The 57,537-nt window shown below is 57.9% G+C and carries 52 protein-coding genes and 1 riboswitch (2 of these 53 cut by a window edge); of the genes, 35 read left to right on the forward strand and 17 right to left on the reverse strand.

Annotated elements, in window-relative coordinates:
• Window positions 1–500: the 5' portion of a LysR family transcriptional regulator gene (locus AC2FNC_RS08455; RefSeq protein WP_480473797.1), read on the reverse strand. Its footprint begins 424 nt before the window's first position; the window shows 500 of its 924 coding nt (coding positions 1–500); the start codon lies at window positions 498–500; its stop codon lies off the left edge, out of view.
• Window positions 501–583: 83 nt separating this feature from the next.
• Here AC2FNC_RS08455 and AC2FNC_RS08460 point away from each other — a divergent pair, with 83 nt between their 5' ends.
• Window positions 584–1,381 carry a phytanoyl-CoA dioxygenase family protein gene (locus AC2FNC_RS08460; protein ID WP_480494864.1) on the forward strand — a complete coding sequence of 266 codons (798 nt, stop codon included), beginning with the start codon at window positions 584–586 and terminating at the stop codon, window positions 1,379–1,381.
• A 6-nt stretch (window positions 1,382–1,387) separates the two neighbouring features.
• Here the strand turns inward: AC2FNC_RS08460 and AC2FNC_RS08465 are convergent, their stop codons facing one another.
• Window positions 1,388–2,251: a hypothetical protein gene (locus AC2FNC_RS08465; protein ID WP_480473795.1), complete on the reverse strand. Its 864-nt coding sequence runs from the start codon at window positions 2,249–2,251 to the stop codon at window positions 1,388–1,390.
• Between the two features lie 122 nt (window positions 2,252–2,373).
• Here AC2FNC_RS08465 and miaB point away from each other — a divergent pair, with 122 nt between their 5' ends.
• From miaB to cmk, 10 genes are all read left to right on the forward strand, one after another.
• Window positions 2,374–3,693, forward strand: coding sequence for a tRNA (N6-isopentenyl adenosine(37)-C2)-methylthiotransferase MiaB (gene miaB / locus AC2FNC_RS08470; RefSeq protein WP_496715052.1), 1,320 nt, complete (start codon window positions 2,374–2,376; stop codon window positions 3,691–3,693).
• Window positions 3,694–3,808: 115 nt separating this feature from the next.
• A complete protein-coding gene (locus AC2FNC_RS08475) occupies window positions 3,809–4,630 on the forward strand; it encodes an outer membrane protein (protein WP_496715054.1) in 822 nt (273 codons plus the stop codon).
• A gap of 136 nt (window positions 4,631–4,766) precedes the next feature.
• Entirely contained in the window at window positions 4,767–5,789 is a 1,023-nt protein-coding gene (locus AC2FNC_RS08480) for a PhoH family protein (RefSeq protein ID WP_480494855.1), read from the forward strand.
• A gap of 36 nt (window positions 5,790–5,825) precedes the next feature.
• The gene (gene ybeY, locus AC2FNC_RS08485) at window positions 5,826–6,320 is read left to right on the forward strand and encodes an rRNA maturation RNase YbeY (RefSeq protein WP_480473791.1); all 495 of its coding nucleotides are present in this window, start codon (window positions 5,826–5,828) and stop codon (window positions 6,318–6,320) included.
• A gap of 35 nt (window positions 6,321–6,355) precedes the next feature.
• On the forward strand, window positions 6,356–7,243 hold the full coding sequence (locus tag AC2FNC_RS08490; protein ID WP_480476819.1) for a hemolysin family protein: 888 nt from the start codon (window positions 6,356–6,358) through the stop codon (window positions 7,241–7,243).
• Window positions 7,240–8,754, forward strand: a complete 1,515-nt coding sequence (lnt, locus tag AC2FNC_RS08495; protein ID WP_480554532.1) for an apolipoprotein N-acyltransferase — start codon at window positions 7,240–7,242, stop codon at window positions 8,752–8,754. Before AC2FNC_RS08490 ends, lnt begins: the two co-directional genes overlap by 4 nt.
• A gap of 30 nt (window positions 8,755–8,784) precedes the next feature.
• A riboswitch (SAM-SAH riboswitch) is annotated at window positions 8,785–8,833 on the forward strand.
• 5 nt (window positions 8,834–8,838) lie between these two features.
• Complete coding sequence (metK, locus tag AC2FNC_RS08500) at window positions 8,839–10,020, forward strand: methionine adenosyltransferase (RefSeq protein ID WP_480518737.1); 1,182 nt, start codon at window positions 8,839–8,841, stop codon at window positions 10,018–10,020.
• Window positions 10,021–10,114: 94 nt separating this feature from the next.
• Entirely contained in the window at window positions 10,115–10,825 is a 711-nt protein-coding gene (gene trmB / locus AC2FNC_RS08505) for a tRNA (guanosine(46)-N7)-methyltransferase TrmB (RefSeq protein WP_480473788.1), read from the forward strand.
• 68 nt (window positions 10,826–10,893) lie between these two features.
• Window positions 10,894–12,240, forward strand: a complete 1,347-nt coding sequence (aroA, locus tag AC2FNC_RS08510; RefSeq protein WP_480488258.1) for a 3-phosphoshikimate 1-carboxyvinyltransferase — start codon at window positions 10,894–10,896, stop codon at window positions 12,238–12,240.
• Window positions 12,237–12,854: a (d)CMP kinase gene (cmk, locus tag AC2FNC_RS08515; protein WP_480488256.1), complete on the forward strand. Its 618-nt coding sequence runs from the start codon at window positions 12,237–12,239 to the stop codon at window positions 12,852–12,854. The genes aroA and cmk overlap by 4 nt, the downstream gene beginning before the upstream one ends.
• Before the next feature lie 24 nt (window positions 12,855–12,878).
• On the opposite strand, the gene AC2FNC_RS08520 is transcribed toward cmk, so the two are convergent.
• Entirely contained in the window at window positions 12,879–13,355 is a 477-nt protein-coding gene (locus tag AC2FNC_RS08520) for a YHS domain-containing (seleno)protein (protein WP_480473785.1), read from the reverse strand.
• A gap of 629 nt (window positions 13,356–13,984) precedes the next feature.
• Between AC2FNC_RS08520 and rpsA the strand changes: the two genes are divergently transcribed.
• The 6 genes from rpsA (at window position 13,985) to AC2FNC_RS08550 (ending at window position 20,924) form a co-directional block, all read left to right on the forward strand.
• On the forward strand, window positions 13,985–15,661 hold the full coding sequence (rpsA, locus tag AC2FNC_RS08525; protein ID WP_480473784.1) for a 30S ribosomal protein S1: 1,677 nt from the start codon (window positions 13,985–13,987) through the stop codon (window positions 15,659–15,661).
• Between the two features lie 270 nt (window positions 15,662–15,931).
• Window positions 15,932–16,216, forward strand: coding sequence for an integration host factor subunit beta (gene ihfB, locus AC2FNC_RS08530; RefSeq protein ID WP_050603110.1), 285 nt, complete (start codon window positions 15,932–15,934; stop codon window positions 16,214–16,216).
• A 7-nt stretch (window positions 16,217–16,223) separates the two neighbouring features.
• A complete protein-coding gene (locus AC2FNC_RS08535; protein WP_209505811.1) occupies window positions 16,224–16,574 on the forward strand; it encodes a lipopolysaccharide assembly protein LapA domain-containing protein in 351 nt (116 codons plus the stop codon).
• 5 nt (window positions 16,575–16,579) lie between these two features.
• Window positions 16,580–17,224: a phosphoribosylanthranilate isomerase gene (locus tag AC2FNC_RS08540; RefSeq protein WP_480473783.1), complete on the forward strand. Its 645-nt coding sequence runs from the start codon at window positions 16,580–16,582 to the stop codon at window positions 17,222–17,224.
• 98 nt (window positions 17,225–17,322) lie between these two features.
• Window positions 17,323–18,570: a tryptophan synthase subunit beta gene (gene trpB / locus AC2FNC_RS08545; RefSeq protein WP_480473782.1), complete on the forward strand. Its 1,248-nt coding sequence runs from the start codon at window positions 17,323–17,325 to the stop codon at window positions 18,568–18,570.
• Between the two features lie 698 nt (window positions 18,571–19,268).
• Window positions 19,269–20,924: an Ig-like domain-containing protein gene (locus tag AC2FNC_RS08550; protein ID WP_496715057.1), complete on the forward strand. Its 1,656-nt coding sequence runs from the start codon at window positions 19,269–19,271 to the stop codon at window positions 20,922–20,924.
• Between the two features lie 28 nt (window positions 20,925–20,952).
• Here AC2FNC_RS08550 and AC2FNC_RS08555 read toward each other — a convergent pair whose 3' ends face one another.
• The 7 genes from AC2FNC_RS08555 to AC2FNC_RS08585 form a co-directional block, all read right to left on the reverse strand.
• Window positions 20,953–21,327, reverse strand: coding sequence for a DUF2237 family protein (locus AC2FNC_RS08555; RefSeq protein WP_480473780.1), 375 nt, complete (start codon window positions 21,325–21,327; stop codon window positions 20,953–20,955).
• 9 nt (window positions 21,328–21,336) lie between these two features.
• Window positions 21,337–22,500: a serine hydrolase domain-containing protein gene (locus tag AC2FNC_RS08560; RefSeq protein WP_480473779.1), complete on the reverse strand. Its 1,164-nt coding sequence runs from the start codon at window positions 22,498–22,500 to the stop codon at window positions 21,337–21,339.
• An 83-nt stretch (window positions 22,501–22,583) separates the two neighbouring features.
• Window positions 22,584–23,264 carry an aminoacyl-tRNA hydrolase gene (gene pth / locus AC2FNC_RS08565; protein ID WP_480518747.1) on the reverse strand — a complete coding sequence of 227 codons (681 nt, stop codon included), beginning with the start codon at window positions 23,262–23,264 and terminating at the stop codon, window positions 22,584–22,586.
• Between the two features lie 143 nt (window positions 23,265–23,407).
• Complete coding sequence (locus tag AC2FNC_RS08570; RefSeq protein WP_480473778.1) at window positions 23,408–24,055, reverse strand: 50S ribosomal protein L25/general stress protein Ctc; 648 nt, start codon at window positions 24,053–24,055, stop codon at window positions 23,408–23,410.
• A gap of 247 nt (window positions 24,056–24,302) precedes the next feature.
• Entirely contained in the window at window positions 24,303–25,469 is a 1,167-nt protein-coding gene (locus tag AC2FNC_RS08575) for an alpha-hydroxy acid oxidase (RefSeq protein ID WP_480546307.1), read from the reverse strand.
• A 145-nt stretch (window positions 25,470–25,614) separates the two neighbouring features.
• A complete protein-coding gene (trpA, locus tag AC2FNC_RS08580) occupies window positions 25,615–26,406 on the reverse strand; it encodes a tryptophan synthase subunit alpha (protein ID WP_480518752.1) in 792 nt (263 codons plus the stop codon).
• A gap of 79 nt (window positions 26,407–26,485) precedes the next feature.
• Entirely contained in the window at window positions 26,486–26,974 is a 489-nt protein-coding gene (locus AC2FNC_RS08585; RefSeq protein WP_496715061.1) for an acyloxyacyl hydrolase, read from the reverse strand.
• 200 nt (window positions 26,975–27,174) lie between these two features.
• Between AC2FNC_RS08585 and ychF the strand changes: the two genes are divergently transcribed.
• From ychF to AC2FNC_RS08615, 6 genes are all read left to right on the forward strand, one after another.
• Window positions 27,175–28,272 carry a redox-regulated ATPase YchF gene (gene ychF, locus AC2FNC_RS08590; protein WP_496715062.1) on the forward strand — a complete coding sequence of 366 codons (1,098 nt, stop codon included), beginning with the start codon at window positions 27,175–27,177 and terminating at the stop codon, window positions 28,270–28,272.
• 65 nt (window positions 28,273–28,337) lie between these two features.
• Window positions 28,338–29,219 carry a LysR family transcriptional regulator gene (locus AC2FNC_RS08595; protein WP_480476813.1) on the forward strand — a complete coding sequence of 294 codons (882 nt, stop codon included), beginning with the start codon at window positions 28,338–28,340 and terminating at the stop codon, window positions 29,217–29,219.
• Between the two features lie 85 nt (window positions 29,220–29,304).
• Entirely contained in the window at window positions 29,305–31,008 is a 1,704-nt protein-coding gene (locus tag AC2FNC_RS08600) for an NAD(P)H-dependent oxidoreductase subunit E (protein WP_496715065.1), read from the forward strand.
• A 13-nt stretch (window positions 31,009–31,021) separates the two neighbouring features.
• Entirely contained in the window at window positions 31,022–33,805 is a 2,784-nt protein-coding gene (gene fdhF, locus AC2FNC_RS08605; protein ID WP_496715067.1) for a formate dehydrogenase subunit alpha, read from the forward strand.
• A gap of 111 nt (window positions 33,806–33,916) precedes the next feature.
• Window positions 33,917–34,705 carry a cyclase family protein gene (locus AC2FNC_RS08610; protein WP_480518762.1) on the forward strand — a complete coding sequence of 263 codons (789 nt, stop codon included), beginning with the start codon at window positions 33,917–33,919 and terminating at the stop codon, window positions 34,703–34,705.
• A gap of 10 nt (window positions 34,706–34,715) precedes the next feature.
• Window positions 34,716–35,237, forward strand: a complete 522-nt coding sequence (locus AC2FNC_RS08615; protein WP_480554522.1) for a thioesterase family protein — start codon at window positions 34,716–34,718, stop codon at window positions 35,235–35,237.
• 21 nt (window positions 35,238–35,258) lie between these two features.
• On the opposite strand, the gene AC2FNC_RS08620 is transcribed toward AC2FNC_RS08615, so the two are convergent.
• Together AC2FNC_RS08620 and AC2FNC_RS08625 are read right to left on the reverse strand one after the other, a co-directional pair.
• The gene (locus AC2FNC_RS08620; protein WP_496715068.1) at window positions 35,259–39,347 is read right to left on the reverse strand and encodes a translocation/assembly module TamB domain-containing protein; all 4,089 of its coding nucleotides are present in this window, start codon (window positions 39,345–39,347) and stop codon (window positions 35,259–35,261) included.
• The gene (locus AC2FNC_RS08625) at window positions 39,344–41,149 is read right to left on the reverse strand and encodes an autotransporter assembly complex protein TamA (protein WP_480518768.1); all 1,806 of its coding nucleotides are present in this window, start codon (window positions 41,147–41,149) and stop codon (window positions 39,344–39,346) included. The genes AC2FNC_RS08620 and AC2FNC_RS08625 overlap by 4 nt, the downstream gene beginning before the upstream one ends.
• A gap of 331 nt (window positions 41,150–41,480) precedes the next feature.
• Here AC2FNC_RS08625 and AC2FNC_RS08630 point away from each other — a divergent pair, with 331 nt between their 5' ends.
• The gene (locus tag AC2FNC_RS08630) at window positions 41,481–42,416 is read left to right on the forward strand and encodes a LysR family transcriptional regulator (RefSeq protein ID WP_480518770.1); all 936 of its coding nucleotides are present in this window, start codon (window positions 41,481–41,483) and stop codon (window positions 42,414–42,416) included.
• A 36-nt stretch (window positions 42,417–42,452) separates the two neighbouring features.
• On the opposite strand, the gene AC2FNC_RS08635 is transcribed toward AC2FNC_RS08630, so the two are convergent.
• From AC2FNC_RS08635 to AC2FNC_RS08645, 3 genes are all read right to left on the reverse strand, one after another.
• Window positions 42,453–43,439, reverse strand: coding sequence for a type I glyceraldehyde-3-phosphate dehydrogenase (locus AC2FNC_RS08635; protein ID WP_496715069.1), 987 nt, complete (start codon window positions 43,437–43,439; stop codon window positions 42,453–42,455).
• 53 nt (window positions 43,440–43,492) lie between these two features.
• Complete coding sequence (locus tag AC2FNC_RS08640) at window positions 43,493–43,816, reverse strand: hypothetical protein (protein WP_496715071.1); 324 nt, start codon at window positions 43,814–43,816, stop codon at window positions 43,493–43,495.
• Window positions 43,817–43,927: 111 nt separating this feature from the next.
• Complete coding sequence (locus AC2FNC_RS08645) at window positions 43,928–44,761, reverse strand: bifunctional allantoicase/(S)-ureidoglycine aminohydrolase (RefSeq protein ID WP_480605047.1); 834 nt, start codon at window positions 44,759–44,761, stop codon at window positions 43,928–43,930.
• A gap of 176 nt (window positions 44,762–44,937) precedes the next feature.
• Here AC2FNC_RS08645 and AC2FNC_RS08650 point away from each other — a divergent pair, with 176 nt between their 5' ends.
• Window positions 44,938–45,294, forward strand: a complete 357-nt coding sequence (locus tag AC2FNC_RS08650; RefSeq protein ID WP_480518776.1) for a hypothetical protein — start codon at window positions 44,938–44,940, stop codon at window positions 45,292–45,294.
• Window positions 45,295–45,309: 15 nt separating this feature from the next.
• On the opposite strand, the gene AC2FNC_RS08655 is transcribed toward AC2FNC_RS08650, so the two are convergent.
• On the reverse strand, window positions 45,310–46,245 hold the full coding sequence (locus AC2FNC_RS08655) for a 2-hydroxyacid dehydrogenase (protein ID WP_480518778.1): 936 nt from the start codon (window positions 46,243–46,245) through the stop codon (window positions 45,310–45,312).
• Window positions 46,246–46,478: 233 nt separating this feature from the next.
• On the opposite strand from AC2FNC_RS08655, the gene AC2FNC_RS08660 reads away from it, so the two are divergent.
• The 3 genes from AC2FNC_RS08660 to AC2FNC_RS08670 are packed head-to-tail and all read left to right on the forward strand — an operon-like array spanning window position 46,479 to window position 48,900.
• Entirely contained in the window at window positions 46,479–47,282 is an 804-nt protein-coding gene (locus AC2FNC_RS08660) for a thioesterase family protein (RefSeq protein WP_496715072.1), read from the forward strand.
• Window positions 47,283–47,326: 44 nt separating this feature from the next.
• Window positions 47,327–48,001 carry a DUF1007 family protein gene (locus AC2FNC_RS08665; RefSeq protein WP_496715073.1) on the forward strand — a complete coding sequence of 225 codons (675 nt, stop codon included), beginning with the start codon at window positions 47,327–47,329 and terminating at the stop codon, window positions 47,999–48,001.
• A complete protein-coding gene (locus tag AC2FNC_RS08670) occupies window positions 47,986–48,900 on the forward strand; it encodes a nickel/cobalt transporter (RefSeq protein ID WP_480605039.1) in 915 nt (304 codons plus the stop codon). Before AC2FNC_RS08665 ends, AC2FNC_RS08670 begins: the two co-directional genes overlap by 16 nt.
• Before the next feature lies 1 nt (window position 48,901).
• Here AC2FNC_RS08670 and truA read toward each other — a convergent pair whose 3' ends face one another.
• Window positions 48,902–49,669, reverse strand: a complete 768-nt coding sequence (truA, locus tag AC2FNC_RS08675; protein ID WP_480518784.1) for a tRNA pseudouridine(38-40) synthase TruA — start codon at window positions 49,667–49,669, stop codon at window positions 48,902–48,904.
• 107 nt (window positions 49,670–49,776) lie between these two features.
• On the opposite strand from truA, the gene AC2FNC_RS08680 reads away from it, so the two are divergent.
• The 7 genes from AC2FNC_RS08680 to AC2FNC_RS08710 all read left to right on the forward strand — a co-directional run.
• Window positions 49,777–51,192, forward strand: coding sequence for a YcjX family GTP-binding protein (locus tag AC2FNC_RS08680; protein WP_496715074.1), 1,416 nt, complete (start codon window positions 49,777–49,779; stop codon window positions 51,190–51,192).
• The gene (locus tag AC2FNC_RS08685) at window positions 51,189–51,644 is read left to right on the forward strand and encodes a GNAT family N-acetyltransferase (protein WP_496715075.1); all 456 of its coding nucleotides are present in this window, start codon (window positions 51,189–51,191) and stop codon (window positions 51,642–51,644) included. The genes AC2FNC_RS08680 and AC2FNC_RS08685 overlap by 4 nt, the downstream gene beginning before the upstream one ends.
• Window positions 51,637–52,626, forward strand: a complete 990-nt coding sequence (locus AC2FNC_RS08690) for a YcjF family protein (protein ID WP_496715077.1) — start codon at window positions 51,637–51,639, stop codon at window positions 52,624–52,626. The genes AC2FNC_RS08685 and AC2FNC_RS08690 overlap by 8 nt, the downstream gene beginning before the upstream one ends.
• A 60-nt stretch (window positions 52,627–52,686) precedes the next feature.
• A complete protein-coding gene (locus tag AC2FNC_RS08695; RefSeq protein WP_480494812.1) occupies window positions 52,687–53,397 on the forward strand; it encodes a VIT1/CCC1 transporter family protein in 711 nt (236 codons plus the stop codon).
• 76 nt (window positions 53,398–53,473) lie between these two features.
• Window positions 53,474–54,790, forward strand: a complete 1,317-nt coding sequence (locus tag AC2FNC_RS08700) for an SDR family oxidoreductase (protein ID WP_496715078.1) — start codon at window positions 53,474–53,476, stop codon at window positions 54,788–54,790.
• Window positions 54,790–55,269: a DUF2269 family protein gene (locus tag AC2FNC_RS08705; RefSeq protein WP_480494907.1), complete on the forward strand. Its 480-nt coding sequence runs from the start codon at window positions 54,790–54,792 to the stop codon at window positions 55,267–55,269. The genes AC2FNC_RS08700 and AC2FNC_RS08705 overlap by 1 nt, the downstream gene beginning before the upstream one ends.
• Window positions 55,270–55,349: 80 nt before the next feature.
• Window positions 55,350–57,537, forward strand: partial view of a DUF2339 domain-containing protein gene (locus AC2FNC_RS08710; protein WP_496715079.1) — the 5' portion only. It continues 521 nt past the right edge of the window; only the first 2,188 of its 2,709 coding nucleotides appear in the window; it begins with the start codon at window positions 55,350–55,352; the stop codon falls past the right edge of the window.

Consider the following 57,537-nt stretch of genomic DNA (forward strand, 5'->3'; position numbering starts at 1 on the left):
GGCCGACTGTCGAACAGTTTTGCTCGTGTGAACCCCGCATCCATTGTCAGCTCGTAAGTGATGGCAATATCGATCTGGCCATCAATCAATCTGTTCAGCAGCCCTTCGAAGGAGGCGGCAAAGTAAGTGATAGCGATGTTTGGAAAAGCATTGCGCAAATGGTGCAGGGCGGGTGCCAGCAGGAATGGGGCGAGGTCCGTAAAACACCCCAGTCTTAGACGTGTCGTGCCCGGCGATGGAGTTTCTGATGACTCGATTTGGGCTGCGTCTTTCAGAAGGGTCTCGGCCTGATCGATGAATTTTCGCCCCTGAGGCGTCAGCGCCATGGCCGAGCCTCGGCGGCGGATAAACAGCGGGTGTCCCAAATGTGCTTCGACACGCGTCAGGGCTGTGGACAGGGCCGGTTGCGATACATTCAGGTATTGTGCGGCTGCGGACAGGCTGCCGTGGCGCCCGACCGCGCAAACATATTCGTACTGACGCAGTGAAATGTATAACATAAAGTTAATTATAACTTCGAAAGATATGATTTGAACAGAACACTCCTTCAACGCAAAAGATTGGAAAACGAATGGAGACCCGGATGCCTCACCCGCTTGTAACTCAAGAGATGATCACAACGTATCAGGATGATGGCGTCGTTCTGATCAAAGGGCTGTTTGCAGATTATGTGGATCAACTGCGCGACGGCATTGCCGCGAATATGGCAGAGCCTGGCCCGTATGCATCAGAAAACAAGAAAGAGGGTCAAACGGGTCTGTTCTTTGACGATTATTGCAACTGGACCCGCATCCCGCAGTTCCGCGAGGTGATCGAAAACTCGCCCGCGGCCGAGGTCGCAGCGGACCTGATGCAGTCGAAAAGTGTTCAGGTGTTTCACGACCACGTATTGGTAAAAGAGCCCGGGACATCCATGGCCACGCCCTGGCATCAGGATGGCCCATATTACTTCGTTGAGGGTCAGCAAACCATCAGCTTCTGGTCTCCGCTGGATCCGGTCAGGCAGGCGACGTTGCGCTGTGTCGCGGGCTCTCACCGGTGGGAGAAAGAGGTGCTGCCAACCCGCTGGGTTTCTGAGGAAGGTTTTTTCCCGGATGAAGGCCAGTACATCCCCGTACCGGACCCGGATGCCGAGGGCATGAAGGTCGTCGAATTCGAAATGGACCCCGGTGACGCCGTTGCCTTCAATTATCGCACCCTTCACGGTGCGCGAGGAAACCACTCGGACAGCCGTCGCCGCGCCTTTTCTCTGCGGCTGGTCGGCGATGACGCAAGGTATGTAGAGCGTCCAGGCAGAACCTCTCCACCGTTTCCCGGCCATGACATGACGCCGGGGCAGCGTCTGCGAGAAGACTGGTTTCCGGTCCTGTTTCAGCGCTGAGGCGCTTCAGAACCATTGGCCTGATTCGATCAGGCCCAGATCCAGCAGCTGCCGCGAGTGCCATTCAAAAGGCACGGAGTTGCGCCAGCTAAAACTTGGAATGTCAAAAGTCGACCCGGCATTTGTTTTGAGCGCCTTCGCGGCGCGGAAGGAACAGATAGCCGCGGTCACGTTGTGATGCCATGGGCAGGAATAGGTATTGTATTCCGGCTCATTGAACGTGTGGTCGGATTTCAGGATCAGGCCCTTTTGCGCCTTGAACAGGGCGATGCGGTCGATGCGACGGCGTTCATAGGGAATGTGATCCTCGAACCGCCAGCGCAAGCCACCTGACAGGTCCACCTGACGGTCCAGTGGTTGGCCATCAGGGTCGTGGCGTGATTGGGCGTAGTAACCCGTTTTGTCGAACAAAGCCTGTTCGGGGGCGACACCGTTGGGAAAAGCGGTCAGGTCCTCGGCATAAAGGTCGATGACGTAGCTCAGCATCGCATTGCGGCGTTCTTCGCTGTGAAAGGCCAGCATTTCGCCAATGCTGCGCGTTTCGCAAAACGGAAAGAACAGGTATTCGGCGTTATAGCAGTAATACATCCAGATGCCGGGTGCGGCCTGAATTATTCTGTTCAGGGTATCGAAAACCACCGTTCGGGGAACGCATTTCAAGGTGACCCGATGCACTCGGTCGGTCAACGCGGGCTCTAGTCGGAACTCCTGAGGCATGAAGGCGATAACGGATTTGAACCCTAGCTTCAGATGGTGATGCAGAGTGCTTTCCAACTCGACCTCGTCCTCGGCAAAGACCATCGCAACGGGGCCTTGCGCCATTGCGGGCTGCCCGGCTTTCAGGAAATGGTCGAGGGAATCGTATTGCATCGGCTGTTTTCGGTTTTGTCTTGCTGGAAAGTTCCGCCAAATTCGGGTAATTGCGCCCGCATTGCAAGCGGCGTTCGAAGCAGATAGACGACGCCGGTCCAGCGAATGCAAAGGCCCGTCTCATGTCCGAACCGAAGAAGCTGTTTATCAAGACCTATGGCTGTCAGATGAATGTCTATGACAGCGAACGCATGTCCGAGGCGCTGGGCGGGCAGGGTTATGTTGAAACCCAGACCCCCGAAGATGCGGATATGATCCTGCTGAACACCTGCCACATCCGCGAGAAAGCGGCAGAGAAAGTGTATTCCGAACTGGGGCGCTTCAAGGGTCTGAAGGCCGAGAAGCCTGATTTGAAAATCGGCGTGGCGGGCTGTGTCGCTCAGGCTGAAGGCGAAGAGATCATGCACCGCCAGCCGCTGGTTGATCTGGTGGTCGGTCCGCAAAGCTATCACCGCCTGCCCGAGATGGAGGCAAAGACCCGAGCGGGCGAAAAGGCGCTGGACACGGATTTCCCCGAAGAGGACAAGTTCGAAAAACTGAAAAACCGCCCCAAGGCCAAGCGCGGCCCGACGGCGTTTCTGACTGTTCAGGAGGGCTGTGATAAATTCTGCGCCTTCTGCGTGGTTCCTTATACGCGCGGTGCTGAAGTCAGCCGTCCAGCGGATCGCATCATCCGCGAAGCCAATGATCTGGTCGAGCGCGGGGTGCGCGAGATCACGTTGCTGGGCCAAAACGTCAACGCCTATCACGGTGCCGGGGCAAATGGTGACATTACACTTGCCGGCTTGATCTGGGAATTGAACAAGGTCGACGGGCTGGAACGCATCCGCTTTACGACCTCGCACCCGAACGACATGGCCGACGACCTGATCGAGGCGCATGGCACCTGTGACAAGCTGATGCCCTATCTACACTTGCCGGTTCAGTCGGGTTCGGACCGTATCCTCAAGCGGATGAACCGCAGCCATACGGCGGAAAGCTATCTGCGGCTGGTCGAACGCATTCGCGCGGCGCGGCCTGATATCGTGATGTCGGGAGACTTCATCGTTGGTTTCCCCGAAGAAACCGAAGATGATTTTCAGGCCACGATGGATTTGGTCGAAGAGGTCAAATACGGCTACGCCTATTCCTTCAAATACTCCACACGTCCGGGAACCCCAGCGGCTGAACGAGCCCAGGTTGATCCGGCAGTGTCAGATGAACGGTTGCAGCGGCTTCAGGCCTTGATCACGCGTCATCAGCGGGAAATTCAGGACGGTATGGTTGGACGCACAGTCCGCGTTCTTTTCGAGAAACCGGGTCGCCTGCCCGAACAGATGGTTGGAAAGTCCGAATACCTGCATTCGGTGCACGTAAAAGGACCAGAGATCGCCACGGGTGACTTGAGAGAGGTCCGGATCACTGCGTCGGGGGCGAATTCTCTGGCCGGTGAGTTGCTGTAGATCGGTGTTTACACCTCCCGGACACCATAGTTGGTGTTTGTTTCCAAAATTTACCCTTGATTTATTGCTTGGAACTATGCTCCGAGAGGAGCCATGGTTTTCGGGGCGCAAGGATTTGCGCCTGCAAATCGGCAATATACCGGTCCCGGAAAACGGGATGAGGGAGGTACGAGTGACGACTTTCAATAGCTTTACGAGCCTGAGCAGGTTGAAAACGCTGACACTAACTGCCGCTGTTACACTGATTGCCAGCGCATCCATTGCCGGTGATTTGAAAGGTGAGATAAGCGATCCGGAAGTGGTCAGCCCGAAAAGATTCAGCAGCGATGTCAGTGCTTTTTATCTGGGGCTTACTGGTGGTTATGGCGCTGGTGGGGACGATCGATTTGGCCTGACAACACCCGGCGGACAGTTTGATATCGGTGATCAGGATTTGTCGGGAGCATACGGGGGGGTCCGGGGCGGCTGGCGTGGCATTTTACCTGCAAGGGAAGGGCGCGACTATGTCTACGGCTTCGAAATCGGGTATGAATTCGGATCTCTTGACGACACTGTCAGCAGGCGGATCGGCAGCGTCAATGTGCAGGGCGGAACAAAGATATCGGATGTTCTGGCAGTCCGATTTCGCAATGGTCTGACGAACCGCAGCGGACGAATTCTGTATTTTTTTAGCGTCGGATATCTGTGGGGCGATGTGGAAACAACCAACAGTATTGCATCGGCCACCTCGGTTCAGAATTTCCCGGTGTCAGATCGGCGGAACGGCTATTCGGCAAGCATAGGGGCCGAGCATAGGTTGTCCGACAATTGGTCGATTACGGGCGAATATGAATATGTCCAGTTCCAATCAAAAGACATCCAGTTCAGTTCTGGCTTCTCCACAAAGTCCACACCAAAATACAGCGGATTAAGATTCGGGCTGAATTACACCTTCTGATGTTCATCCAATCGGCAACCAATCACCGTTAAATCGGCTGTTATGACATCTCAGCATTTATTTTTTAAACTGTGGCTTGCGCCTACCAAGATTTGTTGTCTACGCTCGGGGTGAACAGCCAAGACAGGAGAGCGGATTGGCCATCGGTGCCCTGACCCCACCGCAAGATGAAATGCCCCAACACGAGGCGTTCGTAGAATTTCCCGACAACCGATTGCTGATTGACCTGTGCGGTGAATATGACCGCAATCTGGCTGAGATCGAAACCAAGCTTTCGGTCCAGATTGTACGCCGCGGCAATCAGCTTGTTGTGATGGGCGATGAAGATGCTCAGAAACAGGCGGTTGAGGTGCTTCAATCGCTTTACACTCGGCTTGAAGGTGGGCGCGAGGTTGAGGCCGCAGACGTCGATCGCGAGTTGCGGATGGGTGTTTCGGAACAGGGAACCGGTAGCCGCGATGGCGATCAGCTTGAGATGTTCAAGGGCGGTTCGGTCGAGATCAAAACCCGCAAGAAGTTGGTTGAACCGCGCACCGACGCCCAGAAAGCCTATGTCCAGTCACTGTTCAAGAATGAGCTGGCCTTTGGAATTGGTCCGGCGGGGACGGGTAAGACCTATCTGGCGGTGGCGGTCGGGGTTTCGATGTTCATCGGCGGGCATGTGGACCGAATCATCCTGAGCCGTCCGGCGGTCGAGGCGGGCGAAAAACTGGGCTATCTGCCGGGTGACATGAAGGACAAGGTCGACCCTTACATGCAGCCGCTTTATGACGCGCTGAACGATTTTCTGCCCGGAAAACAGTTGGCCAAGCTGATCGAAGAAAAACGAATCGAAATCGCTCCGCTGGCCTTTATGCGCGGTCGTACGCTGGCCAACGCATTTGTGGTTCTGGATGAAGCGCAAAACGCCACCACGATGCAGATGAAGATGTTCCTGACCCGTCTGGGCGAAGGAAGCCGCATGGTCATAACTGGCGACCGGTCACAGGTCGATTTGCCGCGTGGCGTTCAATCGGGCTTGGCGGATGCTGAGAGGTTGTTGAAAACAATCCCGAATATCAGCTTCAACTACTTCACCTCGAAAGACGTGGTGCGTCACCCGCTTGTCGCTGCGATCATCGAGGCGTATGAGGCCGATGCGGGCCGTGAAACCACGTGAACACATAGCCCGCTAACGAGGCTGTTGCGCGGTAAGATGACCCTGGAACTCATTTTCGAAGACGAAAGGTGGCAAGATCTTGAGGTCTTGTCACAAAAGGCGATTAACGCCGTTCTGACCCATTGCGGATTGGCCCCGGAGCAGTGCGAAGTCAGTATATTGGGATGCAACGATGCGCGGATTTCAGAACTGAACGCTGAATTTCGCGGTAAACCGACGCCCACCAATGTGCTGAGCTGGCCTGCGGAAGACCTAGCTCCGGATGAGCCAGGGCAATCACCACGCCTGCCAGAGCCGGATTTTACCGGCGAGATTGTTCTGGGCGATATTGCGATTTCCTATGACACCTGTGCCCGCGAGGCGGCCGAGGCCAACAAGGCAATGAGTGACCATGTGACCCATTTGCTTGTTCACGGAACGTTGCATTTGCTGGGTTATGATCACATTCGTGACCCCGATGCCACCTTGATGGAAGGGATTGAGGTCAAGATACTTGGCAAATTGGGTATTGATGACCCATATAAGGTATAATGTGGGTTCAAGACCCGATCAGTTGGAACAAGGTAATGGGCGATATAGAAGGCAGTTCTAGGGCGGCGCAAAGCGCGCAACCTCAGGACAGCAGTACTGAAACGGAAGAGAAAACCGGTCTGTTTTCTCGAATCCTCGAAGTGTTTTCGAGCGATGATACTCAACCGGACCAGACGGTGAACGGACAAAACGCGGCTGTGGCGCAGCCACGCGGGATGATTAACCTGCGCCGGATGCGCGTTGAGGATGTTGCCATCCCTACCGCTGAAATCGTCTCGGTACCTTCAACGATCACAAAAGATGAACTGGCGGATGTTTTCCGGAGCAGTGGTATGTCAAGGATTCCTGTCTATGAGGGAACCTTGGATACACCGCTTGGTTTTGTTCATCTCAAGGATTTTGCCCTGACCCACGGTTTCAACGGTGGCGGCAAAGAGTTTGATCTGACCTCGATGCTGCGGACGCTATTGTTCGTGCCGCCATCCATGCCAATCGGCGTCTTGTTGACCAAGATGCAAACCGAGCGGCGTCACATGGCATTGGTGATTGATGAATATGGCGGCGTTGATGGACTGCTCACGATCGAAGACCTGATCGAGCAGGTCGTCGGCGAAATCGCTGACGAGCACGATGCGGATGAAGACCAGCTTTGGGTGCAGGAAAAGCCCGGATGTTATGTGGTGCAGGCGCGCGTGCCGCTCGAAGATTTCGAGGCCGAGATTGGCCGGTCTCTGACCAGTCATGAAGACGTCGACGAAGAGGAAATCGATACTCTGGGCGGGCTTGTGTTTATGCTCTCCGGCCGCGTTCCGGCGCGGGGTGAAGTTGTCATTCATCCAGAGGGTCCGGAATTCGAAGTGATCGAAGCCGATCCACGCCGTATCAAACGGCTGCGCGTCATGCTGCCGGACGTTGCTGCATGACCCCAGTACGGGGCTGGCCATTATCGTTGAGATTGTTGGCCGGTGCCGCCCTTGGCGGGGTAGGCGCGTTTGGTCAGGCACCTCATCTGTATTGGGGCGCAACCGTTTTGGTTCTTGTCCTGATTGTCCCGATCTTCCTTGCCAGCGAAACCCGAGGCCGGGCGGCATGGGTCGGCTGGGCCTTCGCGACCGGCTATTTTGCCCATGCCCTCGGCTGGATCATTGAGCCGTTTCAGGTAGATGCTGAACGCCATGCCTGGATGGCCCCGTTTGCGTTGGTGTTCATGGCGGGCGGGCTGGCCTTGTTCTGGGCCTCTGCATTCGGCCTGTCGCGCAGAATTGGTGCCACGCCAGTTCGTCAAGGCATATTACTGGTTGCAGTTTTGTCCCTGGCCGAAGTGGCGCGGGGATATGTGTTGACCGGCTTTCCATGGGCTGGGGTCGCGCAAATCTGGGTGGACACGCCAGTGGCGCAGATGCTGTCTCTGGTCGGGCCGTATGGGTTGAATGTGCTGACCTTTGCCGCAACATTCCTAATTGGCGCGGCATTGGTGCAGGACAAACCCTTGGACGGTTTGGTGCGGACTCTGAGTTTTACCGGCGTTATGGCAGCGATGGCGATTGCCTACGGGTCGACGCGACCCGTCGTTCAGGGTAGTTCGCATCTGGTTCGCGTGATCCAGCCGAATGCCCCTCAGCATCAAAAATGGGATCCGGCATATGCGCCTTTGTTTTTTGCGCGTCAGGTTGAGTATACTGCAGCCTCTCCTAGACCTGACCTGATTGTTTGGCCCGAGACCGCGGTTCCCGCATGGTTGGGCAGCGCACAACCGTTTCTGTCGACTATTGCGGATGCCGCGCAGGGTGCGCCGGTGATACTGGGGATTCAGCGCGCAGAAGGTCCGAGGATTTTCAACTCGCTGATCTATCTGGATGAAACCGGGCGTCTGGCAGGGGTGTATGACAAACACCATCTGGCGCCATTCGGCGAATATGTCCCCTTGGGTGATCTGATGGGGCGTTTCGGGATCAGTGGTCTGGCAACTACAACCGGGCACGGGTTCAGCGCGGGGCCGGGCCCTGCCCTGTTGGACCTCGGCAAGCTGGGAAAGGCGTTGCCACTGATTTGCTACGAAGCCGTCTTCCCGCAAGATGTGAACGGTGCGCCGGGTCGGGCTGATTTCTTGCTGCAAATCACAAATGACGCCTGGTTTGGAACTCGGTCGGGACCGTTTCAACACCTGGTGCAAGCCCGGATGAGGGCAATTGAGCAGGGCTTGCCGATGATCCGTTCGGCCAATACCGGTATATCGGCCATGATTGACCCATTGGGTCGTTTGACTGCGTCGTTGGCTCTGGGTGAGGCTGGATATGTGGACGCCGTGCTGCCGCAACCACACCGTCGCACGACTTATGCACGTATCGGGGACAGTCCGATCGTTGTTGTCTTACTGTTTATTCTGGCAATGGCGCTGTTTGGTACCCGCGGCAACCGGGCAATTAGAGATTGACCCCAACTTTGGGCAAGCGTATGCGTCTGTGGTCTGCCACAACGGCTTCCTGGCGTGGCGGAGATACCTTAATGGAGCACATTTATGTCCCGACAGAACTATACTTTTACTTCGGAATCCGTTTCTGAAGGGCATCCGGATAAGGTCTGTGACCGTATCTCAGATGCTGTCCTTGATGCATTTCTGAATGAAGAGCCTGAAGCGCGCGTGGCCTGCGAAACCTTTGCCACGACCAACCGCATCGTTATCGGTGGCGAAGTTGGTCTGTCGGACAAGGACAAACTGCACGACTACATGGGCCGCATCGAAGAGATCGCGCGCGAGTGCGTGAAAGATATCGGATATGAGCAGGACAAATTCCACCACGAAACCGTCGAGGTTACAAACCTTCTGCACGAACAATCCGCCCATATCGCGCAGGGCGTGGATGCCGCGGACAACAAGGACGAAGGCGCTGGCGACCAGGGCATCATGTTCGGCTTCGCGACAACCGAGACGCCTGCGCTTATGCCGGCACCGATCCAGTATTCGCACGCAATCCTGCGGCGTCTGGCCGAAGTGCGCAAGAACGGCACCGAGCCTGCACTGGGGCCGGATGCGAAATCTCAATTGTCGGTCGTTTATCAAAACGGCAAACCGGTCGGCGTCAGTTCGATCGTTCTGTCGACGCAGCATCTGGACGAGGCGCTGACGTCGGATGACATCCGCGCCATCGTTGAACCTTATATCCGTGAAACTCTGCCCGAAGGCTGGTTGTCGGCTGATACCGAATGGCACGTCAACCCGACCGGAAAATTCGTTATTGGCGGGCCGGATGGCGACGCTGGTCTGACCGGTCGTAAGATCATCGTGGATACCTATGGTGGCGCAGCCCCGCATGGTGGCGGCGCATTCTCGGGCAAAGACCCGACCAAGGTTGACCGTTCGGCGGCCTATGCCGCGCGCTATCTGGCGAAAAACGTCGTAGCCGCCGGTATGGCCGAGCGCTGCACCATTCAGTTGAGCTATGCCATTGGCGTATCGAAGCCGCTGTCGATCTATGCAGACACGCATGGCACGGGCCAGATCGACGATGCTGCTATCGAAAAAGCAGTTGGTGAGGTCATGGATCTAACACCCCGCGGCATTCGTCAGCACCTTCAGCTGAACAAGCCGATCTACCAGCGTACAGCGGCTTACGGTCACTTTGGCCGCGAACCGGATGCGGATGGCGGTTTTAGCTGGGAACGCACTGATCTGGTCGACGCGCTGAAATCCGCAGTTTGATCTGAAAAATCCAAAGCGCGCCTTCAGGGGCGCGCTTTTTTTGGGGCGGTGCACGCCCTTGCAACGTACTCCACTGCGCAGTATGGCCACCGCCATGAGCACAGAGACCCCACAACGCCCGCGCAGAAACTTTTATGGCCGCTTCAAGGGCAAGACCCTGAAGCCCAGTCAAAAGACCTATCTGAACGAAGATCTGGCCGCCTTGTCGCCCGGCGCCGTGGACTGGGCCTCGAATCCCGAACGCAAGCCACTGGACCTGAACGATCTGTTCGGCGGCAAGCCGGTCTGGTTGGAAATTGGCTTCGGAGGTGGTGAGCATCTGGTGCACCAGGCGCAAAACAATCCTGACATTGGCATCATCGGGGCCGAGCCATACATCAACGGTGTTGCCATGCTGCTGGGCAGAATCCGTCAGGCAGGTGTTGAAAACCTTGCCGTGCACCCCGGCGATGTGCGCGATCTGTTCGACGTGCTGCCAGAGGCCAGCATTTCGCGCGCGTTCCTTCTCTATCCCGACCCATGGCCCAAAACGCGGCATCATCGCCGTCGATTTGTAACCCAGGAACATCTTGAACCGCTGGCGAAAGTGCTGAAACCCGGGGCGATCTTCCGGGTTGCAACTGACATTCCCGATTATGTGCGTCAGACCTTGGAAGAGGTTCCGCGCGCCGGGTTTGAATGGCTGGCCGAACGCCCTTCTGACTGGCGCGAGCCGTGGGGCGACTGGATCTCCACGCGATACGAACAGAAGGCGCTGCGCGAGGGTCGGACACCTCACTACCTGACCTTCCGACGCAAAGGCTGATTGCCGCTGGACCAACGGGCGTCAATTCGCTAATCGGCTTGAGCACTGATAGCGCAAAAGGAGCCCTCATGTCCGGACACGGCACGCCCATCCCGATGACCTCGCATCCCTGCGGCCCGCTGACCGGCACGGCCGAGGTGCCCGGCGACAAGTCGATTTCGCACCGGTCGCTGATCCTTGGTGCGATGGCCGTGGGTGAAACCAGGATTTCGGGTTTGCTGGAAGGCGAAGACGTACTGGATACCGCAAAGGCGATGCGTGCCTTCGGCGCTGAGGTCACAGAGCACGGAAACGGGGAATGGACAGTGCACGGCGTGGGTGTCGGTGGCTTCGCCGAACCGGGTCAGGTGATCGACTGTGGCAACTCGGGAACCGGTGTGCGGCTGATCATGGGGGCGATGGCGACCTCTCCGATCACGGCGACCTTTACCGGTGATGCCAGTCTGAACAAACGCCCCATGGCGCGGGTGACTGACCCTCTGGCCTTGTTTGGGGCACAATCGGTTGGGCGATCCGGCGGGCGCTTGCCGATGACCATCGTCGGCGCTGCGGACCCGACCCCTGTGCGATACGAAGTTCCTGTGCCGTCGGCGCAGGTGAAATCCGCCGTACTTTTGGCGGGTCTGAATGCCCCCGGAAAGACCGTTGTGATCGAGAAAGAGGCTACGCGTGACCATTCCGAACGGATGCTGGCTGGATTTGGTGCCGAAATCACGGTCGAGGATACCGACGAGGGCCGTGTTATCACTCTGACCGGTCGCCCGGAGCTGAAGCCACAGGTCATCGCTGTACCGCGCGATCCGTCCAGCGCGGCTTTTCCGGTTTGCGCGGCATTGATCACACCTGGATCGGATGTTTTGGTGCCGGGGATCGGTTTGAACCCCACACGCGCGGGCCTTTTTACAACCTTGCGCGAGATGGGCGCTGATCTGACCTATGAAAACGAACGCGAAGAAGGGGGCGAGCCGGTTGCCGATTTGCGCGCCAAGTACTCGCCCAACATGAAAGGCATCGACGTTCCTTCCGAGCGTGCCGCCTCGATGATTGATGAATACCCGGTTCTGTCTGTGGTGGCTGCAAATGCCACAGGCACAACGATGATGGGCGGCGTGAAAGAGCTGCGCGTGAAGGAAAGCGACCGGATTGACGCCATGGCCCGTGGCCTGCGCGCCAACGGGGTGACAGTCGCTGAAGGCGACGACTGGTGGTCGGTTGAAGGGCTGGGCATCGGCAACGTTCCGGGCGGCGGCACCTGCGAAAGCTTTCTGGATCACCGCATTGCCATGTCGTTCATGGTGATGGGTATGGGGGCGCAGAATCCCGTAAGCGTGGATGATGGTGGCCCGATTGCAACGTCGTTCCCGATCTTTGAACCACTGATGGCGTCGCTGGGCGCAAAGGTACAGCGCACGTGAGTTTCACGGTTGCCATTGACGGACCAGCGGCTGCGGGCAAGGGCACGATATCCAAGGCTGTGGCGGCGCATTTCGGCTTTGCCCATCTGGACACGGGCTTGCTGTATCGCGCTGTCGGAAGGCGGACCCTGGAAGGGGTTGACGCGCTTGAGGCCGCACAGGCCCTGACAGCGGAAGAACTTGAACAAGGCGACCTGCGCACCGCCGAGATTGCGCAGGCAGCTTCCAAAGTGGCGGTTCTTCCGGAAGTTCGTGCGGCCTTGGTCAATTTTCAGCGCGCTTTTTCCCGCAGGGCAGGTGGGGCCGTTCTGGACGGTCGTGATATCGGCACGGTGATTTGTCCGAATGCCGAAGTGAAGCTGTTTGTAACAGCCAGTGCTGAAGTGCGCGCCGAGCGACGCTTCCTGGAGCTAAGTGCAAAAGGCGCTGACGTAACCCGTGAACAGGTTCTGGCAGATGTCAGAGAACGGGATGCGCGAGATGCTGAGCGCAGCACCGCTCCGATGAAACCCGCTGAGGATGCCGTGCGGTTGGACACCACCGATTTGAGTATCGAGGCGGCGTTGGCCAAAGCCCTTGAGGTGATCAACGCAAAACTGCCCGCGACGCGTTAACGCCGCAGGCAAACGGGGCAGGTCTTACAGCTCGCCCACGGCGACGGTTTTGATATTCGCCCATTGGTCATCCGCCGTCTTTGCGGTGGCGACAACGTCCTTCAAAAAGGCTGCCCGGGTTTCCGCGTTCAGGAACAGAAACAGTTTTCCGTCTGCGACAAGGTATTGATCCGGGTCACCGTCAAACTTCTTGCCGACCGATACGCCGAATGAACAGAAGCCACCATGCTGCGGCAGGTATGCAGCAGGGTTTGCCTCGAACGCTTCACGGTTCGCGGCGGACGTGAAATAATAGGAGGCTCCGTCATAAGTTGACGAGTGAGTGGCGAAGCCTTCGACCGGGTTGCCATCATTGACCAATGCAACCAGATCAACGCCATGTGCGGCCAGTGGCGCACCAGCGGCTGAAATGCCGTTGGACACGTTGATTTCGTCAGCGGCAAAGGCCGGGGTGGACAGGGCAATTGCAGTCGCCATGGCGGCAAAGATGAGAGATTTCATAATATTTTCCTTTTGGTTCTGGTTTCGGGTCGACCTCTTTGTCGACCGATAAAGCTAAAATAGGGAAAGGATACGGAACGTTTAATCTCAGATACGTCACCAAATCTTGCAGATCGTACAAACAGTCGAATGGTTGGCGTTCACTCTCCAATTCTCCACCATCCATCCTGTGACGCAGGAAGCCGGGCGCCGCGTGACGCGCGAAAAGTTGAGACATATCACTTTTGCGTTGCATGCTGAGGCTTAGCCGCGTGGTTCGGTTCCCGGTACCAAGATTCCTTCGGGCAAGAACCTGCCGCGGACCATGCAGACTTTTTCAGTCAGAACCTGCTATCATTCAGGTTGCCATCTTGCATTGGGGATCAGCGCTAGGCAGGAGTTCCTGCGCGCGCTGCCGCGCACCATAGGCTTTGCACTTGCACCGGTTCAAGATTCAGCCTATACGCGCGCTGTCGATACAAGGGCGGTCAACGTCCGGATGACGTTTCTGAGCAGGGCCGGGTTAACTCGGCCCTTTGTGTTTGTTTGCTCGGGGCGCACCGGATCACGCCTGAAGACGTCATGAAACAAGACCGGCGGAGACAACCGCTCGGCCAGCAAAAACGTACTGTAAAGGAAATGAACGCCACATGGCTAACACATCCATGGAGGAATTCGAAGCCCTCCTGAACGAAAGCTTCGAAATGGACACGCCCGAAGAGGGTTCTGTTGTCAAAGGCAAGATCCTGGCGATTGAAGCCGGTCAAGCCATCATCGACGTCGGCTATAAAATGGAAGGCCGCGTTGATCTGAAAGAATTCGCAAATCCCGGCGAAGCCCCTGAAATCGCTGTCGGCGACGAGGTCGAAGTTTACCTGCGTGCCGCAGAAAACGCCCGTGGCGAAGCCGTCATCTCGCGCGAGATGGCCCGCCGCGAAGAGGCATGGGATCGTCTGGAAAAAGCATATGCCGACGACCAGCGTGTCGATGGTGCAATCTTTGGCCGCGTCAAAGGTGGCTTCACCGTCGATCTGGGTGGCGCAGTTGCATTCCTGCCTGGTTCGCAGGTTGACGTACGCCCCGTACGCGACGCAGGCCCGCTGATGGGTCTGAAGCAGCCGTTCCAGATTCTGAAAATGGACCGCCGCCGTGGCAACATCGTTGTGTCGCGTCGCGCAATCCTGGAAGAATCGCGTGCCGAACAGCGCGCCGAAGTCATCGGCAACCTGACCGAAGGTCAGAACGTCGAGGGCGTGGTCAAGAACATCACCGAATATGGTGCATTTGTTGACCTGGGCGGCGTTGATGGCCTGCTGCACGTCACTGACATGGCATGGCGCCGTGTAAACCACCCGTCTGAGATCCTGACGATCGGCGAAACCATCAAGGTTCAGGTCATCAAGATCAACAAAGACACTCACCGCATCAGCCTGGGCATGAAGCAGCTTCAGGAAGATCCGTGGGATCTGGTTGCCGCCAAGTACCCGCTGGGCTCGGTCCATCAGGGTCGCGTCACCAACATCACCGACTACGGCGCATTCGTCGAACTGGAAGCCGGTGTCGAAGGTCTGGTGCACGTGTCCGAGATGTCCTGGACCAAGAAAAACGTCCACCCCGGCAAGATCGTCTCGACCAGCCAGGAAGTCGACGTCATGGTTCTGGAAATCGACGGCGCCAAACGCCGCGTGTCTCTGGGCCTGAAACAGACTCAGCGCAACCCATGGGAAGTGTTTGCAGAAACACACCCCGAGGGCACCGAGGTCGAAGGCGAAGTCAAGAACATCACCGAATTTGGTTTGTTCATTGGCCTCGAGGGCGACATCGACGGCATGGTTCACCTGTCGGACCTGTCCTGGGACGAACGTGGCGAGGATGCAATCCAGAACTACCGCAAAGGCGACATGGTTTCGGCCGTTGTCTCGGAAGTGGATGTCGAAAAAGAACGTATCTCGCTGTCGATCAAAGCTCTGGGTGGTGACAAGTTCGCAGAAGCCGTTGGCGGCGTGAAGCGTGGCTCGGTCATCACTGTCGAAGTGACCGCAATCGAAGATGGCGGCATCGAGGTCGAGTACGAAGGCATGAAGTCGTTCATCCGCCGTTCCGACCTGTCGCGTGACCGTTCCGAACAGCGCCCCGAGCGTTTCTCGGTCGGTGACAAGGTTGATGTCCGCGTAACCAACGTTGACAGCAAGACCCGCCGTCTGGGCCTGTCGATCAAGGCACGCGAGATCGCCGAAGAGAAAGAAGCCGTGGAACAGTACGGTTCTTCCGACTCGGGCGCGTCGCTGGGCGACATTCTGGGTGCAGCGCTGAAGTCGGGCGACTAAGCCCGGGGCGCATCCCAAGTATGATTTACGGCCTCGCATGGAAGTGCGGGGCCGTTTTTGTTGCGAATCAACATGTTCCAAACACACTGCTAAAACTCGATATTGTTCGCGCTTGAAGTGTGTAAATCGGCCTGTCGGGCAAAATTTCCCGTGAGAATATGGCAAAATAAGGCATCAACACGCAGAGTATCCGTTCCCCCGTTCTGGGTTTTTTCCTATACTGTCAAAACAGTAGACCTGTCACACCGGCTGCCTGGGAGGGTATCTCGAATGATCCGTTCAGAACTGATTCAGAAAATCGCTGACGAAAACCCGCATCTCTATCAGCGTGATGTCGAGCGGATTGTGAACACCGTGTTCGAAGAAGTCACCGATGCCATGGCGCGCGGCGACCGGGTCGAACTGCGTGGCTTTGGCGCGTTTTCGGTGAAAAAGCGGGATGCCCGCGTAGGGCGCAACCCCCGTACCGGTGAAACCGTTCAGGTCGAGGAAAAATGTGTACCATTTTTCAAAACTGGCAAGTTGCTCAGGGATCGTTTGAACGGTAAAGCCTGACCTCATGATGCGTTACCTTCGATATGCTTTTCTTGGGACTCTCGGGATCGTTCTGATTTCCGTGTCCTTGGCGAATGTTCAGTCTGTTGAACTGAAACTGATGCCCGATGCTCTGGCCGAGCTTCTGGGCTTTAACGTCAGTACCTCTTTACCGCTTTTTCTGGTCGTTCTCGGTGGCGTTGTCGCCGGTTTGATCATCGGTTTCATGTGGGAATGGCTGCGGGAACATAAACACCGCCGCGATGCGACCGTGAAAAAAGGCGAGGTCCGCAAGCTTGAACGCGAAGTCAAGAAGCTCAAGAAAAAGCAGAACGAGGGTAAGGATGATATTCTGGCCCTACTCGACGAGGCCAGCTGAGGCTTATGTCTACCGATGTATCCGTTAAAATCTGCGGTTTGACCGCATCAGAACATGTGCGTGCTGCGGTTGAAGCCGGCGCGCGCTATGTCGGGTTCAACTTTTTTCCCAAATCGCCCCGTTACGCACCAATACCGCAAGCCGCGGCCTTGGCCGCCGAAGTACCAGTCGGCGTTGCCAAGGTCGCTCTGGCCGTGAATTTCTCGGACGCGCAGCTTGATGAGATTGTCGCTGGGGTTCCGCTGGATATGTTGCAGCTTCACGGCGGAGAGTGCCCCGAGCGTGTGGCAGAGGTCAAGCAGCGCTATGGCCTGCCCGTCATCAAGGCGATCGGTGTGGCGGAGGCCGAGGACTTGGCAGCGATTGATCTGTATTCCGAAGTTGCAGACCAGCTTCTGATCGATGCAAAGCCGCCGAAGAATTCGGAACTTCCCGGAGGCAACGGTCTTCCTTTTGACTGGCGGCTGCTGGCAGGTCGCAAATACTGGCGCAGGCCGTGGATGTTGTCCGGTGGTCTCAACCCGGACAATGTCGCTGAGGCGATCCGCATGACTGGTGCGCGGCAAGTCGATGTGGCGTCGGGTGTTGAAAGCGCGCCGGGCGTAAAGGACGCGGGACTGATACAGGCATTTATTGACGCGACACGCTGATTTTGTTTGCCTCCGCAAGGGGGCAATATGGTGCGTTTTGCCATGGCAAATCCCGCGACGACCACCTATGACAGTCAGGTACGACGAGGGAGACACCCATGGCCAACGATCTTTTCAATTCCTTCATGTCCGGCCCTGACGAGCAAGGGCGCTTTGGCATATTCGGCGGGCGTTTTGTCAGCGAAACGCTGATGCCGCTGATCCTGTCACTGGAAGAGGAATACAACAAAGCCAAGGATGATCCGACCTTCTGGGCCGAGATGGATGATCTGTGGGCCAACTATGTGGGCCGCCCCTCGCCTCTGTATTTTGCGGAACGCCTGACCGAGCATCTGGGCGGGGCGAAGATCTATCTGAAACGCGATGAGCTGAACCACACCGGCGCACACAAGATCAACAACGTGCTGGGCCAGATCATTCTGGCGCGACGCATGGGCAAGACCCGGATCATTGCCGAGACCGGGGCAGGGCAGCACGGTGTCGCGACAGCCACGGTCTGTGCGAAATTTGGTCTGAAATGCATCGTTTATATGGGTGCCCATGACGTGCAACGTCAGGCCCCGAACGTGTTTCGTATGCGCTTGCTGGGGGCCGAGGTGATCCCGGTCACTTCGGGACGTGGTACGCTGAAGGACGCGATGAATGACGCGCTGCGCGACTGGGTGACCAATGTGCGCGATACGTTCTACTGCATCGGAACAGTGGCCGGTCCGCACCCATACCCGGCGATGGTGCGTGATTTCCAGTCGATCATTGGCAAGGAAGCCAAAGAGCAGATGATGAAGGCCGAAGGCCGTCTTCCCGATACGATCATTGCGGCTATCGGTGGCGGCTCGAATGCGATGGGCCTGTTCTATCCTTTCCTTGATGACAAGGCCGTCAACATCATCGGTGTTGAGGCTGGCGGTAAAGGTGTAAACGAAAAGATGGAGCATTGCGCCTCGCTGACAGGCGGTCGTCCGGGCGTTCTGCATGGCAACCGCACCTATCTGCTGCAGGATGATGACGGGCAGATTCTGGAAGGCTATTCGATTTCGGCCGGTCTGGACTATCCGGGTATCGGGCCCGAACATTCCTGGTTGCATGAGGTTGGTCGCGCGACTTACGTCTCGATTACCGACAAGGAAGCGCTTGAGGCATTCCAGCTGTGCTGTGCCACCGAGGGTATCATTCCGGCGCTGGAACCCAGTCACGCCCTGGCGCATGTCATGAAGATCGCGCCCGAGTTGCCCAAGGACCACCTGATCTGCATGAATATGTGCGGACGCGGTGACAAGGATGTTCAGACCGTCGCAAAATACCTGAACTTCGACATGTCCGACACCGAAGGCCGCACTGCAGGGTGATTTCAACCAGGACCGCACCGGGGCTATATGCCCCGGTTGACAATCTTGATCGAACAAGCAGCGGGGAAAACCCTTCGGTCCACCCGTGATTGTAATGCCCCTTTGAAATGGCTTTCGAATCTGATTGCTGTATTGCCGGGCGCAGCCGGATGTTGTTCCTGCCCTGGCGCGGCATCCGGTTTTGTCACGCGTGCTCGCCCTCGCAAGCGATCCTTTTGGACCCGATGGAGCCCGTGCAAAGAATCGTCCACAAGCGATATCGCCCTGTTCAACTTGTGCCAGAAGGTTTCCAAATGGTGGTCAGTGTAGCAACTGGAGCCACACTGTTGCAAAAATGCTGAACTGACAGCGATTATGTCCCTTCTGTCTTTGCAGACGAATTTCAAGCGCTGCCTGTCTCACGGTTCTTTCTCCACGCGACGACACAGTAAAAATTGGGTGTTTCAAGCTGTCTGAGAGTTGGTTCAGGTCAAAACCCGGTTGTTCCAACAACACTGTGTGGTCCGCACGCCCTAGTTGAATCCCGCAGCGTTCTATACAGCGTCTTCCAATTGAATTAACTTCTCATTAACCGGCGATTTGCCGCCGGTTCTGGGGATGTCTCTGCGAAGACGGGGCAAGGATGACGCTGCTTGGGATGTGATTTTGACCCCGGGCACTCTGGTGTTTGGCACCCACGCGGTGCTGTAGGAGGTAATATGGTTTGGTCCGCAATCACGAGGCTGTCATGTCTCTGTCTTCTGGTTTCCGCGCTTTTGATGGGAAGCGTCAAAGAGGGTCTGGCATTTGGCAACCCGTCCTTTCCGTCCCAGACAGTCGCAACACCTAACGGCGGGCAGATTTTCTTTTCCAATCTCCAAGGCACTGCAACAGCGTTTATGTCTTTGGGCGTTTCGGGAGAAGGCCCCGGAGGATCGTTCTATTTCAACAATGGTGTTTTGACTCAACCTGCTATAACGCCGGCAGGATTGGCCAATCTGGGGTATATTGGCGCGACGATACTCAGCCAGAACGGAGCGGACTCCACTTACGCCACTGATGGCTATCTTGGAGTCATGTTCACCGCGCGCGAAACCGTCGGAGGGCCGCTTTACCTTTATGAAATCGCGCTGTCCGGCGTCACGAATACCCAGATTATCAACACGCGGACTTTGGCCGACACGACGCAGCCGACGGCCTCAATCGGTGCACTGACAACAATCGGCAACGGTACGTTCCAAGCGGTGATCACACTTAGTGAACCCAGCACAGATTTCACAGTGGGCGACTTGTCGGTTACCAATGCTTCAGCCACCCTGACAGGGTCCGGAACCAATTATGTCGCAACGTTGACTGCGCAAAATAACGGTACAATTGAGCTGTTTATTCCCGCTGGCGTTTTTTCTGATGCCGCCGGGAACCTGAATCTTGCATCCAACAGGGTCAGCACACAACAGGGCGTAACGGATACACAGCGACTGGTGCAGGCCTTTCAGAACGCCCGGGCCAACAGCCTTGTGACCAATCAGCCAGAGTTGACGCAGTTTCTTCAGCAATCGGGATCAGGTGCGTTGGACTCATCAGTGACGCAGGGATCGGGGTATCTGAAATTTGCAAGTGATCCAACTCAACCGGTCTGGTTCAATCTGTCCGGTAACTGGAGCTCGCAAAACGATTACGACAGTTCTTATGCCTTGGCCGTGGTGGGGGCGCATGGCTGGGTGAACTCGAACCTTCTGATCGGTGCCATGTTGCAGATCGACTATGCCGAAACCGAAAACGGCCCGGCCAGCGTGGATGGCACAGGGTGGCTGGTCGGGCCTTATGTCGTCGCAAAACTACCTAGCCAGCCGGTGTTTTTCGAGGGGCGCGTTCTGTACGGTCAGGCCGATAACGATATTTCACCGCTGGGCACCTATACCGACAGTTTCGATAGCGAGCGCTGGCTGATCCAGTCGCGCGTAACCGGAGAGATGAAGCGCGGGAACCTGACGCTTATGCCGTTGCTGGACATCAGCTATGCCAGCGACAATCAGGAGACTTATACTGATAGTCTGGGCAACCTGATTCCGCAGCAGGATTTCAGCCTGACCACCGCACGGTTGGGCATGGATTTCAGCCATCCAATCCAAGTGTCGCGCGGTCAGATGATGCTGACCGGTGGTCTATCTGGTATTTGGAGCACAACATCCGGCACAGGCACTGTTCCTGGCGTGACACCGATAGGGGATACGGCCCGTGCACGCGCTGATCTGGGTTTTGACTACCGACTGGAAAACGACAGCCTTCTGGCCGCAAATCTGTTCTATGATGGTATCGGTGAAAGCGGATTTGAAAACTACAGTGTCAGCCTGATCTGGCAAATGGCATTCTGAATCCGCCGTGTGCTATTTTGGGAGTCCGTCAGGTCTTCGCCTTGTTTTGGAGCAGAATGTCGAGCGGTACGATCTCAAGCGCGCGTTGATGTGTCGCCTCCAGATGAACCTGTGGCGCACATCCTTCGTCATGAGCTTGCAAAAACCGGCTTGCACATAAACACCAGCTGTCACCTGGGCGAAGGCCGGGAAAGCCGAATTCGGGCCGTGCCGTGCTCAGATCATTACCCACATATTTTGAGAACGCCAGAAATTCGGCTGTCATCACGGCGCAGACTGTGTGACTACCCTGATCCTCGGCGCAGGTATTGCACGCGCCATCCCGGAAAAACCCTGTCAAAGGGTCGCGTGAGCAAGGGGCCAAAAAGCCACCCAGTACATTTACACTGTCTTGTTTCTGCATAATGGCATCTTACAGACTTTCCGCAATCTTGCGGAACATTTCGATGTTAAGATCATTTACGCTGGGTTCACGGAACAGCCTGTCTGCACCAGTTGTCACAATTAGAACGCCCCTGGGCTGGTTGAAATAGATGTACTGACCATAGACACCGCGGGCCAGAAACTCTCCTTCATGTGCGCCGCGGGGAATCCACCATTGATACCCGTACCCGATCTCTCCTTGTGCGGTCGGTGCGCTGGGTTGGGTGGCTTCGAAAATCCATTCGGCAGGAACCAGTTGCTTTCCGTTCGCGATGCCGTCCTGAAGGATCATTTGTCCGAACCGGGCGAAATCACGCGTGGTGAAGTTGAGGCCACCCAAAACAAAAGCGACCCCTGCACCATCAGTGATGTAGTATCCGTCCCGCTCCAGCCCCAACGGTTGAAGTATCTTTTCCGTCAGAAGGTCTGCCACGTTCCGCCCGGTCGCACCGCGTATCACCATGCCCAGAACATGGGTGTCGATCGACACGTATTGCCAGGTTTCACCCGGCGTCGCAAAGCTGTCCCGCAGCGAGGCTGCGAAATCGTCCAACTCACCACCCAGCGCAACCACACGCCCCATCCGATTGATGTCGGAATTTGGGTCGAGATAATCTTCATCAAACGTCACGCCGCTTGCCATGTTCAGCACGTTGCGGATCGATGCAGCCTCATACGCGCTGCCCTTCAGTTTGGGCGCATATTTGACAACCGGGTCATCCAACGACCCGATTGCACCCTCTTGCAGCAGGATACCGAAAAGCGCCGAAAGATAGCTTTTGGCGACCGACCAGGAAATCCTCCGGTCATCAGACCCGGTTCCAAGATAATATTCCTCGAACCTGATTTTGCCGTCCTGCATAACCAGCAACGACGTGACCGCGCGTTCATCGATCCAGCTGTCGGTTCCCTCCGGCAGCTCGAACCCTTCGCCATAAGGCAGGTCCCAGGTAGGTGCGTCGCCACGCGGCAGGTTCACGGTTAGAAAAGCTTCGTCCATGTGCGAGAAATTGTGAACGATCTTCTCTTCAGAAAATAAAGAGTTTACGGCCAAAAGGCGCTGCAACTCTTCGCGTTTCCACAGCCCGACGGCAGTGGCGGCCAGAACCAGCGCCAGCACGATGCGCAGCACCCACTTCAAGATGGATTTCATCGCATTGCCTCCCTAGTTGGGCGGTATTGGAACGCGGGAGATCACATTCCGCAACCTCTACGTAACGGAAAGAGGCCGACGTGCTACCTGAATTTGTCCAAAAGCTTCTGCATCGCCGACCGGTCATCGTCCGCGGCGTCGGGTGCGCCTGTTGAAGGTGTGTCGGTTTTTGGGGCAGCGTTCTTTGATGATCGCGGCGGGGCAGTGCGCAATGCAACCGCATTCATGAACTTGCCGCCCTCGTCCTGTGCCAGGTAGGGTGCTCCGTCCGAAACACCCCAAAGAACGTCGTCCAGCCATTCGGCTTCGGATTTTGCAAAGTCGTTCAGGACATATCCCGACACCATTTCCTTGCGGCCCGGATGCCCGATCCCAAGGCGCACGCGATCATAAGCCGCCCCGATATGCTCATGGATCGAGCGCAGACCGTTGTGCCCGGCGTGCCCGCCCCCTGCCTTGACACGCAGCTTGCCCGGAGCAAGGTCCAGCTCGTCATGGAACACAACAACGTCGGTGGAGTCGAGCTTGTAAAACCGCATCGCCTCGCCGACGGATTGACCCGAACGGTTCATGTAGGTTTGCGGTTTCAACAGCAGGACTTTCTCGGTGCCAAGTCGACCTTCCGAAATCTCGCCCTGAAACTTCGATTTCCAGGGGCCAAACCCGTGATCCTCTGCGATCCGGTCCAGGGCCATGAACCCGATATTGTGCCGGTTCCGGGCATATTTCTGGCCCGGGTTTCCCAATCCAACAAACAGCTTCATGTTTCCGTTTTGCCTCTGTAGCTCCAAAGCCATTTCATGCCCGGAAATTGCCAGGAAATCCAGTCAGGCCTGATGACTGAACCCGCAAAAAAAAACGGGGCTCACCCGAGCCCCGCTTCAAAGTCGGAAACATTGTTCCAGACTTATTCTTCTTCTTTTCTGACAACTTCGACTTCATCGGCTGCAACTTCACCATCTTCATCGTCGTCGCTGGTGGACAGGCCAGTCGGTGCCGAGATGTTGGCAATCACAAAGTCACGATCGATGGTCGGTTTGGTGCCCTCAGGCAGTTCAACCGACGAAATGGTCACGACGTCATTGATGTTCAGACCGGTCAGATCAACAGTGATCTTTTCAGGAATGTCACCGGCGGTGCAGATCAGTTCGACTTCCGGGCGGACAACGGTCAGAACGCCACCCTTTTTGATGCCAGGGGCCACCCCTTCATTGATGAACTCAACGGGGATGAACAACGCGATCTTGGTGGTCCGGCGCAGGCGCATCAGGTCCAGATGGGTCGGCAGGTCTTTGACGACATCACGCTGAACGTCGCGGCAGATGACGCGCACGTCATCGTGGCCTTCAACTTTCAGGTTCCACAAGGTCGACTTGAACCGGCCCGCTTTCAGGCGCTTGAACAGGACGTTGAACGGGATCTGGATTGGCAACGGATCTTTGTCACCACCAAATACGATGCCCGGAACCATGCCGTCGCGGCGTGCCTGACGAGCGGCGCCCTTGCCTGTCCCCGTCCGTTCCAGAGCTACGAGATCAGGAATCTCACCAGCCATGATATATTCTCCAATGTTAGGGCGGGCATCCTCCAAGGCTGTATACCCGCGTGAAGCCGCGTCCTTAGCTTGATTCACCCGATTTGGAAAGAGGTAATCTTGCCATGCGTTCAGCTGGGTTCCACCGCCTATCCCGGAGTGTCGATCTGGCGGACGGATGAAGGATCCCCAGCTTCATCTGGCCAAAAATATCCCGGGGGAGGCGCCCGGAACGGGCGTCGGGGGCAGAGCCCCCCTGTTTGACCGGTTACGCTTGCCAGCGGCCCCCGAAGTTTTCAGGTATCAGCAGATTGTGACGCCCCAACGCGGCCACGTTTTTCTCACCACAAAGCGCCATTGTAGTGTCAAGCTCCCTCTGGATCAGCTCAAGCGCCGTGGTGACACCTTTCTGACCCATGGCACCCAGACCATACACAAACGCGCGGCCAACATAGGTCCCTTTGGCCCCAAGCGCCAAGGCTTTGAGCACGTCTTGCCCGGACCGGATGCCGCTGTCCAGATGCACCTCGATATCGCCACCGACCGCATCCATGATCTCGGGCAGGACACGAATTGAGCTTAGCGCGCCGTCAAGCTGACGCCCACCATGGTTTGACACGACAATTGCATCGGCACCCAGCTTGGCGGCCATCCTTGCGTCCTCTGCATCAAGGATGCCCTTGAGGATCACTTTCCCGCCCCATTGCTCCATCAGTTTTTCAACCTTGGACCAGTCAAGGCTGGGGTCGAACTGTTCTGCGGTCCAGGCCCCCAATGACGATGCGTCCGAAATACCATGCACATGCCCCACGATGTTGCCGAACTCGCGCCGCTGGGCCCGCAGCATTTCAATGCCCCATACCCATTTGGTCATCAGGTTGGCGATGGTTTTTGCCGTCAGTTTGGGCGGGGCCGACAGACCGTTTTTCAGGTCCTTGTGCCGTTGGCCCAGAATTTGCAGGTCGAGCGTGATCACCAGTGCGGAACATCTGGCATCTTTTGCCCGCTGGATCAGGCGGTTGATGTAGTCCGTGTCTTTCATTGTATAAAGCTGGAACCAGAATGGCTTGTCGGTATACCCGGCCACATCTTCGATCGAGTTGATGGACATGGTGGACAGCGTAAAGGGTACACCAAATTCCTCGGCGGCTTTGGCGGCCTTCATCTCTCCGTCTGCATGTTGCATCCCCGTCAACCCGACCGGGGCAAGCGCCACGGGCATTGAAACGTCTTCGCCAATCATTTGCGAAGTTGTCGACCGACCGGACATGTCGACCGCAACCCTTTGGCGCAGGCGAATTTTTTCGAAGTCGGTGCTGTTGTCGCGAAAGGTCTGTTCTGTCCAGCTGCCGCTTTCGGCGTAGTCATAGAACATACGAGGCACGCGGCGTTCATATATGCGTTTGAGGTCTTCGATATTGGTGATCACAGGCATGAAAACAGGGCTCCGCTCACTTTGGTTAGTTTTCCTTACCAATTCATTCCCAAGGCTGCAATGTCTTGACGTCACAGTGAAGGGTCACAAAAAACCCGCCGCGGTATCCGCGACGGGTCATCATTCTCGCATGTTGGCTGCGAAATCAGGCGCTGTGCGCGCCATCCGAAAGAGATTTCACAAAGGTCAGCACGTCGGCCACAGGTTTACCTGCGCCGATCTGGCTGACGATCGCTGACCCGACCACCGCGCCATCCGACACCGAGGCAATATTGCGCGATTTCTCAGGCGTGTTGATCCCGAACCCCACGATCACCGGCAGATCGGTCGCGGCCTTGATGCGGGCAACCTCGGGGCCAACATCGGTTGCTTCTGCCTCGGCTGCGCCAGTGATCCCGGTGATCGAGACATAATAAACAAAGCCAGAAGTGTTTTGCAGAACACGTGGCAGGCGTTTGTCATCCGTAGTCGGGGTCGCCAGGCGAATAAAATTCAGACCTGCCGCTTGCGCGGGCAGGCAGAGTTCTGCGTCCTCCTCGGGGGGAAGGTCCACCACGATCAAACCGTCAATCCCTGCCGCTTTTGCATCGGCCAGAAACGCGTCAACACCCCGGCTGTAGATTGGGTTGTAATACCCCATCAGGACAATGGGGGTTGTATCGTCCGTTTCCCGAAACGTTCGTGCCAGATCCAATGTGCGTTGCAAGGTCATGCCCCGCTCAAGCGCACGTTGGCCTGCGGCCTGAATAGTAGGGCCGTCGGCCATCGGGTCGGTAAAGGGCAGGCCCAGCTCGATAACATCCACGCCAGCACCAGGCAGGCCTTTGACCACTTCAAGCGAAGTGTCATAGTCGGGATCCCCGGCCATGACATAGGCGACAAAGGCCTTCTTGCCTTCAGCTTTCAGGGCGGCGAACTTGGCGTCGATACGGGTCATCGGATGTCCTTGCACTCGGGTTTCGACCTGATGTGCAGAAACTTTGACCGAAAATCAATCCCGCCCGGACAGGAATGGATCAGAAGCCCAGATGATAGCGTACCAGCAGGGCATTCACGCCCGGGTTCTCGTCATTTGTGCTGGCGTTGGATTTATGGGTAAGTGCGACAGACACGCTATTGCCATTGTTCAGGTTATAGCCAAGTCCCAAAAGGCTGCGAATCTGGAAATCGCCCCCCAAATCATTCAGGTCGTTGCTGGCGTTATAATACCCAGGCATCACGCTGCCTTCCACGAACCAGCGATCGCTTAGCGCATACTGCCCGATCAGGCCCGCGCCGATATGCGTGTCCCCATCCTCATCTACGGTTAGGGCCGCGCCCAAACCGGTGCGAAACCGCGTGGCCTGATGAAATGGCGTGTGGTGGTATTCGATCGAGATCAGACCCTGATCTTCAGATGTGTCTTCAGAATAGTCCGCGTATCCGGCACCAAAAACAACGGTCTGGGCTTGGGCTGACGCGCAGGCCGTTGCCGCCAGTACGGTTGCAAGAAAAAAGTGTTTCATCTGTGTCCGCAAACAAAAAGTGATCGTGCGCTATTAACTGGTATTCGTAGCCGTCGTTTTTCAATTTCGGCAAGAACACGTTTTCCAAACGATTTTGTGATGTGGCGAAATGGACTCTGCCAAAGAGCCGCCAGCAATCCCTTGCGCAATCAGGCGGACCTGCATAGAAGCTGCGATCGTATTCTATGCAGGAGGCCGTGATGGGCTTTAAAATGGGAATCGTGGGTCTGCCGAATGTCGGCAAGTCGACCCTTTTCAATGCGCTGACCAAAACCGCAGCTGCGCAGGCCGCGAACTTCCCGTTCTGCACCATCGAGCCAAATGTCGGGGATGTTGCGGTTCCCGACGCCCGCCTCGACAAGTTGGCGGCGATTGCATCCTCAAAACAGATCATCCCAACGCGGATGACTTTTGTGGATATCGCGGGTCTGGTAAAAGGCGCGTCAAAGGGCGAAGGGCTGGGCAACCAGTTTCTGGCGAACATTCGCGAAACGGATGCGATTGCCCATGTGCTGCGCTGTTTCGAAGACGGCGACGTGACACATGTAGACGGGCGCGTTGATCCGGTTGCGGACGCTGACACGATCGAAACCGAGTTGATGCTGGCCGATTTGGAAAGCATCGAAAAGCGTCGGACCAATCTGGTGCGCAAGCTGAAGGGCAACGACAAAGAAGCGCAGCAGCAGGATCGCCTGCTGGCCCAGGCGCAGGCCATGCTGGAAAGCGGCAAGCCCGCACGTCTGGTCGACGTCAGCGACGAAGACGCCAAGGCGTGGACGATGTTGCAACTTCTGACCACCAAACCGGTTCTGTACGTCTGCAACGTGTCCGAGGAAGACGCCGCAAAAGGCAACGAATTCTCTGCCCGCGTGGCCGATATGGCTGCTGCTCAGGGCAATGCCCATGTGATTATCAGCGCCAAGATCGAAGAAGAAATCAGCCTGCTGGATGAGGACGAAGCCCAGATGTTCCTTGAGGAAATGGGACTGGAAGAGCCCGGCCTGGACCGTCTGATCCGCGCCGGTTACGATCTGCTAAAGCTGGAAACCTATTTCACCGTCGGCCCGAAAGAGGCCCGCGCCTGGACCATCCGCACCGGCACCGCTGCACCGCAAGCAGCAGGTGTGATCCATGGCGATTTCGAAAAGGGCTTCATCCGCGCCGAGACCATCGCCTATGACGACTATGTCGCTGCCAATGGCGAACACGGCGCGAAAGAGGCGGGTAAGATGCGGGCAGAGGGTAAAGGCTATATCGTCAAGGACGGCGATGTGATGCACTTTTTGTTTAATACCTGATCAATTGGGCTGTTCCTGTCGGGTGAGCGGGGTATCCTGCCCTATCCGCAGCATTGGAGCTTTCCTTGATCGAAATCCGCGACCTGCAACTGCTCAGCGCTTTGGCGCGGCATCGGCATTTTGCCAAGGCGGCCGAGGAGTGCGGGATTTCACAGCCTGCGTTTTCTATGCGCATCCGCAATCTTGAGGATCGGTTGGGTGTCTCCATCGTCCGCCGCGCCAACCGCTTTCAAGGGCTGACCGAAGAGGGCGAGATGATCGTCCAGCGGGCGCGGCGCATTCTGGACGACACCAAGGCGCTGGAACAGCAGGTGCTTGCTGCCAAGGGCGAGATTACGGGCACACTGATCCTTGGCGTGATCCCGACCGCAATCGCCTTCACGGGGCGGTTGGTCAAAAGGCTGCGTGACGCGCATCCTCGTATCGTCACACGCATTGAAACCATGTCCGCCACCGCAATTCAACACCGGCTGGACGAAGGCAGCCTTGATGCCGGGGTAACCTATGGTGACAGCATCGGTACCGATTTCCGACAGGTTCAACCCCTTTACGAGGAAACCTATGTGTTGTTGGTGCCCACGCATTTGACGGACCAGACCGGCCCGATTCCGTGGGCGCAGGTCGCAGAATTTCCGCTCAGCCTATTGGAGCCGCAGATGCAGAACCGGCGAATTCTGGACCGGGTGTTTGCCGAACAGGGGCTGCACCCAGATATCGTTGCCGAAACCAGCGGTTTCACGGCATCGATGGTCATGGTGCGGGAGGGGCTGGCGGCGACGGTTGTCCCTCGGGTTCTGGTGCGCGCGCTGGGCGATTTGAAGGGAACGAAAGTGTTGCCGCTGATTGAACCTGTTGTCAGCAAACCGATTTGTCTGGCAACCCTCAGCCGGGATCCCGAGCTGCCAACCGTCAAGGCTTTGCGGGATGTGGTGACCTCTTTGCGGTGATAAGGCGTCGTTATCGTGCGATTGCGAAAAGCGATTTGACGATATGTTTGCCTGATGAGAGACGGAACCTCAATCGGAGGGCATCATGGCACCATTAGATACCAAGCCATCAGGCACACCCAAGGGCGTCTGGAAGTCAGGTAAAGGCAAGGGGCGGCACACACCCAAGGGCCGTCAGTTCACGGATGAGGCGCAGGCTGAAATCACACGCCTGCTGGGTGATCGCCCGCGTCGCCGCGACCTGCTTATCGAGTTTTTGCATTTGATTCAGGACGAACACGGTCATATCAGCGCCGACCATATTGCGGCGCTTGCCGTGGAAATGCGGATCGGTCAGGCCGAGGTCTATGAGACCGCGACTTTCTATGCCCATTTCGATGTGGTGAAAGAAGGTGAGACGCCTCCTCCGGCATTGACCATCCGGGTTTGTGATTCCCTCTCCTGCGAAATGGCCGGTGCCCAGCAGTTGCAGAAGGCGCTGGAAGACGGTTTGGACCCTGCCGAAGTTCGCGTTGTTCGCGCGCCCTGCATGGGGCGTTGCGATACCGCTCCGGTATTGGAGATTGGCCACAACCACATCGACCATGCGACCCCCGAAAAGGTGCAGTCGGCGATTGCGGCAGGGGACACCCATGCGCATCTGCCCAACTATGAGACCTTCGAGGCCTATGAGGCCAACGGCGGCTACACCAAGCTGAAAGATCTGCGCGACGGCGGGAACTGGGAAGAAGTCCAGGAAACTGTTCTGGCCTCGGGCCTGCGTGGTCTGGGCGGTGCTGGCTTCCCGTCGGGCAAGAAATGGGGCTTTGTTCGCATGAACGACGGCCCGCGCTATCTGGCCGTGAACGGCGATGAGGGTGAACCCGGCACATTCAAAGACCGCTATTACCTGGAGCGCACACCGCATGTCTTCTTGGAAGGTATGCTGATCGCGGCATGGGCGGTCGAGGCCGAGACCTGTTTCATCTACATGCGCGACGAATACCCGGCAGTACTGGAAATTCTGCGTCGTGAGATTGCGGCATTGGAAGATGCCGGTATCGTCGCAAAGGGTTACATCGACCTGCGACGGGGTGCCGGTGCCTATATCTGCGGCGAAGAATCCGCGATGATCGAATCGATTGAGGGCAAGAAGGGCCTGCCGCGCCATCGTCCTCCGTTCGTGGCGCAGGTTGGGGTCTTTAACCGTCCAACCTTGGTGCACAATGTCGAGACGCTTTATTGGGTCTCAAAAATTTGCCGCGAAGGGCCGCAGATTCTGAACTCTGTTGAAAAGAACGGCCGCAAGGGCCTGCGCAGTTATTCGGTCTCGGGGCGTGTGGCGAAGCCGGGCGTTCACCTACTGCCCGCAGGTTCGACCATTCTTGATGTGATTGATGCCGCCGGCGGCATGGCTGATGGCCATGTGTTCAAGGCGTATCAACCGGGCGGGCCGTCGTCAGGTCTTCTCCCCTCGGGCATTGACGACGTCCCGCTCGATTTCGACACGCTTCAGCCGCTTGGCACTTTCATCGGGTCTGCCGCCGTTGTGGTTCTGTCCGATCAGGACACCGCCCGCGATGCTGCGCTGAACATGCTGCGGTTCTTCGAGGATGAAAGCTGTGGCCAGTGCACCCCCTGCCGGGCAGGCTGCGAAAAGGCGGTCAAGCTGATGCAAGCCGACAAGTGGGATACCGATCTGTTGGAAGATTTGTGCCAGGTGATGGCCGATGCCTCGATCTGCGGTCTGGGGCAGGCGGCCCCGAACCCCATCCGTCTGGTCATGAAACATTTCGCTGACGAAATCTGAGGGAGACAGAGCCATGCTTGACGCAAGCCCAACCAAGACCGTCACCTTCAACCTGAACGGCGATGACGTCACCGTGCCCGAGGGCACCACGATCTGGGAAGCGGCCAATGGCCGGGGCCTGGTGATCCCGCATCTGTGCCACAAGCCTGCACCGGGATACCGCCCCGATGGCAACTGCCGCGCCTGCATGGTCGAGGTGGAGGGCGAGCGTACTTTGGTCGCCTCGTGCATCCGCCCGGCGGCCGATGGGATGGTGGTCAAGACCGACACCGACCGCGCCGAAAAATCGCGCGCCATGGTGATGGAATTGCTCGTGGCTGACCAGCCCGAGCAGCCGCATGACGTATCCAGCCATTTCTGGGATATGGCCAAGTTGAACGATGTCAGCAACAGCCGCTTTCCTGCGAAAGAGGCCGAGAAAATCCCGCTGCTGGATGACAGCCATGTGGCGATGCGTGTCAATCTGGATGCGTGTATCAACTGCAATCTTTGTGTTCGGGCCTGCCGCGAAGTGCAGGTGAATGACGTGATTGGCATGGCCGGTCGTGGTCATACGGCGCAGGTGGTGTTTGACCAGAATGACCCGATGGGTACCTCCTCCTGTGTTGCTTGCGGTGAATGTGTTCAGGCCTGTCCCACCGGTGCGCTGATGCCTGCGACCGTGCTGGACGACCAGCAGCAGGGGGACAGCAAGGATTACGATAGCGAGACCGAAAGCGTCTGCCCGTTCTGCGGTGTGGGCTGCAAGGTGTCGCTGAAGGTCAAGGACGGCAAGGTGAAGTATGTCGAGGGCATCAACGGCCCCGCAAACGAAGGTCGTTTGTGCGTCAAAGGTCGCTTTGGCTTTGACTACATCCACCACCCACACCGCCTGACCAAACCGCTGATCCGGCGCGAGGATGCGCCCGCCAAGGGTCTGAACGTCGATCCGGGCGATCTGTCGACCCATTTCCGTGAAGCGACCTGGGAAGAGGCGATGGATCTGGCCGCGACCAAGCTGATGGCCCTGCGTGCCAAAGACCCACGCTCGGTTGCAGGCTTCGGTTCGGCCAAGTGTACCAACGAAGAGGCGTATCTGTTCCAGAAGTTCATCCGTCAGGGCTTCAAGCACAACAATGTCGATCACTGCACCCGTTTGTGCCACGCCTCATCCGTTGCGGCGCTGATCGAGAATGTGGGTTCGGGCGCGGTGACGGCGACCTTCAACGAGATCGAGAACGCCGATGTGGCGATCATCATCGGTTCAAATCCGATCGAGAACCACCCTGTCGCGGCGACCTATTTCAAGCAGTTCGCCAAGCGTGGCGGCAAGCTGATCGTGATGGACCCCCGAGGCGTTGGTATGCGCAAGTTCGCCGACGAAATGCTGCAGTTCCGCCCTGGCGCGGATGTCTCGATGCTGAACGCAATCATGAACGTGATCGTCGAGGAAGAGCTGTATGACAGCCAGTACATCCATCGCTGGACCGAGAACTGGGAGGCCGAGAAAGAGCACCTGCGCGCCTTCACGCCCGAAGCGATGGCACCGATCTGTGGTATTGAACCGGATCAACTGCGCCGGGTCGCCCGCACCTTTGCACAGGCCAAAGCGGGCCTGATCTTCTGGGGCATGGGCGTCAGCCAACATATTCACGGCACCGACAACTCGCGCTGTCTGATTTCGCTGGCTCTGATGACCGGCAATGTCGGTAAACCCGGCACAGGCCTGCACCCGTTGCGAGGGCAAAACAACGTGCAGGGCGCATCGGATGCGGGCCTGATCCCGATGTTCCTGCCGGACTATCAGTCGGTGACTGACGACGGTGTTCGCGCCAAGTTCAATGATGTCTGGCATTCGGATGACTTTTCGAACGAGAAGGGTCTGACGGTGACCGAGATCATCGATCAGGCATATGCGGGCAACATCAAGGGCATGTATATTCAGGGTGAAAACCCGGCCATGTCCGATCCGGATGTGAACCACGCCCGCGCGGCACTGGCCAAACTGGATCTGATGATCGTGCAGGACATCTTCCTGACCGAGACGGCGAACTATGCCGATATCATCCTGCCTGCCTCGGCGCTCTATGAAAAGAACGGCACGGTGTCGAACACCAACCGTCAGGTACAGCGTGTACGGCCTGCCGTTACCCCTCCGGGTGAGGCGCGCGAAGATTGGAAGATCACGGTTGAGCTGGCACAGCGCATCGGGCTGAATTGGGACTACACCGATGTGTCGCAGGTCTTTGCCGAGATGAAACTGACCATGGCGTCGCTTGACAACATCACGTGGGAGCGTCTGGAGACCGAGACGATTACCTACCCGTCGCTCAGCGAAACCGATCCGGGTCAGGCCATCGTGTTCGGGGATGGTTTCCCCCGTTCGGGCGGCAAGGCGAAGTTCACTCCCGCCAGCGTCATTCCGCCGGATGAGGCCCCGGACGAGGAATACCCGATGATCGCCACCACTGGCCGTCAGCTGGAACATTGGCACACCGGCTCGATGACCCGCCGGTCCAATGTTCTGGACGCGGTGGAGCCGGAGGCGAACTGTTCGATGAATCCACGTACGCTCAAGCTTATGGGAATCGAGCCGGGCGATATGATCCGCCTGACCACACGTCGTGGTTCGATTGAGATCATGGTTCGCGCGGACCGGGCGATTGCCGAGGATATGGTGTTCATCCCGTTTGCCTATGTTGAGGCGGCGGCGAACATTCTGACCAACTCGGCCATCGACCCTTATGGCAAAATCCCCGAGTTCAAATTCTCGGCCATTCGCGTCGAAAAGATCGAAAGCGCAGTTGCGGCTGAGTAAAACCAACACATATCAAGCAAAGAAGGCGGCCAGATGGGTCGCCTTTTTCTTTTCTTGACAGGCGCTTGCGCTCGACCAACCCTGTCGTAGATGTTGGTGGAGGAATTTCTTATGGCACGCCGTTTCGTCGATCTGTCCGTTCCGTTGGAAACCGGGATCGTGTCTGACCCGCCAATCATGTTGCCGCAAATTGAATATCTGACCCATGATCAGACGGCAGAACAGGTCATGTCTTTCTTTCCGGGTCTGGAACGGCAAGACCTGCCGAACGGTGAAGGATGGGCAATCGAACGGTTGCAGATCGCGACCCACAACGGCACGCATCTGGATGCGCCGTATCACCATCATTCCACGATGAACAAAGGTGAACGGGCAATAACCATCGACGAAGTGCCGTTGGAGTGGTGCATGAACCCCGGCGTCAAGCTGGACTTTCGGCACTTCGAGGATGGGTATGTCGTTACCGCGGCAGATGTCGAAGCTGAATTGAAGCGCATCGGCCACGAACTTTGCCCGCTGGATATCGTCGTGGTCAACACTGCTGCAGGGACACGTTATGGTGCGCCGGACTATCTGGTCAAAGGATGTGGAATGGGGCGCGAGGCGACGCTTTTTCTGACTGAACGTGGCGTGCGTGTCACCGGCACCGACGCCTGGAGCTGGGATGCCCCGTTTCCGCTCACCGCCCAGGAATACGCTGAGACCCGAGATCCATCTATAATCTGGGAAGGCCATCGCGCGTCGATGGACATCGGGTATTGCCACTTGGAAAAGCTGACCAATCTGGAAGATTTGCCGCCCTCAGGGTTCGAGATTTCCTGTTTCCCCTTCAAGATAAAAGGGGCCTCTGCCGGATTTGTCCGGGCCGTGGCAATACTTGACGATGAAGACGCGCAGTAAAGGGGGTCAAATGCAGCCGAGTACCATACCTCCTGGCGGGCATGATGGCCCGTATGCCGCGCCGGTGGAAATTCGCGGCTTTGAAGTACGGCCCGAATGGATCGACTATAACGGCCATATGAATGTCGGGTTTTACGGTGTCGCCTTTGACATGGCGTTGGAAAAGCTGATGGTTGATCATCTCGGGTTGGGCGAGGTGCAGGTCAAGGCGTTGGGGCAGGGGCCTTACATCCTGCAGTCTCATCTGCATTTCGTGCAGGAGGTCAAAGACGGTTCATCGTTTTATTTCAGGTTCCGTATGCTGGATGCTGACAGCAAGAGAGGACATTATTTCGCGCAGATGCTTTTGGCAGAAACTGACGAGATTTGCGCGACGCAAGAGGCGCTTTTCATGAATGTCAGCCACAGCACCGGGCGATCCGTACCCTATCCGGATTGGGCAGCGACGCGTCTTGCGCAAATGGTGGTTGACCATAAGTCTCTGGGACCGGCTTCGCAGATCGGCCAACCGATAGGAATTCGCCGGAAATAGTTTCCAGGGTCAGAAGCGATCCTAATAGTCCTTTGAAAAGAACACTCCGATGCCCGTTTCGCCGCGACCGTCAACCGTGCCCTTGACCGAGAAATTGTCGGTAACATCAAGGTTCAGGTTCACCTCGGTATCGCCTTCGGTATTGACGGTAAAGTCGGTATAGAGGTTTTCACCCAGATAGGCCCCGGCACCCAATCGGCCCGCGCCACCTTCTGACGCACCAACATCAATCGTATCAACACCGGTAGAGTCGCGTAATCCCTTGGTCGCGTCCCCTCCAGCACCGCTGAGTTGCGCCAGCGACGCGGCCATCTGCGCAATCAGGAACGGTGAGATTTCCGAGAACCTGTTCCCAAAGAGCAGCATCGCCAGTGCCTCTTCAGCCGGGCGTTCGGGATCGGAAAACACGCTGACCTCGGGTGAATCCAGCGGCCCTGCGATTTCGATGGTCGCGGTGCCGTCCGAGGTGCTGGCAGAGGATTCAAACTCGATATAAGGCGTCAAGTCACCCTGTAGGGTCACGATGCCTTTGGTCAGGGCCAGCCTGCGGCCCAGAATATCGAAATTACCGCGGATCAATTCAATCTGACCTGATGGGACCACCGAGGTCGTGGTGCCACCAATGGAAATCCGGCCACCCAGTTCGGCATTTACACCGCGCCCCCGTACGAACACGGCTTTGGGTGCCAGCAAGTTGATGTCCAGTGCTATTCGGGATGTGCTTTGACCCTTGTCTTTGGTGGTTACAAGACCTGCACGCTCGCGCGTGATGAAACTGGCACCGCTTTCGTTGACATGCTGTATTTCGGGGATCGGTGCGGCACCTACAGCCCCCGAAGCCGCAGCGAGGTTGATATTGGTCTCACCAAAGGTGATCTGCCCAGCCAGCGAACTGTTCCCGGCTAGAGCGCCGGTCATCGCAATCTGACCGTTCAAAGTCGTCTCGTATAAAAGCCGATCGGTCAGGACGAGGCTGTTGATTGTTGTCGTGATCTGCGCATTGAACGGGGGCGTCAGATCGACAGGTCCATTGACGGTAAAGCCACCACCGGCCCGCACCCCGCCGTTCAGCGTGATGGTTGCACGGCTTTGCGCCAGATCCACCTGTCCGTTGATCCCGGTGATGGTCTGGCCTGCGCCGGGAAGTGCAAGGGATGTTCCCGAAGTGGTAATCGATCCGCTTAGGGACGCCAGATCAGCCGGGCCTTTGAGGGCTAGATCAAAACGCGCGGACCCCTCAATCTTGTTAGGCGTGATGAAGACGTTTGCTATCCCCAGGTTTACGCCACCCTTTGCTGAAATATCTGCATTGCTGCTGGTTTCATCAAAGGTGCCTGCAACCGTGCTGACGATGTCTGCGGGACCTTGCGCCTTGGCGTCGATGGTCCAAACGCCACTGTCCCGCTTGGCATTGCCCGCAGCGGTAAGGGTGCCGGGAAACTCTGGCACAAACCTTTCGATGCGGTTGAACTTGGCATCGAAGTCCAGATCAGCGGATCCATTTGTGTCCACCGTACCGGACACTTTGGCATAGGAACTCTCTGGCCCAAGCAAGTGTGCTGTTCCTTCGAGCCCGGACCGTGTCGGAGCGACGTTGCCGTCCAGTTTCAGAGGCCCGGAGAGTGTTTTTGACAGCCGCCCCAGATCATCCAGCGCTGCGGAAAAGGTCAATCCGCCGGCATCGCGGTTCAGTTTGCCGGATGCATCCGCAGAAAGGGCGGTGCCGATCAGCTGGAATGTGCGAATATTCAGACCGGCCTCGTCATTCACCGCATCCACCGTCAGGTTCGTTCGCCCCTGGATCAGGTTGTCAACCGCGTTGATGCCGGACTTGATGTCATCAGCAGCCAAGTTGCCTTTGACGTCAAATGCCTTGCTGCCAACCGTACCTTTGCCTGCGACGTCCGCGATGATCGAACCTGCAAGATCTCGCCCGGCAAGAGTTGAAAAGGGTGACAGGTCCGGGATGTTCAGACTGACCTGCCCGTCCACGGCCAATGCATCCGTCGGATCATCAATTGTTGCCGCGGCGCTTGCCACAATGGCTGAACCTTTGATCACCGCGTCGCGGATTTTAATCTGCTTCTGACTCAGCGCGCCGTCGAAATTTATCTCGGTCCGACCGACCAGCAGCGGGTCAATCTCGGGTAGGCCCGTTTTGATGTCCCGGCTCATCACGCTGGCTGTGCCATCAAACTCGAGCGTCTGAACAGTGCCTTTGCCGTCCAGTTTCGCCTGTACCGCACCGCCAAGCTCACGTTTGGCGAGGCCCGAGAACACGGAAAGATCCCGCGCGTTGACTGTTGCTTGCCCGTCAATCGTCACGCTGCCGTCAGGGGTGGTAACCGTACCATCAGCCTGCGCGCGCAGAGTATCGCCGATCAGCGTAAAATCCCGGATCGTTACGCCATCTGGACCGCGTTTTGCGTCCAGCGTGATTGTTGTGTTGCCCCGGATCACTGGGTCAATGTCATCGCGCCCTGTGGAAAGACCGCGCCCTTCGACCTCCAGCTTGCCATCGAAACTGCCTTCAAGCGGCGAACCCTGGCCCGTGAGCCGGGCAGAGGCCTGACCGCCCAGTTCCAGCTGCGCCAGACCCGAAAACCGTGCCAGATCGGTCGCCTGCAATGTCGCGGTTCCATCGACGGCCAAACCACTGGACAAGCCGCTGATCTCGGCATCAACGCCCAGTTCATAGTCCGAGCCGACCATCTCGACCCCGGACACGTTCAGGGTCAGATCCCTGCCATACTGGAACGTACCGTCCAGCGTAATGCGGTCTCCAATAGCTGCGTTCAGGGCATCGTCAGTCAGGTCGATACCGTCCAAAGCAGCTTGCAAATCACCGTCGATCCGCAAAACGTCACCCTGTTCCAAAGTTCCCTGCGCCGTAATTTGCGCGCGTTGCAGGTTCAGGGTATCGGATTTTACCGCGTTAGCGGTCAGACTTAGATCCCAGAGATTGCCGTTTTTCTCATCAAACAACGCAGAGACCTGCGCAGCTTCGATCGATGTGTCGCCACCTGACAACGGAAGGACGACGCTTTGCCCCTCGGGCGGTGTAATGCGTCCTTGCAGGGCCGCCAGTTGCAGCCGACCGCCCGGCGCCAGTTGCAGCGCCCCTTTCAGGTTCAGTGCCTGAGAACTGAGTTCCAGATCACTGATATCCAACGCGCCTTCAGGCAGGGTCCGTCCATCCACGATCAACTGCGTTTTGGGGCCGAAAAACGTATCCATTTTTTCAGCAACAAAAGGTGTCAGGTCACCACCCAGATCCGCGGTAAAGGCGATGCCCTCCTCCGCGCTAGCCGCGGCTGTTGGGGCCGAACGCAACCGAACCTGTCCGGTCACTCGTGGCTGCCCATCACTGCTCAGGCCGATATCGGCCGTAAAATCCGTCACCGGCCCGGACCCTTTCGCGGACAATCCGATCGGGGGACTGTCCGGCATTTTCAAAGCGGTCGAGATCAGACCCCCCGCGGCTTCGGTGACCTGAAGGTCAAGATCGATCTGGCTGTCAGTGTTCCTAAAACCCGCAGCTATGGAGATTTGATCACCGGCCCGATCCAGTCGGGTGATGTCCAGTTTGGTGTCCAGCGTCCCGTCGGCCAGCGACAGGTTGCCATTGACGGCCAGTTCCGCCGCAACGCCGATCAAAGGTTTGCCCAAGGCCAGCTCGCCAATGTGGATTTCGCCGATTTCGATGGCCACGGGCAGTTCAGGCAGTTGAAAAGCTTGGGTCTCGGCAGAAGCGGACGGTGTGTCCTTGGTCGTGGTGCCCGGCGCACGGGCGACGTCGATTTCTTGTGCGGTCAGCGCGTTGACCGAGAACCGCCCACGAATCAACGCCAACCGGTTCCAATCCAGTTCCGCTCCCCGGATGGTCAGCCAGACCCCTTCATCATCGGCCACCGTGATCTCGGTAATGGTGGCGCGTGAACTCAGCGCGCCTTGCAGACCTTTGACGGTAACATTCTGATCGTCGCCCGACAGCGTGTCCTGTAGGAACCGCTCGATCATGCTGCCGCCTTCGTCCTCCTGCGCGGGGCCGGCCACTGGCACAAGCATCAGCGTGCCAATCAGCAGAAGGTATGAAAGGTGCCGCCTCAAAACGCTTGCCCGATCCCGATATAGAATTGCAGACCATTGCCGCTGGAGCCGCTTACCGGGAAGGCCAGGTCAAACCGCAGGGGTCCGAAGCCGCCCAAATCATATCTTACGCCGATACCGGCACCTGCATGATCTTCCGCGCCACTTCCTATAAAGGAAGAGGTATCGACGACACCGTAGTCGTAAAACCCAACCAACGACAGAGAATCTGTCACCTTGCCCCGGATCTCGCCTGAAAGTCCAAGGAACGATTTGCCGCCTGCGACACCGGTCCCGACCGGGATGCCAAGGCTTTCATAGGGTTGCCCGCGCACGGTTCCTGCACCACCGGAAAAAAACAGAAAGTCGGGTGTAACGCCATCTGCTGGCGGGCCAATGACTGATCCAAGTTGCGCCCGCGCTGCCAGCACAACCCTGCCGCCGGTTCCAAGGCTGGTATAGATCCGGCCGTCGACAAACAGGCGAATGCCCGTATCGGTGCCGGAAAAGCCAATGAAAGGCATGACTTCGGAATCCAGATAATAGCCGCGCGTGGCGCTGACTTTATTGTCGCGTTCATCCCTTTCCGAGCGGAAGGGCAGGATAAAGTACCTGAACTTGCGGCCACTTCCATAGGCGTCGTCAGCATCTGACCACTGTAACCCAGCCGAGGCTTCGGCATAGAGCGTGTCCGAGAATGTGCGGCGCGCACCATATGCCACAGACGCAACCGATACATTGTAGTTTTCAGTGTTGCGGCGCTCCAGCAACACGTTCCAGAATGTATTGTCGTCCGGACCCAGACGATCGGGCTGATCCAGACGCAATCCGATCCGCCCATCAAGATCTTCGGAACCACCGATATTTCGTATCGCGGCCTCAAAACGCAGACGCTCCGCGCGTTTGAACATGTTTCGATGTGTCCAGGTCGCGGTCACGTCGAGACCGTCGCGCGAGGCCAGCTCGAGCCCAAAGGTCAGCTGACGCTTTGGTAGGTCTTCGAATGTGGCGTCGAAATCCAGTGTCCCGTCGGGGTTTGCTGTCTCATGTTCCTGCAATGAGACGACGTTGAACGTGCCGGTTCGGCGCAAACGCGTTCCAACCTTCTGGATTTTTTCTGGTGAGTAAACTTCCCCGCTTGGGAAACCGGCGATTTTTTCGATGGACCGGTGGCGCACATCCGTGTCGCCCTTAATGAACATTCTGCCAAACGTCAGCCTGCGCCCCGGGTCCAGATCAATCTGCGCATCCAGACGGGCCTGTGCGTGACGGGCGATAATGGTCTGATCCTCAATTTTTGCTTTTGCGTGGCCTGCATTCCGCCAACCCTGCACACCGTCCGAGCCTGCTTTTTGAATGACCCCTGTTGTTGCTAGTTTGCCGGGGGCGAAACCTTCGGGCAGCACGGTGCCAGACGCCAGGGGCTGAACAATGGCCGTGCCGAATTTGAAGCTTGGCCCGGTTTCAACGGTAATTGCGGCCCTGTTGATCTGGGCTGGCACAGTCAAAGAGCTCAACTCAGCGGCTTCCTGCCCGTCAAGCTTAATGCTGACAACCGGGCTGAAATACCCTTCGTCATACAAGATCTGCACAAGCGTGCGGTAATCCGACAAGGCGGCAGACAGGATCTCAAGTGGCGTATCCAGACCCCGCTCTTCCGCTGTTGTCACCGATGATGTCTTTTTCAGACGTTCAACAAGTTCCTTTGAAGCGCCCGGCGCCGTCAGAGAGGTTTCCAGCGCCATCAGAGCGGTCGGGGTCAGTGCCATGACAATGGCACTCAGCCAGCACTTCAAACGGCCTTGCGGCATGCGCCCTTGCATGAATAGCCCCAACTGTCCCAGTTCCAGATCTCAGCTACCGTGTGATGCACGGTCTTATAGTGTCAGGTTAGAACATCTGAATGCCGTTGGGAAAAGGGATAAACGCGGGATCGGGAAATTTTGGTCGAATTGTCCCGGCCTTTGCTGACACAATCGCTTTGCCGCACCTCGATTGGCAGACCGGAATTGCCGCAGTCCGGGCCAAAGCCAACCGTATACAACCAATGTCCTGGTCAGTCCTTGGCTTCGGCCCTGTGTAATTCACTAGGCAAACGGGCGGTTCTTCGGTATTCCCAATATATTGTCAACTGGTATCAAAAAAACCGAAAAAATGTCCTATCTCGACAACATCCGAACCTTTGTCAGGGTTTACGATCTGGGCAGCATGTCTGCGGCCGGGCGAGATCTGAGGATTTCGCCAGCGGTGACATCGGCGCGAATATCGCAGCTTGAGGACCATCTGGGTGTACGTCTGTTCCAGCGCACCACACGTAACCTGTCCCCGACAGAGCAGGGAAAAGCATTCTACCCCGGTGCGGTGGCGGTTCTGGATGCGGTGGACGAGGCCGAGGCTCAGGTCACGCATCTGACCGAGGCACCGCGCGGGTCGTTGTTCGTGGCGTCTCCACTGGGGGTGGGGCGGCGATTGCTGGCACCGCATGTGCCTGAATTTCTTGCAGAATACCCCGAGATTGATGTCCGCTTGCGCCTGACGGATCGCTCGGTTGACCTGACGACGGAAGGTCTTGATCTGGCGTTTTTCATCGGCCAGCCCGAGGACAGCACGTTGCGTATTCGCAAGATTGCCGACTGCCAGCGTGTATTGTGTACTGCGCCGGATTATGTGGCGCGGCGCGGTATGCCTAAAACCGGAGCTGACCTGATTGCCGACAAGCATGAATGCCTGAATCTGCGCTTTCCGGGTGCGACCGAGTTTCAGTGGATGCTGAAAACGACCGATGGTCCGAAACGTTTTGCCGTGTCCGGGCGCTTCGAATGTGATGATGGGGATGTTTTGACGGACTGGGCGTTGTCCGGTCAAGGCATTGCAATGAAGCCGGTTTTCGAGGTGGCCGAGCATCTGAAATCCGGTCGCCTCGTACCGGTTGCGACGGAAACTCCGCCTGTTCCAGTTCAGATGGCCTGCCTATACACGCATCGGCGCCATCAGGACCCAAAGGCACGCCTGTTCATGGATTTCATGATTGAACGGATCAGTAAGGTAGTCCGCGTTACAGAATACCCTATCGCGGGGCCTAAACCATAGGCACTGACCCGACGCTGTGCACGAAGGTAAGTCCGGTCACGGCGCGGCCATCAGGCAGGCCACGTCCAGCATGCGGGCCGAAAAGCCCCATTCGTTGTCGTACCAGCCAAAAACGCGCGCCTGATTTTCACCGACCATGCGGGTTTCTGGCCCGGCGATGACCAGCGATTCCGGGCGCGCCCGCAAATCGGAGGACACCAGCGGCATATCCGTCCAACCCAAAACCGGCGACGCGTCAATGGCCTGACGCAAAGCATGATCGAAATCCTCGGCCCTCATGCCGCGTTCCAATGTGACCACGAGGTCGACCGCCGAAACGCTGGCTGTCGGGACGCGAACTGCGGCCCCCGAGATGCGCCCGGCCAGATGTGGAAGGACCACGTCGATCAGGTGTGTGGCGCTGGACGTTGTCGGAACCATGGACAACGCACCAGCCCGCGACCGGGCAAGGTCGCCGCGCGGGGCGTCAACCATGGGCTGGCTGTTTGTATAGCAATGGATGGTTGTCATATGGCCTGACAAAACACCACCAATGTGGTCCAGCACTTTGACCAGCGGTGCAAGCCCATTGGTTGTGCAAGAGGCGTTCGATACGATCCGGGCGCTGCCCAACTGATCCTCGTTCGCCCCCAGAACGACGGTTATGTCGGCCGCGGGCGAAGGGCCCGAGATCAGGACCTTGCTAGCGCCCGCAGATAACCCGCGACGCGCCACGTCGGATGTGCGCGCGACCCCGGTACAGTCCAGCATCACGTCAACGTCGGACAGGTCAACGCGTGTCAGATCGACACTGTGGGTCATAGGAACAGAGCGCCCGTCCACGATCAGCGTTTCATCCCCCTGTGACACATCGCCGGGATAAGGGCCGAAGGTGCTGTCGTATTTGAACAGGTAAGCGCAGGTCTCCAGCGGCGCGATGTCATTGATCAACACCAGCTCGATATCCGACCCTTCGGGCAGGGCCAGAACCTGCCGCAGGATCGTGCGGCCAATGCGGCCGAATCCGTTTATCGCGAGTTTCATGCGCAAGCTATGGCAGGGCGTCGGGGCGACCTCAATGCCTGATCAGCAACAGCTTACTTGCAACTGACCTGAGAAAAGAACTGACCCGAGATATTCTGGTACATGCTGTTGAAGATCACCTTGCAGCCCGTCGCTTGTTGAATGGCAACAATAGCTTGCGTCGTGCGAAGGCGTGGGGGCGGGCCGAACGGGTTCAGGTTGTTGTTGTCGCGTGTGGCGCGATAAATGACCGGTGCGTCAGCGACCTGTGTCACAGCCCAGTTGCGGCTCATGACGAAGACGGATTTGGTCTCTTCCCCCGCAATGGCGGGTGCTGTGTGTAGGATTGCAGAGGTAGAGAGTACGGCAACGGCTATCAGGGCAAGGCGCAGTTTCATGGATAAATCTCCAATGCACTAAACAAGAAATTACCTGGAGTTCAGCAAATTCCGACCCTTGTGTGAAGCCCTGGGATAAAAAATCACTGCGATTTCCAGCCAGACCAGCGTTTAGCGGTGCGACAGGGACAGGGGCATATGCCGGTTGACGTCCTTGTAAAGCAGATACCTGAATCGGCCCGGCCCCCCTGCGTAACAGGCTTGCGGGCAAAAGGCGCGCAGCCACATGTAATCTCCGGCCTCAACTTCGACCCAGTCCTGATTGAGGCGATAGACCGCTTTCCCTTCCAGAACATAAAGCCCGTGTTCCATCACATGAGTTTCGGCGAAGGGAATGACCCCGCCCGGTTCGAAATTGACAATGTTCACATGCATGTCATGGCGCAGGTCCTGTGGGTCTGCGAACCGCGTGGTGGACCATCGGCCTTCGGTGCCCGGCATTTCGACTGGCGTCACATCGCGTTCGTTGGTGATGATCGGGTCTGGCGCGGGCAACCCGGGAACAGCCTCATAGGCTTTGCGGACCCAGTGGAACCGCGCTGCCGTCTGACCAGTGTTCCGCAATGTCCAGTCGCTGCCGACGGGGATATAGGCATAACCGCCTGTCTCCAACACATGGTTTTCCGAGTTCAGTGTCAAAGTCACTGTTCCTTCGACGACAAAAAGCACCGCCTGAGCTTGCGCGTCTGTCTCTGGCTGATCGCTGCCGCCGCCGGGCTGCACTTCCATGATGTATTGCGAGAACGTTTCGGCAAATCCGCTGAGCGGGCGTGAAAGAACCCACAGGCGTGTTCCTTCCCAGAACGGCAGATAGCTGGTGACGATGTCGCGCATCGTACCTTTGGGAATGACCGCATACGCGTCGGTGAACATGGCGCGGTCGGTCAGCAACTGGTTCTGGCCGGGATGGCCGCCGGTCGGGGCGAAGTAGGTCGGATGGGTCATTTGTGTGCCTCGGGATCGTTTGAATGGCACTATGGGCACAAAGGCGCGGCGCTATTAGGTCCTGACGCGCGATAGGTTTGTTCGGGATATTTTGAAGGTCGGCGCCCCGGGGCTTGGCCCTGCTGAAACAGAGGTATATCCTTGGTCACAAATAATTTCAGTTCTGTGAGGCCCCTATGAAAGCCCAGTTGTTACCCATCATTGCCGCGTGTGGCGCCCTTTTGATGACCGGTTCCGCCGACGCCAAGTCACTCTCCCGAATCATAGCTGAGATGGGGCTGTCCCCGGCAGACTTTGAAGTGGTTAGTGAAACCTCGAATGCGCTTTTGAACAATGGCACGCCCTCTGTAGGGCAGGAACGGTCCTGGCAAAACGACGAGACCGGCTCAAAAGGAACGATCCGGGTGCAAAACGTTCAGGGCAACTGCGTCGGCCTTCAGCATGTCATCCAGCCGGAAGGCAGCGATCAAAGCCGAGAAATCAGAACCCGCCGGTGTAATGACGGTAACGGAAACTGGATCCTGACACCCTGATCTCTGACTTGGCTATCAGTACCCGAGGTCCCGGCTGACTTCGTGCAGCAGGGGATCGCCGGATTTGAGCCTGTGGTAGTTCTCGGCCACATCCGACAGTGCATCGCCCAGATACCAGCCCGAGACGTGCGGTGTGATCGTCACAGCGGGGTGCCGCCACAAGGGGCTGTCCTTCGGCAGCGGTTCCTGTGATGTGACGTCCAACACCGCATGGCCCGGAGAACCGTTATCCAGCGCCGCGATCAGTGCCGCCTCGTCAATCAGGTTTCCGCGTCCGGCGTTCAGCAACTGACTGCCCGGCTTCATCGCGGCCAGCGTCTGTGCGTCAAACAGACCCACGGTTTGCGGCGTCGAAGGCAGGATGGCACAGACGTGATCACATTGCCCCAATAGCCGTGGCAGCGCGTCTTGCCCATGCTGGCAGGTGACACCATCGATGGACTTTGGTGAGCGGCTCCAGCCCATGACCTGAAACCCGACGGCACGTAACATGCGGGCAGTGCGGGCCCCGATATGGCCCAGACCCAGAACGCCCACAACCGTATCAGGTGTGAAAACGGGCGCGCGCGGCAACCACTCGGCGCGCCTCTGGGATGCCTCGTGAAAGACCATGTGGCGCTGAGCGCGCAGAATATAGGCGAGAAACCATTCGGCAATGCCCTGCGCAGGCGCGTCTGGCTTCAATCGCGCCACACGGATATGCGGAGGCAGGTTCGGGTGGCCAACTATGGTCTCAACCCCGGCCCCCAGCTTCTGGACCAGTTTCAGGTTGGGCAACTTCGTCGGATGATTGCTTTGCATGCTGACTACCGCCAGCATCGTAATGTCGTTGGGGTCGCCCAGCGTTTCGGGTGTGCGGATGTCGGCACCAGGCGCCAGGGCCTGTAAAGTGGCGGCGATTTCCTCATCCCCAATCCAGTCCGACAGCCCGGTTTCAATCAACAACGCCATATGCGAACCCCACTTGGATTTGATGTGGTGACGTCCCGTCACAGCGGTGGACAGGATCAGGTCAGTTAAGCCATCCTCGTGCCTAAAAGTACAGCCCGGTTTCAAGATCTGAAAAAGGACAGTTTCGTGAAGATACCACTCACCGCGCACCGGGGAAACCACGTTACATCGCAATCGGTTACCGGTATGAGTGAGCCGAGGCACACAACGCAGCGAATGACCAGAGGGGACTGATGGCAGGGCTCGACTTCACGGATCAGACCTATTTTCATCAGCGCGAGGATGGGGCGTTTGTAGGACATGATCCTGCACGCGGTCCGTGGTCTGCCGATCATTGCCACGCAGGGCCGGTCAGCGGGTTGATAGTGCGGGCAGCGGAAACTGAGGTTGGCCCCGAAAAGATGCTGACCCGCCTGACAGTTGACCTGTTGCGCCCTCTGCCCTTGGCCGGGTTGCGGGTTGCCGCAGAAACCACGCGCCATACCAAGACGCTGGCGACCACACGGGTTACGGTGCACGACCTGGATGACACACTCTGCGCCACGGCCACCACCATGCATCTGGCGCGACGCGATCTGGGCGCGGTGGCAAACGTCGAAATCAGTGCGCCACAGTTGGAAGACGCAGTAGAAGGTCCTTTTCCAATCGGCGAGATTCGTCATGATTTGAAGGGGTTTGCCCACTACAGTGACATCCTTTATCCCAAAGACGGCAAACAGGGGGCCGGACCGAAAACGGTCTGGATGCGCACCCCAAAGCTGTTGAGCAGCGAAGATCAGTCGCCCATTCAGGCACTGTGCCCGTTGGCGGATTGCGGCAATGGAATCTCGTGGAATGCTCCGACGTCGGAGATGGGGTTCATGAACACCGATCTGACCGTGAATATCCACCGCGAACCGGTGTCAGATTGGCTGGCGTCCCGTTCGGTTTCACACTGGCAACCTACGGGCATCGGCATGTCTCAGTCGGTGCTTTTTGACACGCAGGGTCCTGTAGGGACGGCCCTGCAAACACTGGTGCTGTTCCCGCCAGTCTGAAGGTCGGCTGGTTTTCGCAGGCGTGTGTAAAGGCCGTTGTCGCCGTGTCCCTTCAGACCTATCTTGCGCATATGCGCTGGCTGTTCACTGTCATGACCTGTTGCCTGCCGATCCCGGCCCTGTCGCACCCGCATGTCTTTATCGACACCGGGCTGGAATTCATCGTGGATGAGGCCGGTCACCTGACCCATATCCGGGTGACTTGGGCATATGACGAATTCTACTCTCTGCTTGTTCTGGAAGACATGAATTTGGATCAGGATGCCGACGGCATTTTGACGAAAAGCGAAGAAGAACGTCTGAGCGGGTTCGATATGCAATGGGTCGAGGGGTATGACGGCGACCTCGTGCTCACCAAAGACGGAGCGCTGGTTGCTCTGTCCGGTCCATTAGAGCCCAGTGCGACAACGGAAGATGGGCGGGTCGTGACCACCCACATGCGCGCGGTCGAAGGCGACGCGATACTTGCCACAGGGCTTTCCGCCAAGGCATTTGATGAGTCCTTCTATACGGCCTACGAGATTACGCGCCCTGTAACCGTGACGGGCCCGGCTTTATGCCGGGTGGATCGTAACGATCCCGACATAGACGGGCAGCTTGCACAGATGCAGGCGTTTCTGTTGACACTGGACGCGGATTACGACCTGGAGGAAAACGATATTCCATTGGTTGGTGAGAACTTTGCGACTGAGATCCTCGTTTCATGTCCCGTTTCCTGATTGTTCCGGTCGCTCTGGCCTTCGGTTTGCTTCTTTGGTTCTGGGGCAGTGGTGGGTTTGACAGCCTGGCAAGTTGGGCAGCCGGAGAGCAGCGGGACTTTCAGAACCAGATAGCGCGGTCCTTGCGTGCCGCGCGTGCGGAACAGCCTCAGGCGGTGGCCACGCTTCTGACCGTCTGTTTCGCCTACGGGTTCTTTCATGCCGTGGGTCCGGGCCACGGGAAGGTTTTGATCGGGGGCTACGGTTTGGGTCGGCGTGTTGCCTTCTGGCGGTTGTCGGCGATTAGCGTATTGTCCAGTTTTGGACAGGCGGTGATGGCGGTTGTGCTGGTCTACGCGGGGGTGCTGGTCTTTCAGATGTCCCGCGAAAGCCTTGTTGGGACGACCGAACAGGTGATGGCTCCGATCAGCTACGGAGCCATTGCGTTGATTGGGCTTTGGTTGGTTGTACGGTCTGTGCGCAATTTCGCACGACAACGAAAAAAGCATGTCCCTAACGATCACACCCATCAGCACCATCATGATGACGGAGACTGCGCGGAGTGCGGTCATCGTCATGGTCCAACCGCGGACGAGGTTGCGAATGTCGGCACATTGCGCGAAGCCCTGATCCTGATCGCAGGCATAGCTGCACGGCCTTGTACCGGTGCCTTGTTTGTACTGATCCTGACGTGGCAAATGGGCATCGCCATGGTGGGGATCGCGGGTGCTTTTGCCATGGCGCTTGGCACGGCGACTGTGACTACGCTGGTCGGGTGGACGTCTTTTGGTCTGCGCGGCGGGCTGCTGGCTTCGGCTTCGGCCACGCGCTTTGCGTCGATTTTGGCACCCAGCATCGAACTGGTGGCAGGACTTACAATTGCGGTGATTGCAGGCGGGTTGCTTCTGCGCGCGGTTTAGATCAGTCGAACACCGGTTCCGGGTATCCGACCCGCGCCAGATAAAGCCCCTGCGGCGGACATACCGGCCCGCAGGCAGCGCGGTCGGTGGCTTCCAAAGCCTCACGCACGTTGTCCGGGGTCCACGCTCCCGCCCCGACACGTTCCAGAGTGCCAACGAAACTGCGCACCTGATTGTGCAGGAACGACCGGGCGCGCACGTGGAAATGAACCTCGGGGCCGGAAAAGCCCTCGACCCGTTCAACGCGCAGTTCATCAAGGGTTTTGACCGGGCTGGCCGCCTGACAGATGGAGGACCGAAAGGTGGTGAAATCATGCCGGCCCAGCAGCATGTTTGCCCCTTCCTGCATGGCGTCAACATCCAACTGGTGGCTAATCTGCCAGACCTGTCCCCGGTCGTGGGTTGCAGGCGCACGGCGCATCAGGATGCGGAACAGATATTGCCGTTCAACCGCTGAAAACCGCGCGTGCCAATCCTCGGCCACTGGGGCGGCCTTAACGATAGCCACTGGAAGAGGCTTGAGATGATAGTTCAGCGCCTCAGACAGGCGAAACGGGTCCCATTCCATTGCCATGTCGCAATGGGCAACCTGCCCCAGAGCGTGAACACCGGCGTCTGTGCGCCCTGCTGCGGCAATTGTGTGGCCGCCCGGCTGAATTCGGGAAAGCGCCTGTTCGATGGCACCTTGCACGGATGGTTGATCCTTTTGCCGCTGCCATCCGGCAAACGGCTCCCCCTGGTATTCAACTTTCAACGCATATCTGGGCATGTGCCGCTGGTACAGCGCAGCGCAGGATCGGGCAAGGGGGCGAAAGCGCTGGTATGTGCCGCGACCGCTACCTATCTTGGGTAAAAGGAAAATTGCGGGGCGGCGGATTGGTCATCTCTTCACTGGCAGACAGTCTTGCGCGTGGCGTCGAAAGTATCGGCGACAGCGTGTCCGAGACATTTTTCGAGCCGGTCATCCGTTTGGGTGTCACCGGGCTGGCACGATCCGGCAAAACAGTATTCATCACTTCGTTGGTTGCCAATCTGTTGGATCGGGGCCGTATGACCGGGCTTGTTGCGCAGCAGGAGGGGCGGATCAATGCCGCCTTTCTGCAACCCCAGCCGGATGACACTGTGCCCCGGTTCGATTATGAATCGCACCTGTCTGCCCTGACGGGACCGACACCGCACTGGCCAGACAGCACGCGTGCGGTGTCTGAATTGCGTTTGTCCTTCAAGGCCCGTCCCGCCGGGCTGCTTGCCGGGTTGCAAGGGCCGCGCACGGTCCATTTGGATATCGTCGATTACCCCGGCGAATGGCTGCTGGATCTGGCCTTGCTGGACAAATCTTACGCAGACTGGTCTCAGGAAACTCTGGCACGGATCGAGACCCGTGCGGAGGCTGCCGCGTATCTGGCGCTGGTCCAAAATACAGACCCGTCGGTAGGGCACGACGAACCTGCCGCACAAGCTCTGGCCGCGTCGTTCACCGGCTATCTCAACGCAGCGCGCGATGCCGGGTTTTACGACTGTACGCCGGGACGTTTCCTTCTGCCGGGCGATCTGGCGGGATCTCCGGTGCTGACCTTTGCACCGCTGGCAATCACTGGCTCGTCGCGGCGCAGGACCCTTCAGCGCGAGATGGAACGGCGGTTTGAAGCTTATAAATCTCAGGTCGTGAAACCGTTTTTTCGGGATCACTTCTCGCGGATTGATCGGCAGGTGGTTCTGGTTGACGCGCTGGGCGCAATTCACAAGGGTCCTCAGGCCGTTGAAGATATGCGCCGCGCGATGGCCGATATCCTGTCGGCTTTTCGTCCGGGCCGGAACGCATGGCTGAGCCAGCTTTTGCTGGGCAAAAAGGTCGAACGCATCCTGTTTGCAGCGACAAAAGCGGACCACCTGCACCACACGCAACATCCCCGCCTGACCGCGATTATCGAGGCTTTGACGCGCGAGGCGCGCGATCGTGCGAATTTCGCCGGGGCCCGGACCGCAGCCCTGTCTCTGGCATCGCTGCGTGCAACGACCGAAGAGATTCGCAGCCACGACGGAACCGATCTGCCATGCGTACGTGGTACTTTGTTGGACAGCGGCAAACAGGCCGCTTTCTATCCCGGAGACTTGCCCGAGGATCCGGCGCATCTGTTGGGTCCGGCGCGAAATGGAGCGGAGAGCTGGTTGAACGAAGACTATGGGTTCATGGCCTTTGCCCCGGCAAAACTAACCCTGAAACCCGGTGACGGCCCTCCGCATATCCGACTGGATCGTGCGGCGCAGTTTCTGATCGGAGACAGATTGTGATCGCGACACTGCGCCCCGCACGCACCACAGATGCCGGTACAATCGGTACGATCCTGCACGGCTTCGCCTTGGAAAACGACTGGATGCCCAAACTGCACAGCTGTGCTGAAACCATCGCCTTTTGCGGCCGGATGATTGATCAGGATTGGGTCACTGTGGCCGAGGCAGAGACAGGTGTGGTCGGGTTTCTGGCGCTGAATGGTGGTGAAATCCATTCACTTTATCTGGATGCGCAAGCTCGGGGGCAGGGGATTGGTCAGCAATTGCTGGGTCACGCGAAATCAAGCCAGCGGCGGCTGGGCTTATACGCGTTTCAGGATAATTCCCGTGCCTGTCGGTTCTATGAGCGAAACGGCTTTGCCGAAGTGGCACGCAGCGATGGGGCGGAAAACGATGAAAACCTGCCGGACATAAGGTTTGTCTGGCACTGCAGGGATACGACAAATGGCTAAAGGTCCGGTTCTGATCGATCTTGACGATGATGAACCCGCTGCTGATGTCGCGCAGGCAATACCGGTGCCGGATATTGTGCCGCCTGAAGGGCAGGCGATGCAAAGCGCGGCCCGGCTGGCGGCCCGCAAACCCTCAGTCCTTGCGCGCTGGTTCTGGGGGCTTGCGCTTTCGGTGGTCGGGGCGGCCATATCGGTGGCTGCCTGGGATTTTGTAACCTCTCTGGTGGAGCGGACGCCCGTATTGGGTTGGATCGTTGCCGGACTGTTGGCTGCATTGGTTCTGGTGGCGGTGATCATCGCGCTGAGCGAGCTCGCGGCTTTGGGGCGGTTGTCCCGTGTTGATGGGATGCGCCGTGCAGCGGATATTGCATTGGCTGATGAAGACCTGGCTCAGGCGCGTGCCGTCACACATCGCATCATAGCATTCTACAAAGGGCGCGAGGATACCCGCTGGGGTCGTGAGCGATTGTCCGAGCGTATGGGAGAACAGTTCGATGCCGAGGCGCTTATAGTCCTTGCCGAGGATGAGCTGTTGGCCCCGCTCGACGCCGCCGCCAGCCGTGAGGTTGAGGCCGCGGCACGGCAGGTTGCCACCGTGACCGCTCTGGTCCCTCTGGCACTGGCGGATGTTGTAACGGCACTGGCTGCGTCCCTGCGGATGATCCGTCGCATTGCGGAAATCTACGGGGGGCGGGCTGGCACGTTGGGAAGCTGGCGTCTGACCCGTGCCGTCTTTGTGCATCTGGTCGCAACTGGGGCGGTGGCCGTTGGTGACGATCTGCTGGAACCTGTTCTTGGCGGATCCGTTCTCAGCAAATTGTCCCGACGGTTCGGAGAAGGTCTGGTCAACGGTGCGCTCAGCGCCCGAGTGGGCGTGGCCGCGATGGAAGTCTGCCGCCCGTTACCATTCTCAAAACGCCACAAACCCTCCACGCGGGGCATCATCAAGCGAGCCTTGCAGGGTCTATTCTCCAAGGGTTGATCCAGAGCAAAGCGTCAGAACACTCCCTTCGGCACTCTGCCTGTGAAAAAGGAGCTAGCCATGACGGATCACGGTCACAGTCCGCAGGAAATCGCCGACCGGATCAATGCTCCGCCCGGGCGTGGCGTGTTGCGCGACGTTGTGTATGGCGGCATTGACGGTTCCGTCACTACGTTTGCCATTGTCGCCGGTGTCGCGGGGGCGGGTCTTTCCCCGTTTGTCATCGTGGCGCTTGGTCTGGCAAACGTTCTGGCGGACGGGTTTTCCATGGCCGCAGGTAACTATTCGGGCACGAAGGCCGAACTGGACAACATACGGCGCATTCGGGCGATCGAGGAACGCCACATCGCACTCTACCCCGACGGCGAGCGCGAGGAGGTCCGTGAAATTCTGTCACAAAAAGGGTTGTCAGGGGAAATTCTGAACGAAGCCACCGCCGCGATCACGTCGAGCCACGAACATTGGGTCAACCTGATGATCGAGGGTGAATATGGGCTGGGCAGTGTAGACCCGCATCCGATGAAAGCCGCGTTGGCCACGTTTTTCGCGTTCCTTGTGGCCGGGATGATCCCGCTGCTGCCGTTTTTAGCGTCGGTGGAGAACGCTTTTGAGATGTCGATCTGGATGACGTTGGGGGTTTTCTTTGCGATTGGAGCATTCAAAAGCCGGTGGTCGTTGGCGGCTTGGTGGCGATCAGGTATCGAAACGCTGTTGATCGGTGGTTCGGCGGCACTGATCGCGTATCTCGTCGGGTCTCTGTTCCATCCATAAATGTCGCAGCTCGGTGGTCGCGACTGGTCAAAGCTTCCCGGATAGGTAGAGTGGCGCAAAACGGGTGCAAAGGCTAATGGCAGATCACGAGCTTTCTGGAAAGAACGTTTTGGTTCTGGGTGCTTATGGCTTCATCGGCGCCGCCGTCACGCGGGCAGTGTCAGCCGCAGGTGCCACGGTTCAGGGCATGGGGCGCAATCCTGAGCAAGGGGCAAAGGTCCTGCCGGGGGTGTCGCTGAAACAGGGCGATTTGCGAGATCTGTTGCACAAGGAAGACTGGCAGGACCTGCTGGCCAACGTCGATGTCGTGGTGAATTGCGCGGGGGTTTTGCAGGATAACGCGCAGGACAACCTTGAAGCGGTGCACCATTCAGCAATCACAGCCCTTGCAGAGGCCTGCGCTAAAGGTGGCATCAGCGTTGTTCAGATCTCGGCAATCGGGGCAGAGCCGGACGCGAGCACGCATTTCCTGCGCAGCAAGGCGCGCGGAGATGCCGCTTTACGTTCATCGGGCGTAACACTTTGGATCCTGAAGCCGGGGCTAGTTATCGGGCAAACGGATTATGGGGGAACGGCGTTGCTGAGAATGCTGGCTGCCGTGCCTTTTGTTCAACCGCTGGCTTACCCCGATACACCCGTTCAATGCATCGGGATGCCCGACCTGTGTGACGTCGTGATTGCCGCCGTTGCCGGTCGCCTACCGCAGGGTAATTACGATCTGGTCGAGGATATCCCGCATAGTTTGTCTGACGTGGTGCGCTGCACGCGGCAGTGGCTCGGGTTTCCTGCCGCGCGCTTTCATTTGGTCCTGCCGCCTGTCCTGACAAAAGCCGTTGCGTCCATGGCGGACTGTCTGGCCCGGTTGGGTTGGCGGTCTCCGCTGCGCAGCACGGCGATGACGGTCATGGCGGATGGCGTGGTTGGCGACCCCGGCCACTATCGTGCAGCGGCCGGGCGCGGGATTGCCGCCTTGCCTGATGTCTACGCCAAGCTGCCTTGCGCGCGCGAGCATCGGTTGACCGCTCGGATGACGCTGTTGATGCCGCTGATCGTTGCAACACTCAGCCTGTTCTGGTTGCTGTCGGGCCTGTTTGGTTTGGCGGGTTTATCCACGGCTTCTGGCATGCTGGTCGAAGCAGGGTGGTCATCCGCCATGGCGGTGACCAGCGTTGTGTTCTGGTCCCTGATCGACATAGCGCTGGGTCTGGCCATCCTGTGGCGCCGATGGGCGGCGCGGGCCTGCGTGGCGCAGTTAACCGTGGCCGTGTTCTACCTGATCGCCGCTTCGATCACGATGCCGGACTTGTGGTTGGACCCGCTGGGGCCGCTGGTGAAAATCCTGCCCGCGATGATCCTGTCGCTTGTGGCGCTGCCCTTGTTTGAGAGCCGATGATGGACCCTGAACTGATTTTGCGATGGCTGCACGTCATCGGTGCATGTGTGCTGCTGGGAACTGGGGCAGGGATCGCCTTTTTCATGCTGATCGCGCACCGGACAAACGACCCGCGCGTCATCGCCCATACGGCGGGTACGGTGGTTCTGGGTGACCTTCTGTTCACCACGACCGCTGTCATCCTGCAACCGGTGACCGGAGCGCTGCTTGCCTGGCAGATCGGGTGGTCTTTGGGTGAAGGATGGATTGTGTTGTCTCTGGTACTTTATGTTTTGACGGGCCTGTTCTGGTTGCCGGTGGTTTGGGTCCAAATCCGGTTGCGGGACCACGCGCGAACGGCGGCAGAGCAGGGAACGCAACTGCCACCGGAGTATTACCGCTTGTTTCGGTTCTGGTTCGCCTGCGGGGTTCCGGCGTTTCTGGCGGTTTTGACCATCCTTTGGCTGATGATCGCCCGCCCGGCGATTTCTGTGCTTTAGACTTTCTCACGGCTTTCCTGACTGTTGCTGACCGACAGCACAAGATAGCTTGGCCGAAATTACGGATCGGAGCGACTCGGTTGGAAACGCTGCTTGTTCTTATTGGCCTGGTTGTTCTGGCCATCCCGGTGACATTGATTGCCCTTCTGGTCGGGCATTCCCGATTGCGTCGCCGGGTCGAACAACTGGATGCGCAGATCAATGCGTTGGTGTCGCGTGATGCACCGGCATCGCTGCAACCGGAACAAGATGCACCTTCACCGCAACCTGTGGCAGAGGAACAGGTTCAAAGCCCAGGGCCGTGGGCCGCGCCAAAGCGACAGGAAGACGAAAGCGCCGAAGATGTAGACACCGACGCCGCTACGCCTGCAATTGTATTTCGCCATGACCGGTTTGCCGCGCTGGGCGCGTGGCTGCGTGAGAACTGGTTTTACGCTGTCTCGGCCCTGTCGCTGGCATTGGCCGGTATTTTCCTCGTGCAATATGGCGTTGAGAACGGATTGTTACCTCCGGTGGCCCGCGTTTTCGCCGCGCTTGGTTTTGGTTCGGCTTTGATTGTCGGGGGCGAGGTTCTGCGCCGCAGGTTCGGGGATGACGAAGCGGTGGCCACTGCCTATTTGCCATCGGTCTTTTCCGGGGCCGGTCTTGTCACCTTGTTCGGGGCTATCCTGTCTGCGCGGCAGCTCTATGGCCTGATCGGGGCCGAGACAGCTTTGGCAGGTATGATTGTCATCGCGCTTGTTGGTCTTGTTCTGGGGTGGTTCCACGGCCCGCTGCTGGCTGCGGTTGGACTGATCGGAGCCTATGCCGCACCCTTTTTGGTTGGGGGCGCATCTGACGATCCTTCGTGGCTCTATGCCTATTTTCTTTTGGTAGCCGTTTTGGGGCTGGGTATCGACACGGTGCGGCGCTGGGCATGGATTTCTGTTCTGACGTTGGTCGGCGTTTATGCGGCAAACCTGCTTTTGATAAGTGGCGCACCGAATACGGAACCGGGGTATCTGGTTGCGACAACAGTGCTGGCGCTTCTGGCAACGGCCATTCCGGTGCGGCGCGTTTGGCCGAATCATGCAGGGCGCATGATGTCTCAGGTGATCAGCACCCCCGGAACCCGCCCGTGGCCCGAGTTTCCAACTCGGCTCGCAGCCGGAGCGATTGCGGCCAGCACTGCAATCCTGTCCTGGCATTGGGCAGACTCAGCAGCTGAATTCTGGCTGGGTGTCTGCCTGCTGTCCGCCCTGCTTCTGGCGCTGCTTTTGTGGGCCAAGGATGCGCCAGCCCTTCAGGATCTGACCGTGCTACCTGCGACGGGCCTTGTGGTTTTTGTTGCCTCTCACGGGCTGGAATACGGCGCGGTTCTGCGCAGCTTCGCCGACACCTATGCCGAGACGCCCGAGGCCGACTTTCCGATGGTGGCCACCGTGCTGGTTGCTTTGGGCGCACTCATGTCAATTTTGATGGCGTGGCGGTCATTCCGGGCAAACCAGTTTCGCGCAATCTGGGCCGGGGGGGCTGTGATTTTTGCACCGGCGCTGGCCATCGCTTTGGAATTGGGCTGGCATCCAGCCACGGTTATCGGTGCGTACGTCTGGGCCCTACACGCGATTGTCCTGGCAGTTCTGATGGTGTTTCTGGCCGGGCGTTTTGGTCGCGCCGACGGCGAGGTCAGGATGCGGGCTGCTCTGGCCACGTTGTCGGCGCTGTCCTGTCTGGTCTTTGCCTGCGTCATTGTGCTCAGCTCGGCCGCGCTGACGATTGCGCTGGTGGCCAGCGTCGTCGCAGCAGCAGCGTTGGATCGCAGATTCACCTTGCCGCAGATGAGTTGGTTTATCTGGGCCGGTGTCTTCGCCGTCACCGTGCGCTTGGTGCTTGACCCGGGTCTGGACTGGGCCAACGCGGCCCCGGTGTCCGAAATGGTGATGGTTTATGGCACGGCCACATTGGGTTTCGTGGCTGGCTGGTGGCTGTTGCGTCCCTTGCAGCGGCCGGTTGCAGCACTGCTGCTGGAAAGCGCGGCATGGGCGACGGGCGGCATTCTGCTGTCCCTGTTGCTACTGCGGTGGCTTGAAGGTTTCGGTGAAGGCGGGGCCGACAACAGCCATTGGGGTCTGGGCCTGCTGGCGGTCATCTGGCTGCTGCTGGCCTTTGCTCAGGTTCAGAGGTTTGGGCTGGGCGGCAAGCTGAATTATGCCCGGTACGCGTTGGCGGCGTTCTTTGCCGGTCATGGCTTGTTCCGTCTGACCTTGGCGTTGACCGAACAAAACCCGT

Source organism: Ruegeria sp. BHSA123 (assembly GCF_059613425.1).

Bases quoted from the DNA above. Each gene is read 5' to 3' on its own strand.
- AC2FNC_RS08460 (WP_480494864.1), top strand. From the start codon at position 584: ATGCCTCACCCGCTTGTAACTCAAGAGATGATCACAACGTATCAGGAT.
- AC2FNC_RS08465 (WP_480473795.1), bottom strand. From the start codon at position 2,251: ATGCAATACGATTCCCTCGACCATTTCCTGAAAGCCGGGCAGCCCGCA.
- miaB (WP_496715052.1), top strand. From the start codon at position 2,374: ATGTCCGAACCGAAGAAGCTGTTTATCAAGACCTATGGCTGTCAGATG.
- ybeY (WP_480473791.1), top strand. From the start codon at position 5,826: ATGACCCTGGAACTCATTTTCGAAGACGAAAGGTGGCAAGATCTTGAG.
- AC2FNC_RS08490 (WP_480476819.1), top strand. From the start codon at position 6,356: ATGGGCGATATAGAAGGCAGTTCTAGGGCGGCGCAAAGCGCGCAACCT.
- lnt (WP_480554532.1), top strand. From the start codon at position 7,240: ATGACCCCAGTACGGGGCTGGCCATTATCGTTGAGATTGTTGGCCGGT.
- metK (WP_480518737.1), top strand. From the start codon at position 8,839: ATGTCCCGACAGAACTATACTTTTACTTCGGAATCCGTTTCTGAAGGG.
- trmB (WP_480473788.1), top strand. From the start codon at position 10,115: ATGAGCACAGAGACCCCACAACGCCCGCGCAGAAACTTTTATGGCCGC.
- aroA (WP_480488258.1), top strand. From the start codon at position 10,894: ATGTCCGGACACGGCACGCCCATCCCGATGACCTCGCATCCCTGCGGC.
- AC2FNC_RS08520 (WP_480473785.1), bottom strand. From the start codon at position 13,355: ATGAAATCTCTCATCTTTGCCGCCATGGCGACTGCAATTGCCCTGTCC.
- rpsA (WP_480473784.1), top strand. From the start codon at position 13,985: ATGGCTAACACATCCATGGAGGAATTCGAAGCCCTCCTGAACGAAAGC.
- ihfB (WP_050603110.1), top strand. From the start codon at position 15,932: ATGATCCGTTCAGAACTGATTCAGAAAATCGCTGACGAAAACCCGCAT.
- AC2FNC_RS08535 (WP_209505811.1), top strand. From the start codon at position 16,224: ATGCGTTACCTTCGATATGCTTTTCTTGGGACTCTCGGGATCGTTCTG.
- AC2FNC_RS08540 (WP_480473783.1), top strand. From the start codon at position 16,580: ATGTCTACCGATGTATCCGTTAAAATCTGCGGTTTGACCGCATCAGAA.
- trpB (WP_480473782.1), top strand. From the start codon at position 17,323: ATGGCCAACGATCTTTTCAATTCCTTCATGTCCGGCCCTGACGAGCAA.
- AC2FNC_RS08550 (WP_496715057.1), top strand. From the start codon at position 19,269: ATGGTTTGGTCCGCAATCACGAGGCTGTCATGTCTCTGTCTTCTGGTT.
- AC2FNC_RS08555 (WP_480473780.1), bottom strand. From the start codon at position 21,327: ATGCAGAAACAAGACAGTGTAAATGTACTGGGTGGCTTTTTGGCCCCT.
- AC2FNC_RS08560 (WP_480473779.1), bottom strand. From the start codon at position 22,500: ATGAAATCCATCTTGAAGTGGGTGCTGCGCATCGTGCTGGCGCTGGTT.
- pth (WP_480518747.1), bottom strand. From the start codon at position 23,264: ATGAAGCTGTTTGTTGGATTGGGAAACCCGGGCCAGAAATATGCCCGG.
- AC2FNC_RS08570 (WP_480473778.1), bottom strand. From the start codon at position 24,055: ATGGCTGGTGAGATTCCTGATCTCGTAGCTCTGGAACGGACGGGGACA.
- AC2FNC_RS08575 (WP_480546307.1), bottom strand. From the start codon at position 25,469: ATGCCTGTGATCACCAATATCGAAGACCTCAAACGCATATATGAACGC.
- trpA (WP_480518752.1), bottom strand. From the start codon at position 26,406: ATGACCCGTATCGACGCCAAGTTCGCCGCCCTGAAAGCTGAAGGCAAG.
- AC2FNC_RS08585 (WP_496715061.1), bottom strand. From the start codon at position 26,974: ATGAAACACTTTTTTCTTGCAACCGTACTGGCGGCAACGGCCTGCGCG.
- ychF (WP_496715062.1), top strand. From the start codon at position 27,175: ATGGGCTTTAAAATGGGAATCGTGGGTCTGCCGAATGTCGGCAAGTCG.
- AC2FNC_RS08600 (WP_496715065.1), top strand. From the start codon at position 29,305: ATGGCACCATTAGATACCAAGCCATCAGGCACACCCAAGGGCGTCTGG.
- fdhF (WP_496715067.1), top strand. From the start codon at position 31,022: ATGCTTGACGCAAGCCCAACCAAGACCGTCACCTTCAACCTGAACGGC.
- AC2FNC_RS08610 (WP_480518762.1), top strand. From the start codon at position 33,917: ATGGCACGCCGTTTCGTCGATCTGTCCGTTCCGTTGGAAACCGGGATC.
- AC2FNC_RS08615 (WP_480554522.1), top strand. From the start codon at position 34,716: ATGCAGCCGAGTACCATACCTCCTGGCGGGCATGATGGCCCGTATGCC.
- AC2FNC_RS08625 (WP_480518768.1), bottom strand. From the start codon at position 41,149: ATGCAAGGGCGCATGCCGCAAGGCCGTTTGAAGTGCTGGCTGAGTGCC.
- AC2FNC_RS08630 (WP_480518770.1), top strand. From the start codon at position 41,481: ATGTCCTATCTCGACAACATCCGAACCTTTGTCAGGGTTTACGATCTG.
- AC2FNC_RS08635 (WP_496715069.1), bottom strand. From the start codon at position 43,439: ATGAAACTCGCGATAAACGGATTCGGCCGCATTGGCCGCACGATCCTG.
- AC2FNC_RS08640 (WP_496715071.1), bottom strand. From the start codon at position 43,816: ATGAAACTGCGCCTTGCCCTGATAGCCGTTGCCGTACTCTCTACCTCT.
- AC2FNC_RS08645 (WP_480605047.1), bottom strand. From the start codon at position 44,761: ATGACCCATCCGACCTACTTCGCCCCGACCGGCGGCCATCCCGGCCAG.
- AC2FNC_RS08650 (WP_480518776.1), top strand. From the start codon at position 44,938: ATGAAAGCCCAGTTGTTACCCATCATTGCCGCGTGTGGCGCCCTTTTG.
- AC2FNC_RS08655 (WP_480518778.1), bottom strand. From the start codon at position 46,245: ATGGCGTTGTTGATTGAAACCGGGCTGTCGGACTGGATTGGGGATGAG.
- AC2FNC_RS08660 (WP_496715072.1), top strand. From the start codon at position 46,479: ATGGCAGGGCTCGACTTCACGGATCAGACCTATTTTCATCAGCGCGAG.
- AC2FNC_RS08670 (WP_480605039.1), top strand. From the start codon at position 47,986: ATGTCCCGTTTCCTGATTGTTCCGGTCGCTCTGGCCTTCGGTTTGCTT.
- truA (WP_480518784.1), bottom strand. From the start codon at position 49,669: ATGCCCAGATATGCGTTGAAAGTTGAATACCAGGGGGAGCCGTTTGCC.
- AC2FNC_RS08690 (WP_496715077.1), top strand. From the start codon at position 51,637: ATGGCTAAAGGTCCGGTTCTGATCGATCTTGACGATGATGAACCCGCT.
- AC2FNC_RS08695 (WP_480494812.1), top strand. From the start codon at position 52,687: ATGACGGATCACGGTCACAGTCCGCAGGAAATCGCCGACCGGATCAAT.
- AC2FNC_RS08700 (WP_496715078.1), top strand. From the start codon at position 53,474: ATGGCAGATCACGAGCTTTCTGGAAAGAACGTTTTGGTTCTGGGTGCT.
- AC2FNC_RS08705 (WP_480494907.1), top strand. From the start codon at position 54,790: ATGGACCCTGAACTGATTTTGCGATGGCTGCACGTCATCGGTGCATGT.